44 protein-coding genes and 1 pseudogene (1 of these 45 only partly in view) are annotated in these 40,755 nt (G+C 62.3%); 27 read left to right on the plus strand and 18 right to left on the minus strand.

Features of this window, described 5'->3' with window-relative positions; translation table 11 throughout:
* Positions 1-1,154, plus strand: partial view of an ABC transporter ATP-binding protein gene (locus tag FHT82_RS29440; RefSeq protein WP_183736245.1) — the 3' portion only. It extends 715 nt beyond the left edge of the window; only the last 1,154 of its 1,869 coding nucleotides appear in the window; its start codon lies beyond the left edge, outside the window; it ends in the stop codon at positions 1,152-1,154.
* Positions 1,155-1,201: 47 nt separating this feature from the next.
* Here FHT82_RS29440 and FHT82_RS29445 read toward each other — a convergent pair whose 3' ends face one another.
* Positions 1,202-2,125, minus strand: coding sequence for a hypothetical protein (locus FHT82_RS29445; protein WP_348647680.1), 924 nt, complete (start codon positions 2,123-2,125; stop codon positions 1,202-1,204).
* Between the two features lie 236 nt (positions 2,126-2,361).
* Positions 2,362-3,150: a class I SAM-dependent methyltransferase gene (locus FHT82_RS29450; protein ID WP_183736293.1), complete on the minus strand. Its 789-nt coding sequence runs from the start codon at positions 3,148-3,150 to the stop codon at positions 2,362-2,364.
* Between the two features lie 114 nt (positions 3,151-3,264).
* On the opposite strand from FHT82_RS29450, the gene FHT82_RS29455 reads away from it, so the two are divergent.
* The 3 genes from FHT82_RS29455 to FHT82_RS29465 are packed head-to-tail and all read left to right on the plus strand — an operon-like array spanning position 3,265 to position 6,223.
* Positions 3,265-4,401, plus strand: a complete 1,137-nt coding sequence (locus FHT82_RS29455) for an ABC transporter substrate-binding protein (RefSeq protein ID WP_183736246.1) — start codon at positions 3,265-3,267, stop codon at positions 4,399-4,401.
* 5 nt (positions 4,402-4,406) lie between these two features.
* Entirely contained in the window at positions 4,407-5,477 is a 1,071-nt protein-coding gene (locus tag FHT82_RS29460) for an iron ABC transporter permease (protein ID WP_183736247.1), read from the plus strand.
* Positions 5,471-6,223: an ABC transporter ATP-binding protein gene (locus FHT82_RS29465; protein ID WP_183736248.1), complete on the plus strand. Its 753-nt coding sequence runs from the start codon at positions 5,471-5,473 to the stop codon at positions 6,221-6,223. Before FHT82_RS29460 ends, FHT82_RS29465 begins: the two co-directional genes overlap by 7 nt.
* Before the next feature lie 112 nt (positions 6,224-6,335).
* Here FHT82_RS29465 and FHT82_RS29470 read toward each other — a convergent pair whose 3' ends face one another.
* The 3 genes from FHT82_RS29470 to FHT82_RS29480 form a co-directional block, all read right to left on the minus strand.
* Positions 6,336-6,950 carry a hypothetical protein gene (locus FHT82_RS29470; RefSeq protein WP_183736249.1) on the minus strand — a complete coding sequence of 205 codons (615 nt, stop codon included), beginning with the start codon at positions 6,948-6,950 and terminating at the stop codon, positions 6,336-6,338.
* A gap of 85 nt (positions 6,951-7,035) precedes the next feature.
* The gene (locus FHT82_RS29475) at positions 7,036-8,349 is read right to left on the minus strand and encodes an epoxide hydrolase (protein ID WP_183736250.1); all 1,314 of its coding nucleotides are present in this window, start codon (positions 8,347-8,349) and stop codon (positions 7,036-7,038) included.
* 83 nt (positions 8,350-8,432) lie between these two features.
* Positions 8,433-8,873 (minus strand): VOC family protein, encoded by a 441-nt coding sequence (locus tag FHT82_RS29480; RefSeq protein WP_183736251.1) that lies wholly within the window; start codon positions 8,871-8,873, stop codon positions 8,433-8,435.
* Between the two features lie 233 nt (positions 8,874-9,106).
* Between FHT82_RS29480 and FHT82_RS29485 the strand changes: the two genes are divergently transcribed.
* Positions 9,107-10,057: an alpha/beta hydrolase gene (locus FHT82_RS29485; protein ID WP_183736252.1), complete on the plus strand. Its 951-nt coding sequence runs from the start codon at positions 9,107-9,109 to the stop codon at positions 10,055-10,057.
* Here FHT82_RS29485 and FHT82_RS29490 read toward each other — a convergent pair.
* Positions 10,046-10,951: a LysR family transcriptional regulator gene (locus FHT82_RS29490; protein ID WP_183736253.1), complete on the minus strand. Its 906-nt coding sequence runs from the start codon at positions 10,949-10,951 to the stop codon at positions 10,046-10,048. The two genes, FHT82_RS29485 and FHT82_RS29490, sit on opposite strands and share 12 nt — an antisense overlap.
* Positions 10,952-11,164: 213 nt before the next feature.
* Between FHT82_RS29490 and FHT82_RS29495 the strand changes: the two genes are divergently transcribed.
* From FHT82_RS29495 to FHT82_RS29535, 9 genes are all read left to right on the plus strand, one after another.
* Positions 11,165-11,905, plus strand: coding sequence for a carbon-nitrogen hydrolase family protein (locus tag FHT82_RS29495; protein WP_183736254.1), 741 nt, complete (start codon positions 11,165-11,167; stop codon positions 11,903-11,905).
* Between the two features lie 107 nt (positions 11,906-12,012).
* Positions 12,013-12,264, plus strand: coding sequence for a type II toxin-antitoxin system Phd/YefM family antitoxin (locus FHT82_RS29500; protein WP_183736255.1), 252 nt, complete (start codon positions 12,013-12,015; stop codon positions 12,262-12,264).
* Positions 12,261-12,710, plus strand: a complete 450-nt coding sequence (locus FHT82_RS29505; RefSeq protein WP_183736256.1) for a type II toxin-antitoxin system VapC family toxin — start codon at positions 12,261-12,263, stop codon at positions 12,708-12,710. The genes FHT82_RS29500 and FHT82_RS29505 overlap by 4 nt, the downstream gene beginning before the upstream one ends.
* A 117-nt stretch (positions 12,711-12,827) precedes the next feature.
* Positions 12,828-13,142 (plus strand): DUF2282 domain-containing protein, encoded by a 315-nt coding sequence (locus FHT82_RS29510; protein WP_183736257.1) that lies wholly within the window; start codon positions 12,828-12,830, stop codon positions 13,140-13,142.
* 42 nt (positions 13,143-13,184) lie between these two features.
* The gene (locus FHT82_RS29515) at positions 13,185-14,105 is read left to right on the plus strand and encodes a DUF692 domain-containing protein (RefSeq protein WP_183736258.1); all 921 of its coding nucleotides are present in this window, start codon (positions 13,185-13,187) and stop codon (positions 14,103-14,105) included.
* Complete coding sequence (locus tag FHT82_RS29520) at positions 14,092-14,895, plus strand: DNA-binding domain-containing protein (RefSeq protein ID WP_183736259.1); 804 nt, start codon at positions 14,092-14,094, stop codon at positions 14,893-14,895. The genes FHT82_RS29515 and FHT82_RS29520 overlap by 14 nt, the downstream gene beginning before the upstream one ends.
* The gene (locus FHT82_RS29525; protein WP_183736260.1) at positions 14,888-15,427 is read left to right on the plus strand and encodes a DoxX family protein; all 540 of its coding nucleotides are present in this window, start codon (positions 14,888-14,890) and stop codon (positions 15,425-15,427) included. Before FHT82_RS29520 ends, FHT82_RS29525 begins: the two co-directional genes overlap by 8 nt.
* 205 nt (positions 15,428-15,632) lie before the next feature.
* A complete protein-coding gene (locus FHT82_RS29530; protein WP_183736261.1) occupies positions 15,633-16,199 on the plus strand; it encodes a sigma-70 family RNA polymerase sigma factor in 567 nt (188 codons plus the stop codon).
* Positions 16,186-16,821: a DUF1109 domain-containing protein gene (locus FHT82_RS29535; RefSeq protein ID WP_183736262.1), complete on the plus strand. Its 636-nt coding sequence runs from the start codon at positions 16,186-16,188 to the stop codon at positions 16,819-16,821. Before FHT82_RS29530 ends, FHT82_RS29535 begins: the two co-directional genes overlap by 14 nt.
* Positions 16,822-17,074: 253 nt before the next feature.
* Here the strand turns inward: FHT82_RS29535 and FHT82_RS29540 are convergent, their stop codons facing one another.
* On the minus strand, positions 17,075-17,305 hold the full coding sequence (locus FHT82_RS29540; RefSeq protein WP_007817645.1) for a hypothetical protein: 231 nt from the start codon (positions 17,303-17,305) through the stop codon (positions 17,075-17,077).
* Positions 17,306-17,440: 135 nt separating this feature from the next.
* Positions 17,441-17,671 (minus strand): hypothetical protein, encoded by a 231-nt coding sequence (locus FHT82_RS29545; protein WP_246698262.1) that lies wholly within the window; start codon positions 17,669-17,671, stop codon positions 17,441-17,443.
* A 190-nt stretch (positions 17,672-17,861) separates the two neighbouring features.
* Between FHT82_RS29545 and FHT82_RS29550 the strand changes: the two genes are divergently transcribed.
* From FHT82_RS29550 to FHT82_RS29570, 5 genes are all read left to right on the plus strand, one after another.
* Positions 17,862-18,062 (plus strand): hypothetical protein, encoded by a 201-nt coding sequence (locus FHT82_RS29550; protein ID WP_183736263.1) that lies wholly within the window; start codon positions 17,862-17,864, stop codon positions 18,060-18,062.
* A gap of 630 nt (positions 18,063-18,692) precedes the next feature.
* Positions 18,693-18,956 carry a DUF982 domain-containing protein gene (locus tag FHT82_RS29555; RefSeq protein ID WP_183736264.1) on the plus strand — a complete coding sequence of 88 codons (264 nt, stop codon included), beginning with the start codon at positions 18,693-18,695 and terminating at the stop codon, positions 18,954-18,956.
* A gap of 112 nt (positions 18,957-19,068) precedes the next feature.
* Positions 19,069-20,205 (plus strand): hypothetical protein, encoded by a 1,137-nt coding sequence (locus FHT82_RS29560; protein WP_183736265.1) that lies wholly within the window; start codon positions 19,069-19,071, stop codon positions 20,203-20,205.
* A 167-nt stretch (positions 20,206-20,372) separates the two neighbouring features.
* Positions 20,373-21,563: a helix-turn-helix domain-containing protein gene (locus FHT82_RS29565; protein ID WP_183736266.1), complete on the plus strand. Its 1,191-nt coding sequence runs from the start codon at positions 20,373-20,375 to the stop codon at positions 21,561-21,563.
* Between the two features lie 245 nt (positions 21,564-21,808).
* A complete protein-coding gene (locus tag FHT82_RS29570) occupies positions 21,809-23,290 on the plus strand; it encodes an MDR family MFS transporter (protein WP_183736267.1) in 1,482 nt (493 codons plus the stop codon).
* Between the two features lie 16 nt (positions 23,291-23,306).
* Here the strand turns inward: FHT82_RS29570 and FHT82_RS29575 are convergent, their stop codons facing one another.
* Positions 23,307-24,065: a prolyl oligopeptidase family serine peptidase gene (locus FHT82_RS29575; RefSeq protein WP_183736268.1), complete on the minus strand. Its 759-nt coding sequence runs from the start codon at positions 24,063-24,065 to the stop codon at positions 23,307-23,309.
* Between the two features lie 208 nt (positions 24,066-24,273).
* On the opposite strand from FHT82_RS29575, the pseudogene FHT82_RS29580 reads away from it, so the two are divergent.
* From FHT82_RS29580 to FHT82_RS29590, 3 genes and pseudogenes are all read left to right on the plus strand, one after another.
* A pseudogene (locus FHT82_RS29580) lies at positions 24,274-24,923 on the plus strand (dihydrofolate reductase family protein).
* Positions 24,924-25,171: 248 nt separating this feature from the next.
* Complete coding sequence (locus FHT82_RS29585) at positions 25,172-26,662, plus strand: L,D-transpeptidase family protein (protein WP_183736269.1); 1,491 nt, start codon at positions 25,172-25,174, stop codon at positions 26,660-26,662.
* Positions 26,663-26,765: 103 nt separating this feature from the next.
* Positions 26,766-27,731: a DMT family transporter gene (locus FHT82_RS29590; RefSeq protein WP_183736270.1), complete on the plus strand. Its 966-nt coding sequence runs from the start codon at positions 26,766-26,768 to the stop codon at positions 27,729-27,731.
* A 20-nt stretch (positions 27,732-27,751) separates the two neighbouring features.
* Here FHT82_RS29590 and FHT82_RS29595 read toward each other — a convergent pair whose 3' ends face one another.
* A complete protein-coding gene (locus FHT82_RS29595; protein ID WP_183736271.1) occupies positions 27,752-28,372 on the minus strand; it encodes a TetR/AcrR family transcriptional regulator in 621 nt (206 codons plus the stop codon).
* A gap of 172 nt (positions 28,373-28,544) precedes the next feature.
* On the opposite strand from FHT82_RS29595, the gene FHT82_RS29600 reads away from it, so the two are divergent.
* Positions 28,545-29,576 carry an aldo/keto reductase gene (locus FHT82_RS29600; protein WP_183736272.1) on the plus strand — a complete coding sequence of 344 codons (1,032 nt, stop codon included), beginning with the start codon at positions 28,545-28,547 and terminating at the stop codon, positions 29,574-29,576.
* Between the two features lie 59 nt (positions 29,577-29,635).
* Here the strand turns inward: FHT82_RS29600 and FHT82_RS29605 are convergent, their stop codons facing one another.
* Positions 29,636-30,376, minus strand: a complete 741-nt coding sequence (locus FHT82_RS29605) for a gamma-glutamylcyclotransferase (RefSeq protein WP_183736273.1) — start codon at positions 30,374-30,376, stop codon at positions 29,636-29,638.
* A 201-nt stretch (positions 30,377-30,577) separates the two neighbouring features.
* On the opposite strand from FHT82_RS29605, the gene FHT82_RS29610 reads away from it, so the two are divergent.
* A complete protein-coding gene (locus FHT82_RS29610) occupies positions 30,578-31,324 on the plus strand; it encodes an aminoglycoside phosphotransferase family protein (RefSeq protein WP_183736274.1) in 747 nt (248 codons plus the stop codon).
* A gap of 43 nt (positions 31,325-31,367) precedes the next feature.
* On the opposite strand, the gene FHT82_RS29615 is transcribed toward FHT82_RS29610, so the two are convergent.
* The 3 genes from FHT82_RS29615 to FHT82_RS29625 are packed head-to-tail and all read right to left on the minus strand — an operon-like array spanning position 31,368 to position 33,566.
* Positions 31,368-31,766: a Fur family transcriptional regulator gene (locus tag FHT82_RS29615; protein ID WP_183736275.1), complete on the minus strand. Its 399-nt coding sequence runs from the start codon at positions 31,764-31,766 to the stop codon at positions 31,368-31,370.
* Positions 31,763-32,578, minus strand: a complete 816-nt coding sequence (gene znuB, locus FHT82_RS29620) for a zinc ABC transporter permease subunit ZnuB (protein ID WP_183736276.1) — start codon at positions 32,576-32,578, stop codon at positions 31,763-31,765. The genes FHT82_RS29615 and znuB overlap by 4 nt, the downstream gene beginning before the upstream one ends.
* Entirely contained in the window at positions 32,571-33,566 is a 996-nt protein-coding gene (locus FHT82_RS29625; protein ID WP_183736277.1) for a metal ABC transporter ATP-binding protein, read from the minus strand. The genes znuB and FHT82_RS29625 overlap by 8 nt, the downstream gene beginning before the upstream one ends.
* 102 nt (positions 33,567-33,668) lie before the next feature.
* Here FHT82_RS29625 and FHT82_RS29630 point away from each other — a divergent pair, with 102 nt between their 5' ends.
* The 3 genes from FHT82_RS29630 (at position 33,669) to FHT82_RS29640 (ending at position 36,208) form a co-directional block, all read left to right on the plus strand.
* On the plus strand, positions 33,669-34,649 hold the full coding sequence (locus FHT82_RS29630) for a zinc ABC transporter substrate-binding protein (protein WP_183736278.1): 981 nt from the start codon (positions 33,669-33,671) through the stop codon (positions 34,647-34,649).
* Between the two features lie 177 nt (positions 34,650-34,826).
* Positions 34,827-36,032, plus strand: coding sequence for a zinc metallochaperone GTPase ZigA (gene zigA / locus FHT82_RS29635; RefSeq protein ID WP_183736279.1), 1,206 nt, complete (start codon positions 34,827-34,829; stop codon positions 36,030-36,032).
* Positions 36,029-36,208 carry a hypothetical protein gene (locus FHT82_RS29640; RefSeq protein ID WP_183736280.1) on the plus strand — a complete coding sequence of 60 codons (180 nt, stop codon included), beginning with the start codon at positions 36,029-36,031 and terminating at the stop codon, positions 36,206-36,208. The genes zigA and FHT82_RS29640 overlap by 4 nt, the downstream gene beginning before the upstream one ends.
* Before the next feature lie 181 nt (positions 36,209-36,389).
* Here FHT82_RS29640 and FHT82_RS29645 read toward each other — a convergent pair whose 3' ends face one another.
* From FHT82_RS29645 to mgrA, 4 genes are all read right to left on the minus strand, one after another.
* A complete protein-coding gene (locus FHT82_RS29645) occupies positions 36,390-36,740 on the minus strand; it encodes an RcnB family protein (RefSeq protein WP_183736281.1) in 351 nt (116 codons plus the stop codon).
* 303 nt (positions 36,741-37,043) lie between these two features.
* Positions 37,044-37,544: a GNAT family N-acetyltransferase gene (locus FHT82_RS29650; RefSeq protein WP_183736282.1), complete on the minus strand. Its 501-nt coding sequence runs from the start codon at positions 37,542-37,544 to the stop codon at positions 37,044-37,046.
* 8 nt (positions 37,545-37,552) lie between these two features.
* Positions 37,553-39,166: a glycoside hydrolase family 43 protein gene (locus tag FHT82_RS29655; protein ID WP_183736283.1), complete on the minus strand. Its 1,614-nt coding sequence runs from the start codon at positions 39,164-39,166 to the stop codon at positions 37,553-37,555.
* A 258-nt stretch (positions 39,167-39,424) separates the two neighbouring features.
* Positions 39,425-40,456, minus strand: coding sequence for an L-glyceraldehyde 3-phosphate reductase (gene mgrA, locus FHT82_RS29660; protein ID WP_183736284.1), 1,032 nt, complete (start codon positions 40,454-40,456; stop codon positions 39,425-39,427).
* Between the last annotated feature and the right edge of the window lie 299 nt (positions 40,457-40,755).

The raw sequence follows: 40,755 nt of genomic DNA on the forward strand, positions 1-40,755 counted from the left end.
TGGTGAAACAATTCGCCGCCGAAGACAGCGAGGCTGGCACCATCCGCGGCATCATCGGCAAGGCGATCAAGGCCCAGCAAAGCGAACAGCGCATCTATCGGACCGCAGAGGTCATCGTCGTCGTCCTCAACGTCACGCACTGGCTGGCCATCCTGTCGATCGGCTTTACCGGGCTCGTTGACGGCTTCGTCACGATCGGCGAATTCACCGCCGCCGTTTATGTTCTCAACCGGCTATCCGGTCACACATTTACATTCCTGCAGATGGGCCAGCAGATTTTCCAGGCGATCGGCACGATCAAGGACGCCATGCCCGTCATGACGACACCGCCCACCATCATCGACCGGCTGGATGCGCAGGACCTTGTCGTCCCGAACGGCGAAATCCGCTTCGACAATGTCCATTTCGCCTACAAATCCGGCAAGCCCGTCATCGACAAGCTGTCGCTGACCGTCCGCCCCGGCGAAAAGGTCGGCCTCGTCGGCCTCTCGGGTGCCGGCAAGACGACGCTCGCCAACCTGTTGCTGCGTTTCTACGACATCAAGGACGGCGCGATCCTCATAGACGGCCAGGATATCCGCGCTGTGACCCAATCCAGCCTTCGCCGCGCCATCGGCGTCATCGCCCAGGATGTCGCGCTGCTGCACCGCTCGGTCGGCGATAACATCCGCTACGGCCGGCCGGAGGCCACACAGGAGGAGATCGAGGCTGTCGCGAAGATGGCAAGCGCAGACGCTTTCATCGCCGATCTCACCGACAGCGAAGGCCGCAAGGGCTACGAGGCCTATGTCGGTGATCGCGGCATCAAGCTCTCGGGCGGCCAGCGCCAGCGCGTCGCGATCGCCCGCGTGCTCTTGAAGAACGCGCCGATCCTGGTGCTGGACGAAGCAACCTCGGCCCTCGACAGCGAATCCGAAGCTGCCATCCAGGAACGGCTTGATCTCGTGATGGAAGGCAAGACGGTCATCGCCATCGCCCACCGGCTCTCCACCATATCCAGCATGGACCGCATCGTCGTGCTCGACCGCGGCCGCATCATCGAGGAAGGCCGGCCGGAAGACCTGATCGAGAGCGACGGGCTGTTCGCGCGCCTGTGGCGGCGCCAGACGGGTGGCTTCATTCCGGAGGAGATTGACGAGGGTGCGTCGGGTTAGCGGGTGGCAGCGGGCAGTAATTGCGCCCACACCGGAAGCTTAATCCCCTATTGCTCGCCAATCGGCTCGGGTACATGACAACAGGCCCATTCGAACGCTTCGTCGATGGCCGCAAACTTGACCGCCTGCCAATATCGATAGTCGCGGATCAGCTCTGCCCCAAGCCAGAAATCACCGCGCTCACTGGAGAGGTCCCATCCACAAGCCTCAAGCAACTGAGCGCGATCGAAAAGGCGCCGCGCGTGGGTTCGAGAGATGGCGTAGCGCTTGAAGAATTCTCCGATGCGCAAAGGGCCAATAGGCATGCGCGGCTCCAGTTCCTTTTCCGGAGGTAAACGAGACATCAGGTCGTGCAGGATGTTGCTTCCGGAAGCCGTTCGGACGAAAGCGTCCACCGTCTGCGGAGGGCTGGTCCAGTCTGGATCGTGAAAGAGGCTCTGGGACATTCTCGGCTGCGCATACCAGAGCAGGCGCCGATCGGCAGATGATCGTGAGAATCGCGTCCCCTGATCGAGCATGTCGAGTGATTTCAAATGCTCGTCGAACCATTCGCGGATCAAGGCTTCGGCAGGTTCGGAAATTCTGAGCTGGCGAACGCGCCGGTCCCCGTTGTCATGGGTATCAACCAGGAGACCGTAGTTGCGCATCTCCGCGAGATGCGCAAACGCCGTGTTCTTGGAAGCAACGTCACTCTCAGCGATGAGGGCGTTCAGTTTGGCGGCCGTAAGGCCCGGATGAGACGGCGACGTGACACGCTGAAAATGAAAAGCCAGAATTGATTGCGTCAGCAACCATCGTTTCATATCTGCGGTGTAGCGGACGATACGAGGCGCGGCATCGTGCATGGCAATGAGCTTCAGCGCAGCATCCCTCAAGGCGAACGCATAAAGGCGATTTTCCACAATGGCTTCGACGGTCAAAACGTCAGCCGCGTCAGTGGCGGAGCGCATTGCGGTTGATATGGAAGTCACGGAGATCTCTCCAGGCAAGGTTGAATTGGGCAAGCGACGGCCTGAGCGACCGACAGCTTGCCCTCGTGGCGCTGGCTACGCCCCTTGCGCGCTCGCAGGCTTGCGTGTTCACGCACACTTTCCTTGCACGCAGGGCATATCGACATCGCCAGCGTCTTCCGCCAGCAGTCGGCCATCTCCTGCTGCACTATGTCCCTTAAGATAAAATTGCAACGGGCCGAAAGCCCCGCAAAAACCTAAGCCAGCGGCTTCGTCGCACAGATCGCGAAACGGTCCTGCACCATGCGCTCCAGTCCGCGCAGGAAGGGCATCTTGCGCGCCTGCGCCCAGTGGATATCCGAAAGCTTGCGGTCAACGACGATATTGTCGAAGCCTGCCTGGCGCAGCAATTCGACGATCGCCTCGGCCGGCATCTTGTCGGGGAAATAGACGCGCGAGCGGATGGCCTGATGGCGGGCCATCATCTCGGGCTTCATGTGGCTCGCTGGCGCCTTGCCGGTCAGCTTCGTCCAGAGCTTCTGCAGCCCTTTCACCCAGGTCTCCTTGCCCATGTTGCCGTCGACGATCAGCACCTTGCCGCCAGGCTTCAGCACGGAAAACCATTCGCGGAAGGCCGAGGGCGGATCGACCAGCGTCCAGACGAGGTGCCGGTTGGTGATCACGTCATAGCTGCCCTTGGCCTCCATGGTGTTTTCCGCGTCGCCCGAGATGAAGCGGATATCGGTGCCGCGCTTCTTCGCCTTGGCGCGCGCCTGCGCCAGCATCGCATCCGACCAGTCGAGCCCGGTCACCTTGAAGCCTGCCCCATGCATGAGATGGGAAATGACCGCCGTGCCGCAGGCCAGGTCGAGCGCCGCCCGCCCCTGCCCCTCGCCGAGATGCTTGCGGATCAGCCGCTGCCAGCCTTTTCGCTCGGCTTCGGAAAAGATTTCGTGGCCGACACTCTCGTCGAACGTCGCTGCGCGTTCCGACCAGAAGTCCCGGATTTCATCGCGAATGGAGTAATTCGTGTTCATCGTATTCATCATCTTCACCCAGCGCCGAACGTACTTTGGAAAAGCTCTAAAACATAAAACTTGATTCCAAAAGTCAATTTTTCTATGCCTCAGGAAATAGCCGAGGACGGGGAGAGTTTCCAGATGAATTTTATGAAATTGCTTGCACTATCAGCAGTTGCAGTTGCGGCGCTGTTGCCGTTCTCGGTCTTTGCCGACCCTTTCACCATCAAGGATGTGGCCGGCCGCGAGGTCACATTCGACAAGCCGGTCGAGCGTGTCATTCTCGGCGAAGGCCGGATGCTCTATGCCGTCGCCCCGATCGAGAGGGACGATCCCTTCGCCAAGATCGTCGGCTGGCGCAACGATCTCTGGACGACGGACAAGGATGGCTTCAACGCCTATGTCGAGAAATTCCCCAAGGGCAAGGACCTGCCCTTCCTCGGCAACCTGACGGACGGCACGCTGCAGACCGAGACGGTCGTGGCGCTTCACCCTGATCTCATGCTGCTGCCGATCGGCAACAAGAAGGCCGCCGACGAGGTGAAGCTCGAGGATATGCTCAGCAAGATCGGCGTGAAGATCGTCTATATCGATTTCCGCGAACACATCCTCGCCAATACCGAGCCGAGCCTAGAGATACTCGGCAAGCTTTTCGGCCATGAAGACCGCGCCGAAGCTCTCGCCGCCTACTGGAAGCAGCAGATGGCGCGCGTCACCGACAAGCTGAAGGAAGCCAACCCCAAGAAGCCAAACGTCTTCATGTATCGCGCCGCCGGCCTCGTCGAGTGCTGCGGCACCTTTGGCCCCGACAATTTCGGCCTGATGGTGGATTGGGCCGGTGGCCACAATCTCGGCTCCGATTTCCTGCCCGGCTATACCGGCTCGATCAATGCCGAGCAGGTCGTCGCCTCCAATCCTGACGTCGTCGTCGTGACAGGCTCGAACTGGAGCCAGACCAAGGACGCCAAGGATTTCGTCAATGTCGGCCCGGCCGCTGCCGGCACGATCGACGACAGCCGCAAGGCGCTGGATGCGCTGATGCAGAACCCCGCCTTCACCGGCTCCAAGGCGGTTGCCGATGGCAATGTCCACGCGATCTGGCACCAGTTCTACACGAGCCCCTACCAGTTCGTCGCCGTGCAGCAGTTGGCCAAGTGGTTCCACCCGGACCTCTTTGCCGATCTCGATCCGGATGCGACCTTCAAGGAATTCCATGAGAAATTCCTGCCCGTCGCCTATCAGCCCGGTTACTGGGTCGACGCCAAGGCCGGAAAGTAAGCGCCATGGCAGAGATCGCCGCCATGCCGATCGAAGCCGAAGCAGGCAGGGCGCGTTATCGCGCCCTCGCCCGCCGCAAGCTGATGATCCTCTTTGCCATGACGGCAGCGCTCTGCCTGTCCTTCGCCATCGATCTCGCCTGGGGGCCGGCCCGTTATGGCCTTGATGAGGTCGTGGCCGCCCTCCTCGATCCCGACTCCGTCTCGGCGCAGATCCGCGCCGTCGTCTGGGATATCCGCATGCCGGTCGCCATCATGGCGATCGTCGTCGGCGCCTCGCTCTCGGTCGCCGGCGCCCAGATGCAGACGATCCTTGCCAATCCGCTGGCAAGCCCGTTCACCTTGGGCATTTCCGCCGCCGCAAGCTTCGGGGCAGCGCTCGCGATCGTCACCAGCGTGCCGATCCTGCCGGTTGCATCAGGCCTGCTCGTGCCGGTCAATGCCTTCGTCATGGCGCTGGTCGCAACCCTCTTCATCCATTTCATCTCGCAGGCGCGCGGCGTCTCGGTGCAAACAGTCGTGCTGCTCGGCATCGCACTCGTCTTCACCTTCAACGCGGCTCTCGCCTTCCTGCAATATCTCGCCTCCGAACAGGCGCTCTCGGCCGTCGTCTTCTGGACCATGGGCAGCCTCACCAAGGCCACCTGGCCGAAGATCTGGATCACGCTTGCCGTGCTGCTCTTTGCACTTCCGCTCTTTGCCCGCCATGCCTGGGCGCTGACGGCCATCCGCCTCGGCGAGGACAAGGCGGCAAGCTTCGGCGTCAATGTGCGCCGCATCCGTCTGGAGACGATGCTGGTCATCTCGCTGCTGGCGGCCGTTCCCGTCAGCTTCGTCGGCACGATCGGCTTCGTCGGCCTCGTCGGCCCGCATATCGCCCGTATGATCCTCGGCGAAGACCAGCGCTTCTTCCTGCCGGGCTCGGTCCTCTCGGGCGCGCTGCTGCTGTCGGTTACCTCGATCGTCTCCAAGTCGATCATTCCGGGCGTCGTCTTCCCGATCGGCATCATCACGGCGCTCGTCGGCGTACCCTTCTTCTTCTCGCTCATCCTCTCGAACAGGAGCCGCTCATGGTAGCGCTTCAGCTGCAGTCGGTCGGCGCCTATCACGGCCGCAAGCTTTTCGTGGAAAACGTGACGACGCCGAAAATGACGGCTGGCGAACTCGTCGCCGTCATCGGTCCCAATGCCGCCGGCAAATCCACGCTCTTCAAGCGCATCACCGGCCTCCTGAAAGGCCCGGGAAACGTGCTGGTCGAAGGCGCGAAGACGAAGAATGCCATCAGCTACATGCCGCAGGATACCTCAGCCAACGCGGTGCTGACGGTCTATGAATCGATCCTGCTCGCCCGGAAGCAGGGCCAGTCCTGGGCCGTCAGCGATCAGGATCTCAGACTGATCGACGACATCATGAAGGCGCTGAACATCGAGGCGATCGCCTTCCGCGATCTCGGCGCTCTCTCCGGCGGCCAGCGCCAGCTCGTCTCCATCGCCCAGGCACTGGTGCGCGAGCCGGAGATCATGCTGATGGACGAGCCGACCAGCGCCCTCGATCTTCACCGCCAGGTGGAAGTCTTGGATTTCATGCAGCGTCAGGCCCGCAAGCGCGGCATGATCGTGCTGATCGCCATCCATGATCTGAACCAGGCGCTGCGCTTCGCAGACAAGGTGCTGATCATCCAGAACGGCCGCATGCGCGCCTGCGGCGAGCCGCGCGATGTGGTCACGGTCGACATGCTGCGCGAGGTTTACAAGATCCACGCCCGCATCGAGAAATGCTCCAGGGATCACGACCACGTCATCGTCGACGGCACGGCGCATTAAAGCATGTCGCGCAAGAGTGTCCCGCAGTTTTCGGATAATCCGATAATCGACAAAAATCTGGAGCACCGGAGAACCGACGCTCCTGTTTCAGATCGTTGCTGACGTCAGACCATTATCTGCCGCGCGGGAATGTCTGGCCCTGCTTCATCGCGTCGATATCCTGAGCCTGACGAAGCTCGCGCTCGGCGTCTTCGTTGGATTCGTCCACCGTGCGGTGGTGCCCGGTCGGCAGGATATCGTCACGCAGTTCCGGATCGAGCAGCGGCTCCTCGTGAGCACGAGCCTTGTATCGCGATGCTGCCAAAGCTTCGTTCGACTTGCTGATATCCCAGCCCTCCGCCCGCCAGAGATCGGCACGCTCGTCCATGTCGATGGAACCTTCATCATCGAGAATGTCATGGGCGATACCGTAGGTCGCGTCATCAACCTCGACAGAGATCAGAAAGCCGCCCCGGCGCAGGCCTTCGGCATAAACCGAACGGTCCTCATCCGGAAACAGCCAATCCTCCAGCTTCGACCAGAAACCGCCACGGTCGTCGCCGGCAACGCCGGCCTTGTCACTATCCGCTTCATATCCCGGCATCATTCTGACGGTGGTGATGCCCAAATTCTTCAGCCGGTCGATCGCGCTCTCGGCGTCATGACGGCTGTCGAAGAAAGCCGTCAGCGTGCTGCGGCCCTCGCCGCCTGAGAATTCGGGGGCGCTGTCATTATGGAGATTGCTCATTGGGATTCCTCCTCGGTGTCTTTCCTTTCCGCAAACGGGCGAAGAAGCTGGAGGTTCCGCACCTGACTGCGGAAATGCGACGTCCTCAGGAGCGCAATGTCCTGAACGCCGCACGAACCTCCCGGGCAAAGAGTTCCGGCTCCTCCCAGGCTGCGAAATGGCCGCCTTTTTCGGCCCTGTTGTAGTAGATCAGCTGCGGATAGGCTCTATCGAGCCAGTGCCGCGGCGGCCGGTAGACCTCGCCGGGAAAGACCGTGACGGCGACCGGAACCTTGACCGGTCCCAGCTTGGTGCCTCCAGCCACATTCTCCCAATAAATGCGCCCGCTCGACGGCCCGGTATTGGTCAGCCAGTAAAGCGTGATGTTGTCGAGAATGGCCTGCCTGCCGAGCGCCTGTTCCGGGTCTCCGCGGGTAAACACCCAGTCGGCGATCTTGTCGTAGAGCCAGGCCGCCAGCCCGACGGGGGAATCCGCCAGACCGTAGCCGATCGTTTCCGGCCGCGTTCCCATGATCGCCGCATAGCCGAAGCCGTTGTTGAGGAAATCCCGCGCCTCCTTGAAGATGATCTTTTCTTCCGGCGACAGGTTCTCGGGCGCGGGCGCACCGCTCATCAGCGCCTGAGCTGCATCCGGCGGAAAGGTCGTGGCGCGTTCGACCCGGTTGACGTGAATGGCAAGCAGGCCTTCGGGCGCCAGACGCCCCAGCGCATCGCTGATGATCGCGCCCCAGTCACCACCCTGCGAAACATAGCTCTCATAACCGAGGCGTTTCATCAGCATGTCCCAGGCAGCCGCGATGCGCTGCGGGTTCCAGCCCGATTCCGTGGGCTTGCCGGAAAAACCGAAGCCGGGGATCGAGGGGATGACCAGATGAAAGGCATCCTCTGCCCTGCCACCATGCGCCGTCGGATCGGTCAGCGGACCGATGACGCCAAGCAGCTCGAACACCGATCCCGGCCAGCCATGCGTCATGATCAGCGGCAAGGCATCCTCATGGCGGGAGCGGACATGGATGAAATGGATGTCCACCCCGTCGACGTCAGTCACGAATTGCGGAAAGGCATTCAGCCGCTCCTCGGCCTTGCGCCAGTCGTAGGAGGACTGCCAGTCCGCCACCAGCGCCTTCAGCCGCTCCGGCGGCACACCCTGCGATCGGTCGGCCACGGTCTCTCCATCAGGCCAGCGGGTGACCGCAAGCCGCCGCCGGAGATCGGCAAGCGCCGCCTCGGCAATATCGGCCCGGAACGGCCGGATCTCGCCGGGGAGCGCTTCTGCATCGACGGGATCGGCCGCGCCCGCAACCGAGGCAAGCGTGGCCGTAAGCCCGGCCGCCGCGCCTGCAAACAACAGCGAACGCCGTGACACTTTTAACTTCTCGATTGATCGCCCTGATTTCATGACATGCCTCCATTCCATCGGAAGGTTCGCAGCCGCATTTCAGACGCCCGACATCATGCACCTGAAATGGACCGGAAGCGATCTCAGGCTTCGTCCGGCCCGGCGCGGTAGACCAGAAACTTGTTGCCCTCGGGGTCACGGAAATAGGCACAGTAAGGCCCCTCGCCATTCTCCCCGCGCGGCCCCGGCGCTCCCTCGTCAGAGCCGCCGGCCGACAATGCGGTTGCATGGGCCTCGCGCACCTGAGCGCGGGAGCGTGCCTCGAAGGCCACCATGCCGCCATTGCCGACATTGGCCGGCCGGCCGTCGAAGGGCTTTATCACGCCGAATTCCAGCGTGCGCTCGCCGTAATAGATGGCCCGGCCAGGCTGGACCAGAAAACGGCCGATGCCGAAGACGGCCATGAGCCTGTCGTAGAATTCAGCCGCAGCCTCGAGATTGTTGGTGCCGACGGTCGAATGTCCCGGCAGGCCGCGCACTCTTTGAGGCTCGGCGGCTTTCAGATTTACGGTCATGTCGTTCATGTCTCATCGTCCTTTCATAGGGGGACGCGGGCCGTTCGCCGGCGCCGCTGTTGGTGATGATGTACGGCGCGGCACGATCGGCCGGTACTGAGGGAAAGTGAGAGGCAGACTCTCATGACTGCGCTCTACCGGCGGCAGGCGCGATGCACGATCCTTGTCATCGAAAATTCACCCCGATCGCGGCCCTGAGCCTCCACAGCGAGCACGGCCGCCGGAGAGGAAGGACAACGGACATGCTGACATCCTCACTTGGATCATTGCTCATAGCCGCTGCAATCACGGGCACGACACTTACCCCCGCAAGCGCCGGCACACCTGAAGCCGCAAAGCCTGAAATCGGCACCATCGCCATTGGCGGCGATATCACTCTGCGGCGGCTCGTCGTGCACAATCCGGCGTCGAAAGGCACCGTACTTTTCCTGCACGGCTTTCCCGAAACCTCGGTCGTCTGGCGCGACATCGCAGCTGCACTCGGCGACGAATTCGAAGTGCATGCCTTCGACTGGCCGGGATACGGCCTTTCATCGCGGCCCTCGGTCGAAATCTTCTCCTATTCTCCGCGTGATTATGCCGGCGTGCTGAAGGCCTATATCGACAAGGCCGGCATCGACCGATCGAAACTGACGATCTATGCCGCCGATATCGGCGCCCTGCCCGCCCTGCTCCTGGCCCTCGACGAGCCGGATATCGCACAGCGCATCATCGTCGGCGACTTCGCCCCCTTCAACCGGCCGGCCTATATGCATGAGCGCCTGCAGAACCTGAAGACCGAGCCGGCTGCTTCCAGGACCCGCACCGTCATGAACCAGACGAGCGACGAAATCCTTCAAAACGTCTACAGGCGCGGCCTGCCTGACGATAAGCAGTTCGATCTCGCCGCCGGCGTGAAAGAAGACATGGTCCGCGGCTGGAGCCACGGCCCCCTCACCTCCGCCGATGCCTTCTACCATTATTATGCGGCATTCACCCGGGATCAGGATGTGCTCGAAGCGAACCTCGGCAGACTCCGGACACCGGTGAAGGTGATCTGGGGCGAAAAGGACATCTATATCGACAGCAGGATGGGCGCGGAGTTTGCCGAAAGAACCGGCGCGACACTCGAGATCCTGCCCGGCATCGGCCACTATCCGCATCTGCAGGCGCCGGAACAGGTGGTCGCGGAAGTCCGCGCCCTACCCGATTGAGCAATAGCTCCGACAGGCTTCCCGCAGCCGCGGCAACGTCCAATCGATGAAGGAGCGCACCTTGAGCGCCAGAAAGCCCTGGCGCGAATAGACGATATGGATCGGCTGCGGTGCACCGGCATAATCGTCAAGGATCGGCACGAGAGAACCGGAGGCAAGTTCGCCGGGGATCTGATAATCGAAAAGCCTGGCAATACCGGCTCCGCCCACAGCGGCGGCAACGCAGTTCGCCGCCGTATTGACCTCGATGCGATGGCGCGGCACCACCTCCACCGGCCGGCCATCGATATCGAAGGTCCAGAAGAAGGTCCTGCTGTTGAAGATGATCCCGTCATGATCGGGCAGTTCGCCCGGATGCTGCGGACATCCGCACCGTGAGAGATAATCCGGGCTCGCACAGGTCAGAACCCGGAATTCGGCAACCTTGACGGCATAGAGCGAACTATCCGCCAGCGCCCCCAGCCGGATGGCAATATCCACCTGCTCGCCGACGAGATGAACGGTGCGATCGAGCGACAGGAGGTTCAGGGACACTTCCGGATGCTCCGCCAGAAAACCGAGCGCGATCGGCAGCACATAGCGATTGCCGAATTCCACCGGCATGGTGACCGTCAGCGTCCCCCGCGGCCGCTGATATTCGCCGGAAGCCCGGCGCTCCGCCTCCTCCATATCGGCAATGATCTTGCGCGCCGCCTCCACGTAGTCACGTCCGGCATCGGTGAGTTGCAGCTTCCGGCTGGTGCGAATGACGAGACTGGCGCCGAGCGACCGCTCCAGCTCTGCCACCTTGCGGCTGACGCTCGGCAGCGGCGCATTCAACCGCTTGCTGCCCGCCGACAGACTGCCGGCATCGACAACGGCAAGCAACACGCGCATGGCATCCAGCCGGTCCATCCCGCCGCCTTCATCCCGCCTTCCCCGCGGGAAATCTTAAACCTTCGAAACTCCGACCGATAGATGGGTCCTTATCCATCACGGTCAGCTCATCCGCTCCGCCCGACGCCGCGGAAACGATCTCCTCGGCCTCGGCATGGCAGGTGGTAATCGTGGTGGACGGACGCTTGCCTGCTCGGATACGGATAATTCCGAGAGCAACCGGAATCCCGAATGAAAACCGTCCGCATCGCCGCCGCCCAGACCTTGGAATATCGCGAAAATATCGAGGCCGCGCTGACATGCGCGCTCGACATGATCCGTCAGGCCGAAGCCGAGGGCGCGCGGCTCCTCTGCTTTCCGGAAGGCTTTCTGCAGGGCTATTTGACGGAGCCGGAAGCGGCACGGCGCGCCGCGATGGGTCTCGCATCGCCGACGTTCAAAGCCGTAACGAATCGTCTTGCCGCTGCCGGCTCCATGATCGTGATGGGCATGATCGAGTCCGAAGGTGAAGACCTGTTCAACACCGCCGTCGTCATTCAGAAGGGCGAAGTGATCGGCCGATATCGCAAGGCGCATCTGCTCAAAGGAGAAAGGTTCTTCCAGCCGGGCACAGAAACGCCCGTCTTCACGGTCGATGGCCTGCGCTTCGGCATCAACATCTGCTACGACACCGGTTTCCCCGAGGCCGCTCGCAAGGTCGCACGCGCAGGCGCATCTCTTCTCGTCTGCTGCGCCAACAACATGATGCCGCGCGCCAATGCCGAAAAATTCCGGCACGTGCACAATGCCGCCAGAGGCGAACGCTGCCGGGAAACCGGCTTGTGGCTCATCTCCGCTGACGTAACGGGAGAACGCAATGGGCGCATTTCGTGGGGACCGACGGCGGTGTTGAACCCGGCGGGGAACGTTGTGGCACAGCTTCCTCTTGAAGCCCCCGGTCTGCTGGTGTTCGATATCGCCGGCGATCAGTAGGACTTGGTCGCACTGCCGGATGTCCAACCGGATCAATTGGATCTCTTGATCTCTTTCGCGGCAACTTCTATTTTGACCACATATGGTCATATGAACAGGAGGCCGCGATGTCGACAATAAGTGTGGCTGATGCCAAGGCCGGGTTTGCCGGTCTGGTCGATGAAGCAGCAAACGGCGCATTCGTGACGATCACGCGCCACGGCAAACCCGCCGCGGTGCTCGTTTCGGTCGAAGCCGCTGAGGCCGCAAAGAGAGCCTTGAATAGACCTCGGCCAAATTTCGGAGATTTCCTGCTCACCTTTCCCGGTGGCGTCGAGCTGGAGCGGAATCCCTCGAAAATGCGAGATGCTGATCTGTGACCACTTATCTGCTCGATACTGATATCATCAGCAGGTTCGCGCCGGACAAGACCCCGCCTTCCGATCCGGTGCGGGCATGGTTCCATGAGCAAGGCGAGGCTGACGCGCTCTTTCTGTCCGCCATGTCGGTCTCGGAGATCGAAAAGGGAATGCGAAGCCTTCACCGTCGCGGCGGGATCGAGCGGGCAAAGCGCCTCGCCTCATGGCTCGACTTCATCACCGAGAGTTTCGGTGATCGTATTCTGCCAATGGATACCGTGGTCGCGCGGATCGCCGGCGCACTGGAAGATGAGGCCGCGAGTAAAGGTCACAATCCCGGCCTTGGCGATATCATTATCGCGGCCACCGCACGCGCCTACGACCTCACCGTAATCACCGAAAACGCCAGGCATTTCCGGCCGCTTAATGTCGCCGTCGATCTTCCGGCCGCCTTCCGGCGGGAATGATCATCAAGCCCATCACGCTTTCGTTACCACAACGCCTGTAACAACCCGCGATCCCGTTGCGAATACCCCGACGTGCCCCGCCGAAAACAGGGGCGTTACGAGCAACGGAGACTATCAATGTTGAAGACTTCCATCAGCACCGCCCTTCTTGCCGGCGCAATCACCTCCGCTCTTGCCACGATGGCGAGTGCCTCCCCGCTGACCAAGGCCGAGGCCGATGCTGCCGTCGCCGCTCACAAGGAGAAATGCTACGGCGTTGCCCTGAAGGGCCAGAACGATTGCGCTGCCGGTCCGGGCACCACCTGCCAAGGCACCTCCGTCAAGGACTTCCAGGGCAATGCGTGGAAATTCGTCCAAGGCGGCACCTGCGCCTCGCTTGATCTGCCGGGCGGCCGTCATGGCTCGCTGAAGCCGCTGACGCGCGACATCTAAGCGGCCGGCATCAGACGACGATCAAGGAAAGCGGAGGCGAAAATGGCAAACGTCGATAGGGCGACCAATCTTCCCATGGAGACGGAAAGCACCCTCCGCTTTCCGACATATCAGGTGACCGGCCTGGCCGGCACCAGTTTCAAGCCCGAGCATCTGGCAGCGATTGCGGCCGTATCAGGCCCGCAGGGTTTCTTCGAAGTCCATGCCGAAAACTATATGGGCGCCGGCGGCCCGCCGCATCGCGCGCTTGAACGCCTACGCCGCGACCACCCGATTTCGCTCCATGGCGTCTGCATGTCGCTCGGCGGCCCGCAGCCGCTCGACCGCGAGCATCTCCAGCGTTTCAAGAACCTCGTCGACCGCTACGAGCCGGCGCTGGTATCGGAACATCTCGCCTGGTCGACGCATGTCGATACCTATCTGAACGATCTCCTGCCGCTGCCCTATACCAGCGCGACGCTGACGCATGTCTGCGACCATGTCGACCAGATGCAGAATGCCATCGGCCGCCCGATCCTTCTCGAAAATCCGTCCACCTATGTGCTGTTTTCGGAATCCTCCATGGGCGAAACGGATTTCATCCGCGAGATTTCAAAGCGCACCGGCTGCAGCCTGCTGCTCGACATAAACAACGTCTTCGTCTCCGCTACCAATCACGGTTTCTCGGCGCTGGAATATCTGCGCGATTTTCCGCTGGCGAAAGTCGGCGAGATCCACCTCGCCGGCCATGCCGAACAGGAGGATGACGAAGGTGAGCTGCTTTTGATCGACAGCCATGACGGGCCGGTGGCCGATGCCGTCTGGCAGCTCTACGAGATCGTCATTGCCAGATGCGGGCCGATCCCGACCCTGATCGAATGGGACAGCAAGATCCCCGACTGGCCGGTGCTGCGTGCCGAGGCGCTGGCCGCGCAGGCGATCCTCGACCGGCATGCAAGAGAGGCCTCCCATGCGCTCGGCTGACATTCTGCCGATGCGGCGGGCGGCACCTGACTTCGCCGGCCAATTCTCAGCCGCGCTGCTCTCCCCCGATGCCCCCGCCCCTGATCTGGTGACCGGCCCGCGCGGCAAGCGGGCGGAGAAGCGCTACAATGTCTACCGCAACAATGTGACCGTCAGCCTGATTGCTGCGCTCGCCTCGATCTTCCCGGCGGTCGAGCGCATTACGGGCACGGATTTCTTCCGCGCCATGGCCCGCTTCCATGTGCGCGAAACGCCGCCCGCCTCGCCGCTCCTCTTCGAATACGGCCGCGACTTCGCCGATTTCATCGATCGTTACGAATATGCTCAGCATATGCCCTGGCTCTCGGATGTGGCGCGTATCGAGCGTGCCTGGCTGGACGCCTATCACGCCGCCGATGCGCCGGCGCTCAGGGCCGAAGCGCTCGCCGCCATACCGCCGGAAGAACTTGATGACGTGACCTTCCAGCCGCATCCGGCAACGCGGGTGATTTCATCGGCCCATCCGGCCGTCACCATCTTCGCCATGAACCGTGGCTCAGGTCCGGTCAGCCGCGTCGACGATCACCCCGAAGACGGGCTGATCACCCGTCTCGACGACGAGGTCACCGTGCGCCTCCTGCCGCCAGGCGGTGCGGCTTTCTTCAACGTCCTTCTATCGGGCGAATGCCTCGCCGCCGCGGTCACAGCCGGCCTCGACGCTCATCCCGCCTTCGATCTCTCCGCCGCCATCGGCGAGATGATCGCATCAGGCGCCTTTTCCGCTATCGAACTGGAGATTTCCAATGTCTGATATGCTTCACTCCCGGCCTCACAATAGGCCCCACAACGAACCTCGCAACGGCTCTCTCTCCCCGCTCGCGAGGCTGGTGGCGACGGCTGACGGACTTGTCCGCACCGTCGCCCAACCCGATCTCGTCCAGGCTGTCCTCCGTGTGGCGCTCGCCGTCCCCTTCTGGCGCTCCGGCATCCTGAAATGGGATGGCTTCCTGCAGCTGAACGATACGGCGATCGATCTCTTCACGCAGGAATTCATGCTGCATCTGCCAGGCGGCCCTTATCCCTTCCCCGCGCCCGCCGTCATGGCCTTCCTGTCAGGCTGCGGCGAGATCATCTTCCCAACGCTTTTAGTGTTCGGCCTCGCCACCCGCTTTGCCGGCCTCGGCCTGCTCTTCATGACGCTGGTGGTGGAGCTTACCGTTCCCGATGGCTGGCCCATCCACATTACCTGGGCGGCGATGGCGCTCGCCATCATGCGCTACGGGCCGGGCCGCCTGTCGCTCGACCATCTGATTGCGCGGATCTCAGGCACTGCCAAGAACTAGACCGCCCGAAGACGATAGCAGCGTAAGCTCACCGCCCGGCCCCTTATCGCGCCGGGCGGCTTTTGCGCTTTGTTGCCGCACTACTCTTGCCGTTTGCCCGCCGATGCGCTCAATAGGCGCCGGCCTTGCCTCACGTGCCGCGTCATCAAATTTCTCAGGATGACGGTAACAAACACGTGGACCCGTGCGTAGAGGATAGTGGCGGATGAAACATTCGGCCCGTGAAGAGGAATGGGCGGCCTGGATGCGCGCGGCAATCGCCGGCGATATCAAGGCCTATGACCGTTTCCTGAAGGCCGTGACACCCTATCTCCGGTCGATTGCGCGCAGGCGCTGCGACCAGTTCGGTGCCCCGCCGAGCGAGGTTGAGGACGTGGTGCAGGAAGTTCTGCTGGCGGTTCACCTGAAGCGCGGGACCTGGGATATCTCCCGGCCGATCGGTCCGTGGCTGTCGACCATCGTGCGCAACAAGCTGATCGACAGCCTGCGCCGCCGCGGCCGCCATGTCAGCGTGCCGATCGAGGATGTGATGGAGACGCTGGAAGCCGACCACCACGAGGATGGCGCCGATCGCGTCGATGTCGACCGCATGCTGGAAGGCCTGCGCGACCCGCAGCGGGAAATCGTCCGGTCCATCTCGCTCGCCGGCGCCGGCATCCGCGAAACGGCCGAGAGACTACAGATGACGGAAGGCGCCGTGCGGGTGGCGTTGCACAGGGCGCTCAAGGGATTGGCGGCCCTCTATCGGAGCAATACGCGTGAAAACGAATGACCTGATCAACCTGCTGGCAAAGGATGCACGCGTTCGCATCCGCTTCGGCCGTGTCTTCCTGATCGCGCTGGCCATCGGCGTGGTGATATCAGCCGCGCTGCTGCTCTCGACCCTCGGTATCCGTAGGAATATGGCGGATATGATCGAGACGCCGCGCGTCCTCTTCAAGCTCGGCTTCACCCTGCTGCTCGCCGTCACCGCCACCCGCCTCGCCTTCCGCATCGGCAAGCCAGGCGTCTCGCTGCAATCTGCCGCCCTGATGCTCGTCCTGCCGCTTGCCGTTCTCATCATCGGCATCGTCACCGAGCTCTTCGTCGTGCCGCAGACGGCCTGGGCAAGCAGCATGGAGGGCCGGTTCCCCGCCTTCTGCCTGTTCTTCGTGCCGACGCTGTCAATCGCTCCGCTAGCCGCCATCCTCTACTCGGTCCGGCAAGGCGCCCCGGAAAATCCGGGCACGGCCGGCGCCGTCGCAGGCCTTGCTGCCGGCGGCATCGCAGCCGCCATCTACGCCTGGCATTGCCCCGACGACAGCCCGCTGTTTCTGGCGGCATGGTATTCGATTGGCATATTGGTCGCGACCGCAGCCGGATTCCTCCTGGGCCGAAAAATCCTCCGCTGGTGACGGCGGCGGCTTCCTTCAGGACGCGCCAGCCGTCGATATCGACATCGGCCGATCAGGCGGGACAGCAGCGAAAATACGCATCGGCCGCCGGGAACTTTCGGCCCCGATCTCAGTCTGACATGCGGAGCGTACGGTGCGCTTCCCTCAACAAAATCATGCACCACACGGCGCGTCGTGCGATCCAGCCTGTTATTTCCCAATAATTCGGCCCGCTTCGGCGGGCCTCTTTGTGCCCCGGTAACCGCATCGGCTGTTATCGCGTCCGCTTTCCCGTCAGCGCCTGCCAGGCGAGCCGCAGCGTATCGAGGCGGGAGCGAATGCGCTCCTGTTGCGGGATGGCCAGCCGGTTGCGAAAATCGGCAAGTGCCTGGGCTTCGAGCCTGCTTCCGAGTTTTTCCGGCAGATGCGGCACGGGTGCGCCGGTCAGCCGGTCGATGACAGTCCAGTCGTCGTCGTTGCGGCGCTCGATATCGTAGCGGTTCATGATGGTCAGGATATCTCTAAATTAGGGATGCGGATGACAAGAAGAGCGGCTTTCCGATCCACATGCAATCGACAAAATGTGAGCGAGCGTCAGGAAAATACGCACATGGTCAAAATTGCGTTGCCAAGCCTGATCTTAGGCACTCAGTTTCGTCGCTCTCACCCTGTCGAACCGCTTGCGGACCTTTGCCGGCCTGGCCTTCAGTTCGGCCTCGGCATAGTTGAGATCCAGGAAAGGCATGGGCCGGGCATTGATCTCGCCGATCTTGGCCCCGAGCGCGGCAAGACCCATCACGATCTCGTCGAACATCCTTGCGTCGTCATGCCTGGCTTCCACATGCATGGTTTCCCATTGCGTGGCTTCCATGTGGCCCTCCTCCACTGCGGTTACCTCGGCCGCTACGGTAGCATTCGATAAAATGGCAGACCAATCCCACATTGGAGCTAACCCGAATGAACCTCATTTACCGTCTTTTCGCCATCGCCGCGACATGCATTGATAGCAATACGGGTCTAAGATGCAGCAAGCATCGGAAACCAGTCACGGGAGGATAACCATGCACGAGATGACACCATCGGAAATGCTGAGAGACCCGATGATCCGCCAGATGCTTCGCGCCGACAGGATCAGCCTGGCGTCTTTTGAGGCGCTTCTCGACGCTGCCGCCCGTCGGCACGCCCGTTCCGCAAGCGACGGCACCTTTGCGGCGTCGAAGATGCCGGACAGCTGGAGTGTTTATGCTGCGGCCAATATCTGATCGAACGCTTTTTCCAGATGCCCGTCCGACTCCGGGCACCCCTGAGGCCCGCTCCCAAGTGAGCGGGTCCTTTTTGTTTGCGAGGGCGCAGCATTGTGGCGATGAAGGCGGCAGGCCCTCATGCACGCCTGCCGCCTCCCACCTCCGAGCGTCCGCCGCCCAGCGCTCAAGGAGGGAGGGCCACGATACCCCGGTATTGTGGCCTTTGGGGCAGCTGGTCTGGAAGATATTCCCGGTGTCATCGGCCGGTCACATCACCCATCTGGAGGAGCCCGATCGCTTTCAGGCGCATGTCGTTGAAAGCGTTGGGAGGAGATAGAACCGCACCTGTGGATAAGCTGTGGAAACATTGTGGATCGAAGGTCGCCTTGAGGCGCAGTTTGGCGTCAGCCGTTGCCATTTCGTTCCAAATGCGGTCTTCTAATCGCACCTGCCGTCGGCCTCCGCCGCAACTGACGCCGACGCAGCCACAGGGCGCTCCGACATGAGGTCGTAGAGCGCCCTTTCTTTTTAACGTGGCAGACATGTCACGCGCTCGAGATTCACGCATTCCGCAATTCCGAATTTCATAATTCACGCGTATAGTGTGTTTGAGGGTCTCAATCTCCGTGCCTTGAGGGGTCGAGGACAATGAGCTGGAACACGTCATCGGCATTTGCGCCGGTCGGGCTGGTTTTGCGCGGTCGGGAGACGCACACCGTCGTGCGTACGCTCGGCGATGCCGCATATCTCCTGATCCGGGACTGGCCTTTCGATGATGGCGAGGAATATATGATCGCCGTCAAAGCCTGCATCGACGCCATCTGTGGAGAAGTCGCTCCTGAGCAATTCCGGGAGGCATTTTTGCGCGCCGCCGACGAGGCAGGCATTGCCGCGCTGACCATCGTTCATTGATGGGGGGCGTCCATTGAGGCCAAAGCCATAGACTGCATTGATTTTCTCGGTAAAACCGTCATCTGCTGGCGGCGGCGCGATGACGCGCGCCGGCTCTGACATCCGAGAGGCAATGAAGACAGCAGCAATAACAGGCACAATCGCCTGCATCGCCTTCGCCGCGGCCGCAGTTGCGCAGTCGAATCTCGATGCCTCCCCCGTCCAGCCGGACTACGTGGCCGTCACGCAGGCGCTCGACAAGAACGGCAAGCCGGTCGATCCGACCGTCACCATTACCCATCACGACGGCATGTTTCTGAGCGAGACCCTGCGCGACGGCACGAAAAGCATCGGCTTCGGACCGGCCAGCAACGATCCCGTTCTGCGCTGGAGCAGGCAGGCGGATGGTCAGATCACGTTCCTGGAACTTCTCCTTCGCGATCGAAAACCGGACGCCGCGAAAACAGAAACGCCCCAGCCACTCGCAGAGGTTTCTACCGTTGCCGGGGAACGCTGCAGATGGCGCGAAACGGCGAGCAAATCGCCCTCGCCCGGGACATTCATCGCACGAGAGCAGACTTGCGTCACCGACGACGGCATCGTCATCGAAACAAGGCTGCTCGCTCCCAATGACGTGCCGATCTATCACACCCGCCTCACCAGCCTCGACCGCCGCGCCATCGCCCCCGCGGAGATTGACCCGCCATCGGAAATCCTGACAGCGGAATTCTGGCTCAGACCGATCCGCAGCCATAATGCCGATCCTTCCCAGCCCGATTTCGACATTACGCTGGAGACCGTCAGCGGCTCGACGATCCGCTTGTTGCGGCATTATCCCTGGCACTACCGGGAACAGCGGGACGGAGGCGGCTCCGTCAGCATCAAGATCTGGAACAGGCTCGAAGCGCAGGGCATCTCCTACCGGCAGGCAGGCGGCCATCGCAGGCTCACGGCCGCGCGTCCGACAGACGATGGCTCTGCCTCTTTCAAATTCGATGAGACAACCGGAAAGATCTCGCTCGGCAAGGCCGAAGCCGTCCTCGGCGAGAGCTGCGAATGGTTTGATCTGATGCCGGGAGTTCAGGACGCCGGAAACAGGGAGTGCCTCACACGCGACGGGCTGCCGCTCAAGCTGGATATCAGCGGAATGAATTTGGCCCTCCCCTACACCGCCACATCATTCCGCCGTCGCGCCGTCGCTCTCTCGGAGATGCGCTTGCCAGCCGAAGCCTTTTCGCTGGACGAATGGGGATTGCCCGCGGTGCGGTGAGGTAGGTTGCCTCTTTTGGGTTTTGCCGTGGGATACCCCCTCTGTCCTGCCGGACATCTCCCCCACAAGGAGGGAGATGTCCGGCAGGTGTCCGACCCGGATAGATAGGTAACAGAACGGACCGTTTAGATAGGTGACAGTTCTCTGAGCGCCGGGAGGACCCGGCGATGGTTTGGAGAGAGACTGGCATCATGGACGAGCGGTTGCGCTTTGTTGGAGAGTGTCTTGCGGGCGAGGAGACGATGACGGAGCTGTGCGCGGCCTATGGGATATCGCGCAAGACGGGCTACAAGTGGTTGGAGCGGTATCGGGCGCTCGGGCCTGCGGGGCTTGTCGACCTGCCGCGGGCGCCGCTTGCGCATGGGCGGGCGACGGCGGCGGAGCTGGTGGCGCGGATTGTGGCGGAGAAGGAGGCGCACCCGCAGTGGGGGCCGAAGAAGGTGCTGGCGCGGCTGAAGCGGGCGGCGCCGCAGCTTTGCTGGCCGGCGGCCTCGACGGTGGGCGAGATCCTGAAGCGGCACGGGCTGGTCGGGCGCCGGCGGCATCGCTGGCGGGCGGCTGGTTGCGGCCCGCTCGCGCCGGCCAGCGGACCCAATGCGGTGTGGAGCGCCGATTACAAGGGGTGGTTCCGGACCGGCGACGGGCGGGGCTGCGAGCCGCTGACGGTGATGGATACGGCGAGCCGCTTTCTGCTGGCGCTGGAAGCCTGCGCGCGGCCGGCCGAAGGCGAGGCCTGGCCGGTGTTCGAGCGGCTGTTTGCCGAGCATGGCCTGCCGGAGCGCTTTCGCAGCGACAACGGTTCGCCCTTCGCGGCGGTCGGCGTCACCGGGCTGACGACGCTTGCCGTGCGCTTCATCAAGCTCGGCATCGGCCTGGAGCGCATCCAGCCGGGCAAGCCGCAGCAGAACGGCCGCCACGAACGCTTCCATCTGACGATGCTGCCGCTGGCCAAGGCGCCGGAGGCCGACCATGGCGCGCAGCAGGCTGCCTTTGACGCGTTTCGCCAGAATTACAACGCCGAGCGTCCGCACGAGGCGCTCGCCATGGATGTGCCTGCCGATCACTACCGGCCGTCACCGCGGCGCCTGCCCGACCGCCTGCCTGAACCGGACTATCCGGCCGAGGCGGCGGTGCGCCGGGTGCGCTCCAATGGCGAGATCAAATGGAGCGGCGGCCTCGTCTATGTCGCTGCGGCGCTGGCCGGCGAAGCCGTGGCGATCGAGGAGAGCCAAGCCGGAGCCTGGACGCTGCGCTTTTATGCCCATCCGCTCGGCATCATCGACAGGAAGAGCAAGCAGCTTGTCCGCCCCAGCGCCCTGCAACCCCGGCCAGCCGGCGCAGGGGCGGACACTGGTTAAAGGGGGGAAAACTGTAACCCATCTATCCGGTTCAATCTGTTACCCATCTATCGGCTGGACACAGGGCAGAGGGGGGTATCCCACGGCAAAACGAAGCAACCCGAATCAGCATTCCCGTAAAATTTCGCCTTGCATCCGACCGATTGCATAAAGACATAGGAAATAAGCATACCCGTGTCGCAATCAGCCCGGCACTTTCGTCTTAAGGCAGCACCCTTTCTTTCAGATATGGATACAGGAACACCATGACCAGCGAACCCCTGCTTTCAGAGATCGAAGAACAGGCCGAACTGCCGGTCGAAGACCATAGCGCCCGCAACAGGCTGGTGATCGGCCTGCTGCTCGTCTCCGCCTTCGTGGTCATCCTCAACGAGACCATCATGGGTGTCGCGATCCCGCACCTGATGGCCGATCTGAAGATCCCCGCAAGCTCCGCCCAATGGCTGACTTCGGCCTTCATGCTGACCATGGCCACCGTCATTCCCGTGACCGGCTTTCTCCTGCAGCGGCTGAACACGCGGCCGGTCTTCATCCTCGCCATGTCGCTCTTTTCCGCCGGCACGCTGGTCTGCGCCCTCGCACCCGGCTTTCCCATGCTGGTCGTCGGCCGCATCGTTCAGGCCTCCGGCACGGCGATCATGATGCCGCTCCTGATGACGACGATCATGAACCTCGTACCGCCGCATTCGCGCGGCAAGACGATGGGCAATATCTCCATCGTCATCTCGGTCGCACCTGCCATCGGCCCGACGATCTCCGGCCTTATCCTCTCCTCGCTCGACTGGCGCTGGCTCTTCCTGCTGGTGCTGCCGATCGCGCTCGCAGCCCTTGCGCTGGGCGCCTCGAAAATCGAGAACGTCACCGTGCCGTCAAAGGCGCCGCTCGATGTCATCTCGGTCGTGCTGTCGGCCATCGGCTTCGGCAGCTTCGTCTTCGGCATCAGCGAGCTCGGCGCGCCCGAAGCCGGCACGACGCCGCTCGATCCCCGTGTCATGCTCGCCGCGGGTGCTGCCGTCATCGCCGTTTTCGTCTGGCGGCAGATCCATCTCCAGAAGCACGAGCGGGCGCTGCTCGACCTGCGCACTCTGCAGACGAAGACCTTCACCATCGCCGCCGGCATGATGGCGATCCTGATGATGTCGATGTTCGGCGTCTTCATCCTGATCCCGATCTACCTCTTGTCCGTGCTCGGCCAGACGACCCTGACGGCCGGCCTGCTCCTCCTGCCCGGCGGCCTGATCATGGGCCTCTGTGCCCCCTTCGTCGGCAGGCTGTTCGACCGCTACGGCCCTGCCCGCCTCGTCATCCCCGGCGCACTCCTGTTCAGCTCCGTCATGTGGGGCCTAACCTTTCTCACCGTCACGACCCCGATCTGGGTTGTGCTCGGCTTGCACATCGTGATGAGCATCGGCCTTGCCCTGATGTTCACACCGCTCTTCACCGTCAGCCTCGGCTCCCTGCCGCCGAAACTCTATTCGCACGGCAGCGCCATCATCGGCACCACCCAGCAGGTCGCCGGCGCCGCCGGCACAACGCTTTACGTCGCCATCATGACTTGGCGCGCCGGCATCCTGACTCAAGGGGAAGCAGATGCCGCAACGGCTACCGTCGGCGGCATGCAGTCCGCCTTCTTCGTCGGCGCGCTGATTTCGCTCGCAGCCGTCGTGGCGTCTTTCTACGTCAGACGCCCGCCCGCTCAGCCCGAGGGTCAGTCGATGGGCCATTGAGGCCCATCACGCCGGCTCAATGGTATGTCACGACGGGATCGAACATCCTTTGCAGAAAGGAGCGCTGCGCTACCTGCGCATATTCCCGGGGAATGTCATGCCCGCATTCGAAGACGTGGAGCATGACCGGCACGCCTGCATCCGACAGGGCATTCGAGAACCGTTCGGCCTGGGCGATGGGAGCCCGCTCATCGAGCCTTCCGTGCAGCAACAGGGTTTCCGCCCGGATTTTCTGCGCGTGATGCAGGGCCGAGCGGGCCAGAAAGGCGCCGCTCGTGAGGCCAGCCTCCTGCTCGATTACCCAGCGCAGCCCTTTCGAACTGCTCTCATAGGCCGCCTTGAGATCGTAGACGCCGCTGCGCAGAATGACGGCTTTGAGATCGGGAACCTGGGCTGCGACCATCGCCGATGCAACCGCCCCCCGACTGTTGCCATAGAGAACGATACGATCAGGATCGACGCAAGGCTGCTGCCGCAGGAAGGAGAGTGCGGCCATGATCGCCCGCTGGGTATCCGGGCCGCAGAAATCCGCCGGTCCATCCGAAGCCCCGAAGCCCGGCTGCGAGACAGCCGCCGCGGTGATATTCAAACCGGAACAGAACCGAAGCAGCGCGCCCGTATCGACGGCCTCTTTCGCGCCAATGAGACGGCCGCCCTGATTGCCGTGGACGAACAGGATGGCTCCCTCGGGTGTTTTGCTCTCAGGCTGGGCCTGAAAAATCTCGACACGCGCCCCGTCACCCCTATCGATGAGATGTCGTGTCACATTAGGCATGTTCACCCTCACCCTCGCATCCTGCACGGAAGCAGGCCTCGCCGCCCAGGCAGCTGCCTTCTGCTCCTCAGCCCGGCGAAATTCGCACGCGCAGGCCGGCAAGTCTCCCGTAAATTTCGATGGGATTTGTCGGCATGCCATCGCATGTTTCGTCCTAAGGCCGAGATCCGGCCCCTGATGGCGCGGATCACCAACAGGAGAGACACCCATGAGAAAGATCATCGCCTCCACATTCGTCAGCCTCGACGGCGTCATGCAGGCGCCCGGCGGCCCTGACGAGGACCCGTCAACGGTTTCAAATTCGGTGGCTGGGTATTTCCCTACGCGGACGATACGATGGGAGCCGTGATGGGCGAGCTCTTCGCAAAGCCCTTTGCGCTGCTGCTCGGCCGCCGAACCTACGACATCTTCGCCGCCCACTGGCCTTATCAGGACGACGACATCGCCAAGGCCTTCAATCCCGCCACGAAATATGTCGCGACGCACCGGCCTGAAACCCTCACCTGGCAGAATTCGCAATCGCTGGGACCCGACATCGTCGCGGCATTGCGCAAGATCAAACAGGAGAACGGGCCGGACCTGCTCATCCAGGGATCGGGCAATCTCATCCAGACGCTGCTTGCCAACGACCTGATCGACGAAATGACCGTGCTGACCTTCCCGCTGATCCTGGGCAAAGGCAAACGACTGTTCGAGGGCGGCGCGATGCCCGGCGCCCTCAAGCTCACGAGATCGGCGGTATCGGGCACCGGCGTCATCGTCGCGACCTATGAGCGCAACGGCGAAGTCCGGGCGGGCTCGTTCGCATCCGATCAACCGTCCGAGGCCGAGCTCGAACGCCGCAGGAACTGGCAGTAGCCGGTACTTTCTCGGTCGCGGCTGCGGGATCAGGCTACCCCGATCCCGCAGCCATCGAAATGACAGCACTAGAAAGCTCCGCGCTGTCGAAAAAGTGATTTCGTTCCAACAACTTCTGTCACCCATGGGCTTGCCGGAAACGCTCAATGCCCATCTTCTGCCCGAATGTTGGCGTTCTAGTCGGGCTTCGCCCCACACGGACCAACGCCGCGCGTGACAGTATTTTATCGGATTTCAAGGACATAAGAATGCCGCTGAGAACATCTTCCCGCTGGATCGCACCGCTCGCCGGCCTTCTGGTGCTCTCGGGAAGTGCAATTGCCGTGCGCGCCGAGCCGCAGCCTGCGCCGCCGGTCACGCAGGCCAGCCCGAAGCCCGCCTATACGGTTCCGGCCCGCCGCCCCGCCCATATCGTCCGGCAGGATACGGGTGCATCACTGTCAGCGCTCTTTGATTCAGTCAGCGGCAATCAGGCCAAGGTGCTGAACGAAATGGGCGGCCTGACGGTTTCGATGAATAACGACATCGCCGAGGCGATCGAAGCCTATTACGCCCAGCCGAAGGCAAAGCTCATCTGGGTCGACGGCAGGGGGCCGACGCCCAAGGCCGCACAGGCGCTCAGCCTTCTGAAACAGGCTGACGACTGGGGATTGAATGCCGGCGACTATGCCGTTGCCCTTCCCCAGGGAGCGGGCGACCGCGCAAAGGCGCTGGCCGAGTTCGAAGTCTCCCTCTCGGCCAAGATGCTGATGTTCCTTCAGGACAATTTCCGGGGTCGCATCGATCCCAACAAGCTGTCGAATTATTATGATTTCAAGCGCAAGCCTGTCGATCTGAAGGGCACGATCGCTGAGCTCTCGGCCACGCCTGATCTGATGGTGGTCTTCGACCGCCTGCTACCGAGCAACCCGAAATTCGCCCAGCTCGCCGCCGAGCTGCATTATCTCCGCACCTCAGGCCAGGGCGGCGATGCTGCCGCCAACATCAACAAGGTGATCGTGGCGATGGAGGAAATGCGCTGGCTGCCACAGGAATTCCCCGAGCGATACGTGTTCATCAACCAGCCGGCCTACATGGCCTATTATTATGAAAACGGTACGCTAACGCTCTCGATGAAGGCTGTGATCGGCCAGCAGGACCACCAGACGAATTTCTTCGATGCCTCGATCAAGACGGTCGAATTCAATCCCGACTGGGGCGTGCCGCAATCAATCATCCGCAACGAGATGCTGCCGCACCTGAAGCGCGACCCCGCCTATCTGGACAAGGAAGGCTATGTCGTCTCGGTCAAGGGCAAGACGATGCCCTCGGCCAAGGTCGACTGGTCGCAGCCGCTCGAAAATATCGGCGTCGTCCAGCCGCCCGGAGCGGACAATGCGTTGGGACAGCTGAAGATCCTCTTCCCCAATTCGCACGACATCTACATGCACGACACCCCTGCCCGCGGCAAATTCGCCTCGCAGGACCGCATGTTCAGCCACGGATGCGTGCGCCTGGAAAACCCCAAGGCGATGGCAGCCGCCGTCCTGAAGACCTCGGTCGAGTTCGTCGATCAGCAGATCGCGGATGGTGCCAAGAAGGACATGCCGGTTCCGGAACAGGTTCCGGTCTACGTCTCCTATTTCACTGCATGGCCGACCGACGATGGCGTCATCCACTATTTCGACGATATCTACGGCCGCGACGCACAGACCTTGTCGGCGATTTCGGCCACGACCGCGAGCCGCGCGCAGTCATAGACAGAGGAACGATCAAGGCCTGAGCCAACCGTCCGCCTGTGCAGAGACGGCAAAGCCACACCCCCACCTGTGCGGCGCCCGACAACTGTGGCATAACTAGCCGATGGCGATACATGTCTTGGCAGTCCATCGTGATACTGTCGGGACGGAACAGGCGGCAGGCGGTTCGCTTGCGGGAGCCTATTCCGTAGGCGTCCTCTGCTGGCTTTTGTCAGCCGGCGTCTACATCGCAGCCAAATGGGTCTCCGCCGAAATGCCGCCCTGGGCGCTCTGCTTCTGGCGCGTGCTCATCGCCTTCGCGATCATGCTGCCGATCGTGCGCCACCATTTTTCCGCGATGCTCGCACTGGTGCGGGCACGCGGCCTGGAGCTGCTTTTCATCGGCGGCATGGGACTGGCCATCTGTCAGGGCCTGATCTTCGTCGGCCTTCAACATGCCGATGCCACCACCGCCGGCATCATCATCGCGCTGATCCCGATCATCACCATGATCCTCGCCCGCCTGATGCTGGCAGAGCCGATGGGAAGCTGGCAGGTGGCCGGCTCCATCCTCGCCTTCCTCGGCATCCTCATCATCATCGTCAAGGGCAGCCCGGCAGCACTTCTGCGCCTCGACTTCAATCCGAGCGAACTCTGGATCGTCGCCGGCGCCTTCTGCTTCAGCCTCTACACGGTACTGCTGCGCCGCGCGAAATTCGACTTGAACCGGCTCGCGCTGCTCGTCCTGCTGCTCGGTGCCGCCGCGCTGACAGCCCTGCCCTTCTACCTCTACGAACTCGCCGTCGACGAACGCACGACGCTGAATACGAGCGGCCTCATCGCACTCGCCTATGTCGCGATCCCCGGCGGCGCGCTCATGTATTATCTCTTCAACCGAAGCATCGAGGCGCTGGGGGCTGCGCGCGCCGGCGTGCTCCTCTACATCCAGACGATCTTCATCGCCGTGCTCGCCTATTTCATCCTCGGCGAGAAACTGCAGACCTATCATCTCGAAGGTGCCGCCCTCATCATCGCCGGATTGCTGCTGATCATTTTGCTGAAACCGAAGGCAAAGGCCGCAGCCGCCTGAAGGCGGCGCGTGCAGAACCCTCAGCTCTTCACACCCGCCCCATAGCGCAGTCCGTCCACCAGCAGCGCAATCATCCGCCGCGTCGCCGCCGGGTCATCGCCCTGCCCGAGATTGGAAAGCTGCGCGCCGGCGCGCAGGAGCTCGCTCGCTTCCACATCGCCGCGTGCCGCGCCCACCGCAACGGCTCTATCCAGCAGTCCCTGCAAAGCCGGGATCATGCGCTCGTCGAAATAGGCCGGCAGCGCCTGATAGGCCGGGTCGCCGGAATGCAAAGCTGCGGCAAGGCCGCGCTTGGCCATGATGAAATCGGCAAAGCGCTGCATCCAGCGCGACAGCGCCTCGCCCGGCTCATTTTCGGCGGCGAGTGTTATGGCAGCATCGGCGCAGGCATCCATCTCGTTGCGCACGACCGCCTTGATGAGGTCCGAGCGCTGCGGAAAATGGCGGTAGACCGTGCCGACGCCAACGCCGGCCTTTTCCGCGATCTCGCGCACCGGCGCATCGACGCCGGAGGTGGCAAATACATCCAAGGCGGCTTTCAGCAGCAGATCCAGGTTGCGCCGCGCATCCGCGCGCACAGGCCTGTCATGGCCGCTATCAGTCTCACGCGCCTCGCCCGGACTGTCCGTCCCGCTGGTCATATCAACACCTCTTGCAAAGCGGAACATTGTTCCGTATAAACGGAACCGCGTTCCGGATGCGCCTTTATACCCTGTTCGGCGCGGCTTTGCCAGATGCAAGGCCCGCCGTCGGGGCTTTTGCCAGATTCAAAACCTGCCCTTACGGGCAGCTCAAGATTCAAAGGAAACGAAGATGCAATACCGTCCCCTTGGCCGCACCGGCATCAAGGTCAGCCCCTATTGCCTTGGCGCCATGATGTTCGGCGCGATCGGCAATGCCGATCATGACGATTCCATCCGCATCATCCACAAGGCGCTCGATACCGGCATCAACTTCATCGACACCGCCGATATGTACAGCCACGGCGAATCCGAGGAGATCGTCGGCAAAGCCCTGAAGGGCCGGCGCGACAATGTCGTGCTCGCCACCAAATGCTTCATCCCGATGGGCCAGGATCCGAACCAGCAGGGCAGTTCGCGCCGCTGGATCTATCGCGCGGTGGAAGATTCGCTGCGCCGCCTGCAGACCGATTATATCGACCTCTTCCAGATGCACCGCCCCGCCCCCGACACCGATATCGAAGAAACGCTCTCGGCCCTCACGGATCTGATGCGCGCAGGCAAGATCCGGGCCATCGGCTCCTCCACCTTCCCCGCCTCCGATATCATCGAGGCGCAATGGGTGGCCGAAAAGCGGGGGCTGGCCCGCTTCCGCACCGAGCAGCCGCCCTATTCGATCCTGCATCGCGGCATCGAACGCGAGGTCCTGCCGACGCTCGAACGCTACGGCATGGGCGCCCTCGTCTGGAGCCCGCTCGCCATGGGCATGCTGACCGGCCGCTACCGCCGGGGTGCAGCTCAGCCCGACAGCACCCGCGTTGCTTATTTCCCCAAGCAAATGTCGAATGAAAACAGCCTCGATGCCGTCGAGCAGCTCATTCCGCTCGCGGAAAGTGCCGGCATCTCGCTCACTCACATGGCGCTTGCCTTCGTCATCGCCCATCCGGGCGTTACGTCGGCGATCCTCGGGCCGCGCACCATGGAACAGCTCAATGATCTCCTGGCCGGCGCGCAGGTGCGTCTGAGCGACGAGCTGCTCGATGCCATCGACGCCATCGTACCACCGGGCACCGAAACCGGCCCGCTGGAAGCCAACTATAAGACCCCGGCGATCCAGACCGCGAGCCTGCGGCGCCGTCCGCCCGCCGAACGCGCCGCCGGCTGATCGGTAAAACAGGTCTGATGGCTCCGCTATTCCCGCGGAGCCTTCAGCACAACGGCGGATCAAACCGCCTCGGAAGGTAACTGCGACAGCCTGCGTTGCGCCTCCTCCACCTCGATGGCGAGCTCCTCCAGAAACTCGTCCCACATATCGAGCGCCCTCAAGCCTTCACGCGTGCGAAACAGATAATCGGCCGAACTGCCGATACTGCCCGAAGCCGTGGCAAGCCGTTGAATGGTCGCCTCCCGGGAAAGCCCGCCCGCATATGTATTTGCAAGCGGGTTCATGGTGAAAGCAATGCCGCTTCCAAAGCGGGTACCCTCTTCATCGAGCAAGTCGACCCAGCGGGGAATATAGGCCTCGGCCACCATCTCCCGTCGCCACAACAACTCGAGTTCGTGCAGAAGATCCGCTTCATCCAGGCGCAGGGCGACCCCATCGCAGGCCCCGCCCGCATCAAGGCCGAGCACGAGACCTGGATTGTCGGGCGAACCCCGCCCGGAAACGGTGGCGAGGCAAAAGGACCGGCGCCAGCCTTCGACACGGGCTTTCCGGCTTTCGACGCTGAGAATGATCGGATTCCAGATCAACGAACCATAGGCGAAAATCCAGACATCGCCCGTCGGCCGCTCCGCAAGTATCGATGCGAGAGATGCATGCCGCTCCTCGTCGCTGAGAAGTTTGAGCGACGGCGCCTCCCCGGCAATCAGGTCAGCGAAAGTGCCGCTGAGCAGCAGCTCGCGCGACAGGATTTCTTCGCCGCAACAGGCGACCGCTTCCGAGTGTTTGTTGTTGATCGTCATGACACCCTCAATGACAGGCCGTTGATATCAGCATGGCCCTGTTTCGCGGCCATCATCCACGCCTGGCGCGCGGGATAAAGCCTGCCGGCACAGACACAGTGTCTCCGCAGCCGCAACAATCGATGCTCGTGCCTCCCCCTTCCCGCCACAAAGATCAGCACCACATCGCTCTGGAAGGCACACAATGAACGGGAGCCCGACATGAGCGAAATCGGCCGTCTGCTCGGCGCCGGCAAGGAAGCGGAAGTCTATGAACATGGCACGCTGGCGCTGAAGCTCTACAGGCCCGGCCGCCCGAAGGCCCCGGCCTTCCGCGAGGCCGCCAATCTGGCGATCGTCGAGCGGCTCTCCCTGCCCGCGCCCAGAATCCATGTCGTCGGCGATTATCACGGCCGATGGGGCCTGCTCATGGATCGGGCGACCGGCACGAGCCTTGCCGATGAGATGATGCCGGAACCACCGCTGTCGGCCATCAGGGAGATGGCAGCACTCCATCAGCGCCTGCACCGAGAGCCCGGCACCGGCCTTCCCTCATTGAAATCAAGACTGTCGGCCAATATCGAGCGCGCCGAACGACTCACCCCGGACCTGCGCGACCGGCTGCTTCTGACACTTGCCGCCCTGCCCGATGGCGACAATGTCTGCCACGGCGACTTCCACCCCTGGAATATCCTGGGCTCCGGTGAAGACGTGATGATCGTCGACTGGCTGGATGCCTGCAGCGGCAATCCGGCCGCCGATGTCTGCCGCACCTACCTCCTGATGCGCCGCTCGCTTCCGGCAATCGCCGAGGCCTATGTCGTCACCTATGCGAAGGCGGACGATTTGACCCCGGACGAGGTCTTTGCCTGGCTCCCTGTGGTCGCAGCCGCCCGCCTTGCCGAGGATGTGGCTGAGGAGAACGAGGACCTTCTGCACCTGGCAGCACTGGCGCCTGCCGGCGTATAGGCAGGGCGCGCCCTGACGGAAGGCTGGCGCTGCTGCAGGCAAATCAGGCAGCACAAGCCTCGCAGGTGCCACGGATTTCGATCGTCGTCTTCGCCGGCTTGAATTTCTGGCTGCGCACCCAGCTCATCAGGCGGTGATCCACCTCGTGGTCGTGGAACTCGATCACCTGTCCGCAGCTTTCGCAGATCGCGAAGGCAACGATGCCATGGCTGTGGCAGTCCTCGCCTGGATGGGCGCAGGCGACGAAGGAATTGATGCTTTCGAGCCGGTGCACGACGCCATATTCGAGCAGCTTTTCCAGCGCCCGGTAGACCTGCAGCGGCGCGCGAAAACCCTGGTCGCGCAGCTTGTCGAGGATCGTATAGGCGCTGAGCGGTCCCTCGGCCTTTTCGAGCACGTCGAAAACGAGCGCCTGATTGCGGGTGAGCTGAGGTGCGTTCATGAGCCTTGTCCTTGCAGGTCCCTGCGCCCGCGCCAGGCGGGAAGCAGGCTCAGAATGAAGAGAATGAGGGCCGCGACGACGATCGACGGGCCGGATGGCGTGTCATAGGTCAGCGAGCCGAAAAGCCCGCCGACAACGGCAACCGCGCCGATCAGCGAGGCAAGCACGGCCATCAGTTCCGGCGTCGAAGAGAAGCGCCGGGCGGTCGCCGCCGGAATGATCAGCAGCGACGTGATCAGCATGATGCCGACGATCTTCATGGCGATGGCGATGACGACGGCCATCAGCAGCATGAAGAACAGCCGCGCCCGCTCCGGCTGCAGGCCCTCGGCCTCGGCAAGTTCCGGATTGACGGTGGCTGCGAGCAGCGGCCGCCACAGCCAGGCGATCGCCGCCAGTACGAAGATACCGCCGCCCCAGATCAGCGCGATGTCAGTGGTGGAAACCGCCAGAATATCGCCAAACAGAAAGGCGATGAGATCGATGCGCACCCAGCTCATGAAGGCGACCATGACGAGGCCGATGGCGAGCGTCGCATGCGAGAGGATGCCGAGCAGCGCATCGGCCGACAGCGCCTGACGCTTCTGCAGGAAGAGCAGCAGGATCGAGACGGCAGCGGCAACGACGAAGACGGCAAGCGTCAGGTTGAAATCGAAGAGCAGCGAGAGCGCTACACCGAGCAGCGCCGAATGGGCGATCGTATCGCCGAAATAGGCCATGCGACGCCAGATGATGAAACAGCCGAGCGGCCCGGTCGTCAGCGCCAGGCCGACACCGGCGAGAATGGCGCGCACGAAGAAATCGTCAAGCATGACGGTTCTCCCCGTTGTTGGTCACGCTCTGCGCCCCGCTCTGGAAATGCGTATGTGCGTGGGCGTGAGCCTCCGCATGCGCATGCCCGTGGGCATCATCCCCGTCAGCGTGCGCATGGGCATGAGCGTCCGCGTGATCGTGCGAATGCGCATGATCATGCCCGTGATCATGATGATGCCCATCCTCGGGATAGCAATGATCCGTCACCGAGCCGTCTTCATGCAGCACGCGTCCGTCGGGCAGATGCGTATGATCGTGATGGTGGCTGTAGACGGCAAGCGTCTGCGCTGCGCGGCTGCCGAAGAGGCGCACATATTCCGGGCTCTGGCTCACCGTCTGCGGCGTGCCGCGGCAGCAGACATGGCCGTTGAGGCAGATGACGGTATCCGTCTCCGCCATGACGACGTGCAGGTCGTGCGAGATCAAGAGGATGCCGCAGCCGGTCGTATTGCGGATCGATTTGATGAGATCGTAGAGCGCGATCTCGCCGGCAAAATCCACACCCTGCACCGGCTCGTCGAGAACCAGAAGATCCGGCTTGCGGGCAATGGCGCGCGCCATCAGCGCCCGCTGGAATTCGCCGCCGGAGAGATGCTGCACCTGCGCATCCAGCATATGCACCATGCCCGCTGCTTCGAGAGCGGCCATGATATCGGCCTCGGGCAGCGGCCCGGTCAGCGTCATCAGACGGCGTACGGAAAGCGGCAGCGTCCAGTCGATCGCAAGCTTCTGCGGCACATAGCCGACCTTGAGGCCAGCGATGCGGCTCACCCTGCCCTCGTCCGGCTTCAGCACGCCGATCGCCGCCTTGGCGCTCGTCGATTTGCCGGAGCCGTTCGGGCCGATCAGCGTGACGATCTCGCCGCGCGAAACGGAGAAATCCACACCGCGCACCAGCCAGCGGCCGCCGCGGCTAATGCCGACATTGTCGAGTGAAACCAGCGGTTCGGCCCTGCTGCCGGCGGGGCTATTTGCGGGAGAAAGCATCAAATTTTCCGAAAGTGCTGTTGCGTCCTGCTATTGCACACGTTATAGCATAACGCAATTGATGTAATAACATAACAATTGCAATTCAAGCGGAGCATGCTGATGAAACTGGCGATGGGCCTTACCCTCGCAATCCCGGCCTTCCTTTTCGCCGGGTCCCTCCAGGCCGCCGATGCCCCTGTGGTCGTCACCTCGATCAAGCCGGTCCATTCGCTGGTTTCGGCCATCATGCAAGGTGTCGGCAAGCCGGAGCTCATCGTCGATGGCGCGGCCTCCCCGCATACCTATAATCTCAAACCTTCCAATGCCCGCGCTTTGCAGGATGCCAAGGTGATCTTCTGGGTCGGCCCCGGCCTCGAAGCCTTCCTCGAAAAGCCGCTGCAATCGCTGGGTTCCGACGCGATCGTCGCCCAGCTCGACGACGCGCCGGGTCTGGTGAAGCTGCCCTTCCGCGAAGGCGGGGCGTTCGAGGCCCACGACGATGGCGACGAACATGAAAGCGCCGAGGCCGGTCACGACCATGCTCATGAAGAGGCCGAAGGCGACCATGACCATGGGCACGGCGCCTTCGACACCCATCTCTGGCTCGACCCTGTCAATGCCAAAGCCATGGCCGCCGAGATCACCACCACGCTGGTCGCCGCCGATCCGGCCAATGCGCTGACCTATGAGGCCAATGCCAAGTCGCTGGATGACAAGCTCGATGCGCTGGACAAGGAAATTGCCGCCACCGTGTCACCGGTGAAGGACAAGCCCTTCATCGTCTTCCACGATGCTTACCAGTACTTCGAACATCGCTACCATATCCGCGTCGCCGGCTCGATTACCGTCAGTCCCGAGACCATTCCGGGCGCCGAGCGTGTCTCAGAGATCCACAAGAAGGTGGGCGACCTCGGCGCAACCTGCGTCTTCGCAGAGCCGCAATTCGAGCCGCGCCTCGTCAATGTCGTCATCGAAGGCACAAAGGCGAAGTCGGGCGTGCTGGACCCCGAAGCCGCCACCCTGCCCGCCGGCCCGGAGCTTTATTTCACCCTCATGCGCGGCATTGCCGACAGCATGAGGAATTGCCTCGCCAGCGCATAATCCGAACGATCCTCGACAGGAATATGCGCCGCTCTATCAGGAAGGGAGCGTCTCAACGCTTCCCTTCGGACTTGCAGCCCGCCCCGCGAGCGCTGCGGCGAAAGAAGGCGGCGACACCCCCGTTCCGCCTTTTTTTGCTATCTATTAATGTTACGTTATAACATAAAGGATTACATCATGGACAACAGGCTGCCCGTTACCGTGCTCTCCGGCTTCCTCGGCGCCGGCAAGACGACGCTGCTCAATCACGTGCTCGCAAATCGCGAGGGCATGCGCGTCGCCGTCATCGTCAACGATATGAGCGAGGTGAATATCGACGCCGCGCTGGTGCGCGATGGCGGCGCCAATCTCTCGCGCACCGAAGAGCAGCTGGTGGAAATGACCAATGGCTGCATCTGCTGCACGCTGCGCGACGATCTGCTGAAGGAAGTCCGCCAGCTCGCCGAACAGGGTCGCTTCGATTACCTGCTGATCGAATCGACCGGCATTGCCGAGCCCCTGCCCGTCGCCACCACCTTCGAATTCCGCGACGAGAATGGACTCAGCCTCTCGGATGTCGCCCGCCTCGATACGATGATCACCGTCGTCGATGCCGCCAATCTGCTCGCCGATTACGCCTCGGCCGACTTCCTCGCCGACCGCGGCGAAACCGCCGGCGACGGCGACAACAGGACGATCATCGATCTCCTCGTCGAACAGATCGAATTTGCCGATATCGTCGTGCTGAACAAGATCGGCGCGGCAAGCGAAGAGCAACGCGATGCGGCTCGCAAGATCATCACCGGCCTCAACCCGGATGCCCGTATCATCGAAACGGATTTCGGCAAGGTCGCGCTGAAGGATGTGCTCGGAACCAGCCGCTTCGATATAGACAGGGCCGAGACCCATCCGCTCTGGTACAAGGAACTGCACGGCTTCAAGGACCATGTGCCGGAAACCGAGGAATACGGCATCCGCTCCTTCGTCTACCGCGAGAGGCGCCCCTTCCACCCCGCGAAACTGCAGGCCTTCCTCGACAAGAGCTGGCCGGGCATCGTGCGCGCCAAGGGCTTCTTCTGGCTCGCCACCCGCCCGCATTACGTCGGCGAAATCAGCCAAGCCGGCGCGATCGTGCGCACCAGCAAGATGGGCCTCTGGTGGGCGGCCGTCCCGCGCGAACAATGGCCTGGGGAACCTGCCTTCCTCCGTGCCATCGGTCCCTACCTCGACCCCATCTGGGGCGACCGCCGCCAGGAAATCGTCTTCATCGGTGCCGACCCGATGGATGAGAGCTGGATTCGCGCAGAGCTCGACGCTTGTCTGATCGAAAGCGACGCCTTCACGCCCGAACGCTGGCGCAACCTGCCGGATCCGTTCGTCGGCTGGAGCCCGCAGGCAGCATGAGGGCAACGGCAATCAAACCCTACCGATGCCTGTGCATCGAGTGCGAACCGCTGCCGCCGATCGAGGGGCTGCATCCGCTGACTTATGGGGATGCAGCGGAGAGTGAGGCGCGAAAGCCGAAGGGGTTGCTCGGTATGATCGCCGAGCGGGTGATGCCGTTGCGGCGACAGAACTAAATCGACAGGTCTATTCAGCAATGCAAACCCGGTTTTGGGCAGCGACGCTGACCCCAATCTCCCTCATTCCTGTGCTTGTCACAGGAATGAGGGAGATTGGGGTCGCGCCGTCCGCAAAAACTCTCCCGACAAAAACAAAAGGGCGGCCGAAGCCGCCCTCTTTTCGGGAGTGTGCGTGAACTCAACGACCCGCAGCAATTATGCTGGAGATCACGCCGGTAGCGACACCGACGAGAAGGTAGTCGTTATCGGCCTTCACCCAGTGATAGCCGCGCGGCGGCGGTGCCAGGCGGTAGCGGCGGTAGTCGCGGACTTCGCCGTAACGGCCGCGCTCGGCAGCCGACATGCGATAACCCTTGGACCAGTGATGACGGCGGACCACCTTTTTCTCGACGACGACCTTCTTCTGGACGACGACTTTCTTCTCAACAACGACCGGCGGACGACGATGATCGGCAGCACTTGCTTGCGATGCAACGATCGGCGAGAGCAGGAAAGAGGCAGAAAGAAGAGCTGCAAAAATCTTTTTCATGAGGGCTTCCTCGTGTTGAACACGCCCCGAAATTACGTCTTCAAAAATGAACGAAATCTGAAAATAAAATTAAAGATCTGTAATGAAATCGGTAGCTTATCACCGATTCCTAATGTTCTTATTTCGGGATAACGAACGACTGTCAGATCATGCCGTCGGGGATCACATAGAGGTGATCGGGCGTGATGAGAATGGCATTGCGATGTGATGAACCGCTCCATTGAAAATGGGGAAACGAGACGTTGCGGCGTTTCCCCTTCGCCCCAGCGAGGAGAAGAGGAAACCAGCCGCTGCCGATCGCAACTATCTAAAAATCATCGCCATATTGATGACGTCGGTATAGTGCCCATCGACGCAGAACGCATCGCGGCTCACCCCTTCCCGCACGAAACCCACGCTCTCGTAAAGCCGGATCGCTCGCGCATTGTCGGCATGCACGCCGAGTTCGATACGGATCATGCCCGCTTCACGCGCCGCCTCTATCGCCGCCGCGATGAGGCGCCGGCCGAGCCCCCGCCCGCGATAGTCCGGCAGCAGACCCATGCCGAGCGCGCCGCAATGAGCACGCGATGGAAAGAAGTGCCGTCTTATATCGCACCAGCCCACTAGCTCGCCGCCATCGAGAGCGACGAGATACACATTGCCGCCGGCGATCGACGACAGCGCGAATTTGCGCGTATCTTCAATCGGCGGGGCTTCGAGCAGGGTCAGATATGTCCGCTCGCGCGCCACGCTGTCGAGAACCCGGTGAAAGCCCTCGATATGCCCCTCGGTCATCGGCTCGATGCGGATATAGCCTGCCATCGCCGCCCTCACAGTTCCTCGTAGTTGAACCAGTCGAAATCAGCCGTCTTTGCCCGGCCGGACGTATCGAAGGCGAGGACACCTGCGAAGGCACCGGTAAACGAGCCATGCTCGCCGCGCCCGCCCTCGTCCGAGACGACGCCGGCATCGAGAACCGGGCCGATCGGCTGCCAGGCGCCCTTGCCTTCCGTCTGCCAGAAGAACTGCAGGTCGTTGTCACGGATCTCCATGGCAAGCTGCACGCGGCCGTCGGCCGGAAGCGCCACGCCGGCCTCGGCCGGGAAGGTCATGCGGCCATCAGGATAATCGCCGTTGCAGGAGAAGATCGTGACGCAGCGGCCGAGCTTCTCATGCAGCGTGACGACGACGGCATGGAACTTGTGGCGATTATAGTAGTGCGTCAGGCCCGCGACCTGCTGGTAGGTATCGGGCGTGAACTCCACCACCGTCTCGGCGCGGAAACTGTGATGCTCTTGCCGGCGAGCGACCAGCGCCTGTTCGAACCACGAACCGACACTTTCACGGCCGATCAGCCGCAAATGGCCGGGACGCTCCGTGAGATTGAAGATACGCTCCGGCTGGGGTGTACGCAGCCACTGGAAATCGGCCGGCAGCGTGCCGCCATCGAAATTATACTCGCTGCGAACAGGCTTTTCGGCCAGCACGGCACCGCCAAGTCCGGGCACCTCGACATCGGGAACAACAGTGCCGTTTTCCAAATAGAGCCAGCCATCCTCGCGCCAGACGCATTTCTGCAGCGCGGTTTCGCGTCCCAGCGTGCAGCGGCGCTTCGGCGGCAGCGGCCGGCCGCAGAGATGCGTGTGATAGACCTGCCCGTCGGGCGTCTCGACATATTGTCCGTGCCCTGCCCGCTGCAGCGCCGCTTCCGGATGATCCTTCGAGGTGATCAGGTGCCGGTTCGGATGCAATTCATAGGGTCCGTCGATATTGCGCGAGCGCGCCATCGTCACGGCATGATCGTAGCCGGTGCCGCCTTCGGCCGTCGTCAGATAGTACCAGCCGCTCTTCCGGAAGAGATGCGGGCCTTCCACGAGCCCGAGCGGGCTGCCGGCGAAGATGTTCTTGATCGGGCCTTTCAGGGCCTTGGTCTGAGCGTCCCATTCCTGCAGCAGGATGCCGTCGAAGGCCGGCGACTTCGGCGAGCCGCCATAGCTCTCGGTGCGATGGTTCCACTGCATGTTGACGAACCACTTGCGCCCGTCCTCGTCATGGAAGAGCGACGGGTCGAACCCCGAGGAATTCACATAGACGGGCTCGGACCATTCGCCCTCGATGGTGGGCGCGGTCACGATATAATTATGCGCATCCTTGAAATTGCCGTCGAAGCGCTTCACGTCCGTATAGACGAGCCAGAACTGGCCGTCGGCATAGGAAAGGCACGGCGCCCAGATGCCGCAGCTGTCAGGATTGCCGCGCATGTCGAGCTGCGAGGCGCGCTCCAGCGGCCGGCGCACCAGCGTCCAGTTCACCAGGTCGCGCGAATGGTGGATCTGCACGCCCGGATACCATTCGAACGTGGAGGTCGCGATGTAATAATCGTCGCCAACGCGGCAGATGGACGGGTCGGGATTGAATCCTGGCAGGATGGGATTGCGGATCATGGCGGCTCCTCCAAAAGAAAAATTGCAGTACGTACGTCAGATGATAGTGAGGAGCTCTCCTCCTCCCTCATCTCTGTGCTTGTCAGAGAGATCCAGCCAGCCCAAGTCCTTGGGCTGAAAGGACTCTTCTCGCCGCGCAGACGCGCGGCGGCTGGATTCCTGTGACATCCCTCGTGCCTGCACGAGGACACAGGAATGAGGGAATTTGGGGCGACGCGCTGCCCCAAACCCCACATCGAGGTTGCCTTTCGGCCTAGCTTATTCCAGCTCAGCCGACTTGGCCCAGAGATTGATGTCGGCCTCCTTGGCGTAGACATCGATTTCCTTCAGCTCCGCAGCCGTGAATTCGAGATTGCCGAGCGCTGCAACGCAGTCGACGATCTGCGAAGAGCGGCTGGCGCCGATCAGCGCCGACGTCACGCGCCCGCCGCGCAGCACCCAGGCGATCGCCATCTGCGCCAGCGTCTGGCCGCGCTTCTCGGCGATCTCGTTGAGCTTCTTGATATTGTCGATGATCGAGGGACGGATGAAGTCCTTCTTGAGGAAGTGGTTCTGCGCCGCGCGGCTGTCGGCGGGAATGCCGCCGAGATATTTCGTCGTCAGCATGCCCTGGGCAAGCGGCGAGAAGACGATCGAGCCCATGCCGACCTCGTCAAGCGTATCGAGCAGCTTATCGTCCTCGACCCAGCGGTTGAGCATGGAATAGCTCGGCTGGTGGATGAGGCATGGTGTCCCCAAATCCCTGAGGATGGCGGCAGCCTCGCGGGTACGCTGCGAATTATAGGAGGAAATGCCGACATAGAGCGCGCGGCCCGAACGCACGATGTAATCGAGCGCGCCGCAGGTTTCTTCCAGCGGCGTTTCCGGGTCGAAACGGTGCGAATAGAAGATATCGACATAGTCGAGACCCATGCGCTGCAGGCTCTGATCGCAGGAGGCGACGAGATACTTGCGGCTGCCCCATTCGCCGTAAGGACCCGGCCACATGTCGTAACCGGCCTTGGAGGAGATGATCAGCTCATCGCGCAGACCCGCAAAATCGGTGCGCAGGATTTCGCCGAAAGCGGTTTCGGCGCTGCCGGGAGGCGGGCCATAATTGTTGGCGAGGTCGAAATGGGTGATGCCGAGATCGAAGGCCGTGCGGCACATGTCGACCTTGCGGTCATGCGGGGTGTCGCCGCCGAAATTGTGCCAGAGGCCGAGGGAAACGGCCGGCAGCTTCAGGCCGGAACGGCCCGTGCGGTTATACTTCATCTTCGAATAGCGGTCTTCGGCCGGTTGCCAGCTCATCTGAGGTCTCCTCAACCTGTAAAAGTGCTTCTCTCTCGTCTCCGCACCAGTGGCGGTCGAAAGCTGAAAACGTCGCCGCCCTCGTGTCGGGCAAAGCGCGACGGCACTATTGGATTAAGCACGCCGATACGGCAAGCGCGTGACGCGTGTTCCCGACAACTACGACGGTGGAAGGCCCGATGGCAGACATCCGCCGTCCAATGTCGTCATCCTCGGGCTTGTCCCACTGCTGTCCGGTTTAAATATCTGGACAAGGCGCATGACATTGATTCTACTCTGTTTCAGACGTTTCGCGGCGT

Source organism: Rhizobium sp. BK275, assembly GCF_014193555.1.
GTDB lineage: Bacteria > Pseudomonadota > Alphaproteobacteria > Rhizobiales > Rhizobiaceae > Rhizobium.

What these genes read in the sequence shown, in the direction of transcription:
- FHT82_RS29510 (WP_183736257.1), top strand. Translation starts at nt 12,828, where the DNA reads ATGTTGAAGACTTCCATCAGCACCGCCCTTCTTGCCGGCGCAATCACC.
- FHT82_RS29455 (WP_183736246.1), top strand. Translation starts at nt 3,265, where the DNA reads ATGAATTTTATGAAATTGCTTGCACTATCAGCAGTTGCAGTTGCGGCG.
- FHT82_RS29625 (WP_183736277.1), bottom strand. Translation starts at nt 33,566, where the DNA reads ATGCTTTCTCCCGCAAATAGCCCCGCCGGCAGCAGGGCCGAACCGCTG.
- FHT82_RS29465 (WP_183736248.1), top strand. Translation starts at nt 5,471, where the DNA reads ATGGTAGCGCTTCAGCTGCAGTCGGTCGGCGCCTATCACGGCCGCAAG.
- FHT82_RS29470 (WP_183736249.1), bottom strand. Translation starts at nt 6,950, where the DNA reads ATGAGCAATCTCCATAATGACAGCGCCCCCGAATTCTCAGGCGGCGAG.
- FHT82_RS29540 (WP_007817645.1), bottom strand. Translation starts at nt 17,305, where the DNA reads ATGAACCGCTACGATATCGAGCGCCGCAACGACGACGACTGGACTGTC.
- FHT82_RS29550 (WP_183736263.1), top strand. Translation starts at nt 17,862, where the DNA reads ATGCACGAGATGACACCATCGGAAATGCTGAGAGACCCGATGATCCGC.
- FHT82_RS29570 (WP_183736267.1), top strand. Translation starts at nt 21,809, where the DNA reads ATGACCAGCGAACCCCTGCTTTCAGAGATCGAAGAACAGGCCGAACTG.
- FHT82_RS29595 (WP_183736271.1), bottom strand. Translation starts at nt 28,372, where the DNA reads ATGACCAGCGGGACGGACAGTCCGGGCGAGGCGCGTGAGACTGATAGC.
- FHT82_RS29525 (WP_183736260.1), top strand. Translation starts at nt 14,888, where the DNA reads ATGTCTGATATGCTTCACTCCCGGCCTCACAATAGGCCCCACAACGAA.
- FHT82_RS29575 (WP_183736268.1), bottom strand. Translation starts at nt 24,065, where the DNA reads ATGCCTAATGTGACACGACATCTCATCGATAGGGGTGACGGGGCGCGT.
- mgrA (WP_183736284.1), bottom strand. Translation starts at nt 40,456, where the DNA reads ATGAGCTGGCAACCGGCCGAAGACCGCTATTCGAAGATGAAGTATAAC.
- FHT82_RS29610 (WP_183736274.1), top strand. Translation starts at nt 30,578, where the DNA reads ATGAGCGAAATCGGCCGTCTGCTCGGCGCCGGCAAGGAAGCGGAAGTC.
- FHT82_RS29655 (WP_183736283.1), bottom strand. Translation starts at nt 39,166, where the DNA reads ATGATCCGCAATCCCATCCTGCCAGGATTCAATCCCGACCCGTCCATC.
- FHT82_RS29530 (WP_183736261.1), top strand. Translation starts at nt 15,633, where the DNA reads ATGAAACATTCGGCCCGTGAAGAGGAATGGGCGGCCTGGATGCGCGCG.
- FHT82_RS29600 (WP_183736272.1), top strand. Translation starts at nt 28,545, where the DNA reads ATGCAATACCGTCCCCTTGGCCGCACCGGCATCAAGGTCAGCCCCTAT.
- FHT82_RS29520 (WP_183736259.1), top strand. Translation starts at nt 14,092, where the DNA reads ATGCGCTCGGCTGACATTCTGCCGATGCGGCGGGCGGCACCTGACTTC.
- FHT82_RS29515 (WP_183736258.1), top strand. Translation starts at nt 13,185, where the DNA reads ATGGCAAACGTCGATAGGGCGACCAATCTTCCCATGGAGACGGAAAGC.
- FHT82_RS29545 (WP_246698262.1), bottom strand. Translation starts at nt 17,671, where the DNA reads ATGGAAGCCACGCAATGGGAAACCATGCATGTGGAAGCCAGGCATGAC.
- FHT82_RS29585 (WP_183736269.1), top strand. Translation starts at nt 25,172, where the DNA reads ATGCCGCTGAGAACATCTTCCCGCTGGATCGCACCGCTCGCCGGCCTT.
- FHT82_RS29565 (WP_183736266.1), top strand. Translation starts at nt 20,373, where the DNA reads ATGGTTTGGAGAGAGACTGGCATCATGGACGAGCGGTTGCGCTTTGTT.
- FHT82_RS29630 (WP_183736278.1), top strand. Translation starts at nt 33,669, where the DNA reads ATGAAACTGGCGATGGGCCTTACCCTCGCAATCCCGGCCTTCCTTTTC.
- FHT82_RS29645 (WP_183736281.1), bottom strand. Translation starts at nt 36,740, where the DNA reads ATGAAAAAGATTTTTGCAGCTCTTCTTTCTGCCTCTTTCCTGCTCTCG.
- FHT82_RS29460 (WP_183736247.1), top strand. Translation starts at nt 4,407, where the DNA reads ATGGCAGAGATCGCCGCCATGCCGATCGAAGCCGAAGCAGGCAGGGCG.
- znuB (WP_183736276.1), bottom strand. Translation starts at nt 32,578, where the DNA reads ATGCTTGACGATTTCTTCGTGCGCGCCATTCTCGCCGGTGTCGGCCTG.
- FHT82_RS29605 (WP_183736273.1), bottom strand. Translation starts at nt 30,376, where the DNA reads ATGACGATCAACAACAAACACTCGGAAGCGGTCGCCTGTTGCGGCGAA.
- FHT82_RS29480 (WP_183736251.1), bottom strand. Translation starts at nt 8,873, where the DNA reads ATGAACGACATGACCGTAAATCTGAAAGCCGCCGAGCCTCAAAGAGTG.
- FHT82_RS29500 (WP_183736255.1), top strand. Translation starts at nt 12,013, where the DNA reads ATGTCGACAATAAGTGTGGCTGATGCCAAGGCCGGGTTTGCCGGTCTG.
- FHT82_RS29495 (WP_183736254.1), top strand. Translation starts at nt 11,165, where the DNA reads ATGAAAACCGTCCGCATCGCCGCCGCCCAGACCTTGGAATATCGCGAA.
- zigA (WP_183736279.1), top strand. Translation starts at nt 34,827, where the DNA reads ATGGACAACAGGCTGCCCGTTACCGTGCTCTCCGGCTTCCTCGGCGCC.
- FHT82_RS29650 (WP_183736282.1), bottom strand. Translation starts at nt 37,544, where the DNA reads ATGGCAGGCTATATCCGCATCGAGCCGATGACCGAGGGGCATATCGAG.
- FHT82_RS29490 (WP_183736253.1), bottom strand. Translation starts at nt 10,951, where the DNA reads ATGGACCGGCTGGATGCCATGCGCGTGTTGCTTGCCGTTGTCGATGCC.
- FHT82_RS29640 (WP_183736280.1), top strand. Translation starts at nt 36,029, where the DNA reads ATGAGGGCAACGGCAATCAAACCCTACCGATGCCTGTGCATCGAGTGC.
- FHT82_RS29590 (WP_183736270.1), top strand. Translation starts at nt 26,766, where the DNA reads ATGGCGATACATGTCTTGGCAGTCCATCGTGATACTGTCGGGACGGAA.
- FHT82_RS29450 (WP_183736293.1), bottom strand. Translation starts at nt 3,150, where the DNA reads ATGAATACGATGAACACGAATTACTCCATTCGCGATGAAATCCGGGAC.
- FHT82_RS29485 (WP_183736252.1), top strand. Translation starts at nt 9,107, where the DNA reads ATGCTGACATCCTCACTTGGATCATTGCTCATAGCCGCTGCAATCACG.
- FHT82_RS29555 (WP_183736264.1), top strand. Translation starts at nt 18,693, where the DNA reads ATGAGCTGGAACACGTCATCGGCATTTGCGCCGGTCGGGCTGGTTTTG.
- FHT82_RS29475 (WP_183736250.1), bottom strand. Translation starts at nt 8,349, where the DNA reads ATGAAATCAGGGCGATCAATCGAGAAGTTAAAAGTGTCACGGCGTTCG.
- FHT82_RS29560 (WP_183736265.1), top strand. Translation starts at nt 19,069, where the DNA reads ATGAAGACAGCAGCAATAACAGGCACAATCGCCTGCATCGCCTTCGCC.
- FHT82_RS29615 (WP_183736275.1), bottom strand. Translation starts at nt 31,766, where the DNA reads ATGAACGCACCTCAGCTCACCCGCAATCAGGCGCTCGTTTTCGACGTG.